The organism is Pseudoalteromonas sp. 2CM41L, from assembly GCF_023161905.1.
Taxonomy (GTDB): Bacteria; Pseudomonadota; Gammaproteobacteria; order Enterobacterales; family Alteromonadaceae; genus Pseudoalteromonas; species Pseudoalteromonas atlantica.
The window spans coordinates 1-46,870 of the sequence record NZ_JALNTN010000005.1; the positions used below are offsets into that span (position 1 = coordinate 1).

The 46,870-nt window shown below is 40.6% G+C and carries 42 protein-coding genes and 3 tRNA genes; 37 read left to right on the forward strand and 8 right to left on the reverse strand.

Translation table 11 applies throughout. The features are described from left to right. Positions 1-572: 572 nt before the first annotated feature. From MTF64_RS08395 to ihfA, 5 genes are all read left to right on the forward strand, one after another. Complete coding sequence (locus MTF64_RS08395; RefSeq protein WP_024032198.1) at positions 573-1,628, forward strand: DUF2066 domain-containing protein; 1,056 nt, start codon at positions 573-575, stop codon at positions 1,626-1,628. Then, complete coding sequence (gene hda, locus MTF64_RS08400) at positions 1,628-2,338, forward strand: DnaA regulatory inactivator Hda (RefSeq protein ID WP_004587231.1); 711 nt, start codon at positions 1,628-1,630, stop codon at positions 2,336-2,338. Before MTF64_RS08395 ends, hda begins: the two co-directional genes overlap by 1 nt. 82 nt (positions 2,339-2,420) lie before the next feature. Further along, positions 2,421-3,401, forward strand: coding sequence for a phenylalanine--tRNA ligase subunit alpha (gene pheS, locus MTF64_RS08405; protein ID WP_004587232.1), 981 nt, complete (start codon positions 2,421-2,423; stop codon positions 3,399-3,401). 15 nt (positions 3,402-3,416) lie between these two features. Then, positions 3,417-5,804, forward strand: coding sequence for a phenylalanine--tRNA ligase subunit beta (gene pheT, locus MTF64_RS08410; RefSeq protein ID WP_248451111.1), 2,388 nt, complete (start codon positions 3,417-3,419; stop codon positions 5,802-5,804). A 2-nt stretch (positions 5,805-5,806) separates the two neighbouring features. Next, positions 5,807-6,106: an integration host factor subunit alpha gene (ihfA, locus tag MTF64_RS08415; RefSeq protein ID WP_002960690.1), complete on the forward strand. Its 300-nt coding sequence runs from the start codon at positions 5,807-5,809 to the stop codon at positions 6,104-6,106. An 88-nt stretch (positions 6,107-6,194) separates the two neighbouring features. Here the strand turns inward: ihfA and MTF64_RS08420 are convergent, their stop codons facing one another. After that, positions 6,195-6,995, reverse strand: coding sequence for a DUF2989 domain-containing protein (locus MTF64_RS08420; protein WP_004587234.1), 801 nt, complete (start codon positions 6,993-6,995; stop codon positions 6,195-6,197). Between the two features lie 174 nt (positions 6,996-7,169). Here MTF64_RS08420 and MTF64_RS08425 point away from each other — a divergent pair, with 174 nt between their 5' ends. The 10 genes from MTF64_RS08425 (at position 7,170) to ccoG (ending at position 20,312) form a co-directional block, all read left to right on the forward strand. Further along, entirely contained in the window at positions 7,170-8,612 is a 1,443-nt protein-coding gene (locus tag MTF64_RS08425; protein WP_004587235.1) for a glyceraldehyde-3-phosphate dehydrogenase, read from the forward strand. 317 nt (positions 8,613-8,929) lie between these two features. Then, entirely contained in the window at positions 8,930-10,057 is a 1,128-nt protein-coding gene (locus tag MTF64_RS08430) for a M14-type cytosolic carboxypeptidase (RefSeq protein WP_248451112.1), read from the forward strand. Positions 10,058-10,215: 158 nt separating this feature from the next. Then, positions 10,216-11,883, forward strand: a complete 1,668-nt coding sequence (locus tag MTF64_RS08435) for an AGCS family amino acid carrier protein (protein ID WP_004587237.1) — start codon at positions 10,216-10,218, stop codon at positions 11,881-11,883. Positions 11,884-11,942: 59 nt separating this feature from the next. Further along, the gene (locus MTF64_RS08440) at positions 11,943-12,269 is read left to right on the forward strand and encodes a hypothetical protein (RefSeq protein ID WP_004587238.1); all 327 of its coding nucleotides are present in this window, start codon (positions 11,943-11,945) and stop codon (positions 12,267-12,269) included. Position 12,270: 1 nt separating this feature from the next. Continuing rightward, positions 12,271-12,552 carry a DUF1315 family protein gene (locus MTF64_RS08445; RefSeq protein WP_004587239.1) on the forward strand — a complete coding sequence of 94 codons (282 nt, stop codon included), beginning with the start codon at positions 12,271-12,273 and terminating at the stop codon, positions 12,550-12,552. Then, positions 12,542-15,223: a DUF349 domain-containing protein gene (locus MTF64_RS08450; protein WP_248451113.1), complete on the forward strand. Its 2,682-nt coding sequence runs from the start codon at positions 12,542-12,544 to the stop codon at positions 15,221-15,223. The genes MTF64_RS08445 and MTF64_RS08450 overlap by 11 nt, the downstream gene beginning before the upstream one ends. A gap of 93 nt (positions 15,224-15,316) precedes the next feature. Further along, on the forward strand, positions 15,317-15,874 hold the full coding sequence (locus MTF64_RS08455) for a DUF1439 domain-containing protein (protein ID WP_248451114.1): 558 nt from the start codon (positions 15,317-15,319) through the stop codon (positions 15,872-15,874). Positions 15,875-15,989: 115 nt separating this feature from the next. Then, on the forward strand, positions 15,990-17,309 hold the full coding sequence (locus MTF64_RS08460; RefSeq protein ID WP_248451115.1) for an AarF/ABC1/UbiB kinase family protein: 1,320 nt from the start codon (positions 15,990-15,992) through the stop codon (positions 17,307-17,309). 57 nt (positions 17,310-17,366) lie between these two features. Then, the gene (locus MTF64_RS08465; protein WP_248451116.1) at positions 17,367-18,785 is read left to right on the forward strand and encodes a sigma 54-interacting transcriptional regulator; all 1,419 of its coding nucleotides are present in this window, start codon (positions 17,367-17,369) and stop codon (positions 18,783-18,785) included. Positions 18,786-18,929: 144 nt separating this feature from the next. Then, entirely contained in the window at positions 18,930-20,312 is a 1,383-nt protein-coding gene (gene ccoG, locus MTF64_RS08470; RefSeq protein WP_121637276.1) for a cytochrome c oxidase accessory protein CcoG, read from the forward strand. Between the two features lie 18 nt (positions 20,313-20,330). On the opposite strand, the gene MTF64_RS08475 is transcribed toward ccoG, so the two are convergent. The 3 genes from MTF64_RS08475 to MTF64_RS08485 all read right to left on the reverse strand — a co-directional run bounded on the left by MTF64_RS08475 (position 20,331) and on the right by MTF64_RS08485 (position 22,556). Further along, entirely contained in the window at positions 20,331-20,741 is a 411-nt protein-coding gene (locus MTF64_RS08475) for a hypothetical protein (RefSeq protein WP_064386531.1), read from the reverse strand. A 251-nt stretch (positions 20,742-20,992) separates the two neighbouring features. Next, the gene (locus MTF64_RS08480) at positions 20,993-21,907 is read right to left on the reverse strand and encodes a M14 family metallocarboxypeptidase (protein ID WP_248451117.1); all 915 of its coding nucleotides are present in this window, start codon (positions 21,905-21,907) and stop codon (positions 20,993-20,995) included. Between the two features lie 64 nt (positions 21,908-21,971). Continuing rightward, entirely contained in the window at positions 21,972-22,556 is a 585-nt protein-coding gene (locus tag MTF64_RS08485; protein ID WP_024032189.1) for a hypothetical protein, read from the reverse strand. Between the two features lie 297 nt (positions 22,557-22,853). Between MTF64_RS08485 and MTF64_RS08490 the strand changes: the two genes are divergently transcribed. The 3 genes from MTF64_RS08490 (at position 22,854) to MTF64_RS08500 (ending at position 27,517) form a co-directional block, all read left to right on the forward strand. Beyond that, positions 22,854-25,349 (forward strand): UvrD-helicase domain-containing protein, encoded by a 2,496-nt coding sequence (locus tag MTF64_RS08490; RefSeq protein ID WP_248451118.1) that lies wholly within the window; start codon positions 22,854-22,856, stop codon positions 25,347-25,349. Positions 25,350-25,534: 185 nt separating this feature from the next. Then, positions 25,535-27,103, forward strand: a complete 1,569-nt coding sequence (locus tag MTF64_RS08495) for a cyanophycinase (protein ID WP_248451119.1) — start codon at positions 25,535-25,537, stop codon at positions 27,101-27,103. Between the two features lie 165 nt (positions 27,104-27,268). Further along, positions 27,269-27,517, forward strand: coding sequence for a hypothetical protein (locus tag MTF64_RS08500; protein ID WP_004587250.1), 249 nt, complete (start codon positions 27,269-27,271; stop codon positions 27,515-27,517). Positions 27,518-27,576: 59 nt separating this feature from the next. Here the strand turns inward: MTF64_RS08500 and MTF64_RS08505 are convergent, their stop codons facing one another. Beyond that, on the reverse strand, positions 27,577-27,900 hold the full coding sequence (locus tag MTF64_RS08505) for a hypothetical protein (RefSeq protein ID WP_248451120.1): 324 nt from the start codon (positions 27,898-27,900) through the stop codon (positions 27,577-27,579). Positions 27,901-28,181: 281 nt separating this feature from the next. Here MTF64_RS08505 and MTF64_RS08510 point away from each other — a divergent pair, with 281 nt between their 5' ends. The 6 genes from MTF64_RS08510 to MTF64_RS08535 all read left to right on the forward strand — a co-directional run bounded on the left by MTF64_RS08510 (position 28,182) and on the right by MTF64_RS08535 (position 32,505). Then, entirely contained in the window at positions 28,182-29,582 is a 1,401-nt protein-coding gene (locus MTF64_RS08510; RefSeq protein WP_248451121.1) for a tyrosine-type recombinase/integrase, read from the forward strand. Next, positions 29,583-30,365: a hypothetical protein gene (locus tag MTF64_RS08515; RefSeq protein ID WP_248451122.1), complete on the forward strand. Its 783-nt coding sequence runs from the start codon at positions 29,583-29,585 to the stop codon at positions 30,363-30,365. It begins immediately after the preceding gene. Positions 30,366-30,482: 117 nt separating this feature from the next. Then, entirely contained in the window at positions 30,483-30,674 is a 192-nt protein-coding gene (locus MTF64_RS08520; RefSeq protein WP_248451123.1) for an AlpA family phage regulatory protein, read from the forward strand. 2 nt (positions 30,675-30,676) lie between these two features. Next, positions 30,677-31,168 carry a hypothetical protein gene (locus MTF64_RS08525; RefSeq protein ID WP_248451124.1) on the forward strand — a complete coding sequence of 164 codons (492 nt, stop codon included), beginning with the start codon at positions 30,677-30,679 and terminating at the stop codon, positions 31,166-31,168. Between the two features lie 99 nt (positions 31,169-31,267). Further along, positions 31,268-31,711 carry a hypothetical protein gene (locus MTF64_RS08530; RefSeq protein WP_248451125.1) on the forward strand — a complete coding sequence of 148 codons (444 nt, stop codon included), beginning with the start codon at positions 31,268-31,270 and terminating at the stop codon, positions 31,709-31,711. A 380-nt stretch (positions 31,712-32,091) separates the two neighbouring features. Beyond that, positions 32,092-32,505 (forward strand): terminase small subunit, encoded by a 414-nt coding sequence (locus tag MTF64_RS08535; protein ID WP_248451126.1) that lies wholly within the window; start codon positions 32,092-32,094, stop codon positions 32,503-32,505. Positions 32,506-33,030: 525 nt separating this feature from the next. Here MTF64_RS08535 and MTF64_RS08540 read toward each other — a convergent pair. From MTF64_RS08540 to MTF64_RS08550, 3 genes are all read right to left on the reverse strand, one after another. After that, entirely contained in the window at positions 33,031-33,624 is a 594-nt protein-coding gene (locus MTF64_RS08540) for an SH3 domain-containing protein (protein ID WP_248451127.1), read from the reverse strand. Positions 33,625-34,032: 408 nt separating this feature from the next. Then, positions 34,033-34,109, reverse strand: a tRNA-Pro gene (locus MTF64_RS08545). Between the two features lie 164 nt (positions 34,110-34,273). Further along, the gene (locus tag MTF64_RS08550) at positions 34,274-34,897 is read right to left on the reverse strand and encodes an arylesterase (RefSeq protein WP_248451128.1); all 624 of its coding nucleotides are present in this window, start codon (positions 34,895-34,897) and stop codon (positions 34,274-34,276) included. Here MTF64_RS08550 and MTF64_RS08555 point away from each other — a divergent pair, their 5' ends adjacent. The 13 genes from MTF64_RS08555 to MTF64_RS08615 all read left to right on the forward strand — a co-directional run bounded on the left by MTF64_RS08555 (position 34,898) and on the right by MTF64_RS08615 (position 46,870). Further along, positions 34,898-35,611, forward strand: coding sequence for an ABC transporter ATP-binding protein (locus MTF64_RS08555; protein WP_004587268.1), 714 nt, complete (start codon positions 34,898-34,900; stop codon positions 35,609-35,611). Then, positions 35,601-38,102 (forward strand): FtsX-like permease family protein, encoded by a 2,502-nt coding sequence (locus MTF64_RS08560; RefSeq protein ID WP_248451129.1) that lies wholly within the window; start codon positions 35,601-35,603, stop codon positions 38,100-38,102. The genes MTF64_RS08555 and MTF64_RS08560 overlap by 11 nt, the downstream gene beginning before the upstream one ends. Before the next feature lie 128 nt (positions 38,103-38,230). Next, positions 38,231-38,755 carry a crossover junction endodeoxyribonuclease RuvC gene (gene ruvC, locus MTF64_RS08565; protein WP_004587270.1) on the forward strand — a complete coding sequence of 175 codons (525 nt, stop codon included), beginning with the start codon at positions 38,231-38,233 and terminating at the stop codon, positions 38,753-38,755. A 2-nt stretch (positions 38,756-38,757) separates the two neighbouring features. Continuing rightward, positions 38,758-39,375 (forward strand): Holliday junction branch migration protein RuvA, encoded by a 618-nt coding sequence (gene ruvA, locus MTF64_RS08570; RefSeq protein ID WP_004587271.1) that lies wholly within the window; start codon positions 38,758-38,760, stop codon positions 39,373-39,375. A gap of 7 nt (positions 39,376-39,382) precedes the next feature. After that, on the forward strand, positions 39,383-40,390 hold the full coding sequence (ruvB, locus tag MTF64_RS08575) for a Holliday junction branch migration DNA helicase RuvB (RefSeq protein ID WP_004587272.1): 1,008 nt from the start codon (positions 39,383-39,385) through the stop codon (positions 40,388-40,390). Positions 40,391-41,668: 1,278 nt separating this feature from the next. Further along, on the forward strand, positions 41,669-42,373 hold the full coding sequence (gene tolQ / locus MTF64_RS08580; RefSeq protein WP_004587273.1) for a protein TolQ: 705 nt from the start codon (positions 41,669-41,671) through the stop codon (positions 42,371-42,373). After that, positions 42,360-42,791 carry a protein TolR gene (gene tolR / locus MTF64_RS08585; protein ID WP_248451130.1) on the forward strand — a complete coding sequence of 144 codons (432 nt, stop codon included), beginning with the start codon at positions 42,360-42,362 and terminating at the stop codon, positions 42,789-42,791. Before tolQ ends, tolR begins: the two co-directional genes overlap by 14 nt. Positions 42,792-42,795: 4 nt before the next feature. Beyond that, positions 42,796-43,722, forward strand: coding sequence for a cell envelope integrity protein TolA (gene tolA / locus MTF64_RS08590; RefSeq protein ID WP_024032176.1), 927 nt, complete (start codon positions 42,796-42,798; stop codon positions 43,720-43,722). Between the two features lie 9 nt (positions 43,723-43,731). Beyond that, positions 43,732-45,090, forward strand: coding sequence for a Tol-Pal system beta propeller repeat protein TolB (gene tolB, locus MTF64_RS08595; RefSeq protein WP_004587276.1), 1,359 nt, complete (start codon positions 43,732-43,734; stop codon positions 45,088-45,090). A 36-nt stretch (positions 45,091-45,126) separates the two neighbouring features. Next, positions 45,127-45,669: a peptidoglycan-associated lipoprotein Pal gene (gene pal / locus MTF64_RS08600; RefSeq protein ID WP_004587277.1), complete on the forward strand. Its 543-nt coding sequence runs from the start codon at positions 45,127-45,129 to the stop codon at positions 45,667-45,669. A 13-nt stretch (positions 45,670-45,682) separates the two neighbouring features. Further along, complete coding sequence (gene ybgF, locus MTF64_RS08605; RefSeq protein WP_004587278.1) at positions 45,683-46,432, forward strand: tol-pal system protein YbgF; 750 nt, start codon at positions 45,683-45,685, stop codon at positions 46,430-46,432. A gap of 219 nt (positions 46,433-46,651) precedes the next feature. Continuing rightward, positions 46,652-46,727, forward strand: a tRNA-Lys gene (locus MTF64_RS08610). Positions 46,728-46,798: 71 nt separating this feature from the next. After that, positions 46,799-46,870, forward strand: a tRNA-Lys gene (locus MTF64_RS08615).

Genomic DNA, 46,870 nt, shown 5'->3' on the forward strand with positions numbered 1-46,870 from the left:
CCGAACTCAGTAGTGAAACGAAACAGCGCCGATGATAGTGTAGCATTTGCTATGTGAAAGTAGGACATTGCCAGGCTTCAAATAAGAGAAACCCGTTACAGCGATGTAACGGGTTTTTTGTTGTCTGGGATTTAATAAATAGCCGAACTCAGTAGAAAAACGAAACAGCTCGAGGGCGAGCCCTACGAAAGGCCGACCCGACACAATGATAATGTAGCATTTGCTATGTGACTGTCTAGCGCTGTGGGCACTACGACATCACCAAACTTCAAATACAAGAAAGCCCGACTCGAAAGAGCCGGGCTTTTTTACGTCCGCAGAAAAGTGAAATACATGTCTTTACGTAATATCACCACCTCCGTAGCGTGGGTTGAGTATCACGAAACCCGCGGATAAGGCTCGCCTCAGCAATCACAACCCATTTTACATATAGCTAAGTAGCTGTTTGTTTCTGTTTTAAGCTTTAAGATAAACAATATTTATTCAACATAGCTAGATTACAAATATAATTTTGCTTTGTTACTGGCTTTGATTTAGGATCAAAATAGTTTAAAACCAAGAACTAATAGCCAGTGTATAGATTATTAATTAGTGCCATATCATTTATATTTTGTTTCTCTGTGTCGGCAGTTGAAGTAACTGATCTGTATCAAGATATATTAAAAGTCGATGATAAAAGTCGAGACACGCGTTTAGCCGCTAGCCGCAAAGCATTACTCAATGTTTTAGTAAAGGTAAGCGGGGATGAATCTGCTGATCAAAATAAGCTTGCTCAACAACGCACCAAAAACATTTCAGATTACATGCTCAAGTTTGAATACGACGAAAAAGCAAATGGACAGCTTAATCTAGTTGTTAAATTTGAAGCGCGTAAAATAAATGAATTAATTAAAGAATTAAATTTACCTCTTTGGGGCGTCCAGCGCCCATTAGTTGCTATTTGGTTAGGTATTGAAGATAACTGGCGTAGAGAGCTTGTTACACAAGAAAGCTATCCTCAGTTAGAGCAGCTTATATATGACAAAGCGGGTCGACGTGGTTTACCCGTTGTAGTGCCACTATTAGATTTACAAGACAGACGTTTGGTTGGCATTCCTGAAGTATGGGGTAATTTTTCAGAGCCTGTTGAAGAGGCGTCGCGCCGTTATAGTGCAGAGCGAAGCATTACAGCAAGAATGTATCAAGAACCCGACAGTGAAACCTGGATTTTAGACTGGCGTTTTACTAATGACGATTTATTTGATTCAAACCGCCTTGAAGGTGATAAACAACAAATAGTAGGCCAGATGATAGACAGCTTAGCGTTGGGATTAGCCAATGAATACGCTATCGACCCTAACGCGTATTATGAACAGGCTGCGGCTACGCTCACCTTAAAAGGCACTCAAAGCTTTGTCGATATTGAACTTGCAAAGCGTCGTCTACAAAGTTTGAGTGTAGTGACGCAAGCAACAATAATGCGCAAAACCCCAGAATTTGTTGAGTTTAAGCTTAACCACACCGGCAGTGTGGGCGATCTTAAAAAAGGCCTTGGCCTTGATAGTGCCTTTAGAGATTATGTTGACCCTCGCGCATTTTACCATGTTGTAGACAAAAACAGTCTTGAGTATCAGTGGGTCGGTGAGTAATGCTAAGTGCTGAGCCAATGCAAATGGCACTACCAGTCACCTTACCTGACGATGAAACATTTGCTTCTTATTTTGGTGGGGAAGACTCTTTAGAGGTAAACCACCTTAAAGCGAGCTTTTCAAAGCTTGCCAACAAATTTCAGTACACTTATTTGTGCGGCTTAGGCGATTCTGGTAAATCCCACTTATTGTACGCAACCTGCATACAAGCCCAAGAGCGTGGTTTGTCAAACATGCTGTTGTCTATGCGTGAAGTTATCGACTTTGGCCCTATGGTGTTAGATGGTTTAGAAGCACTTGACGTATTATGTATTGATGATGTGCACTTAGTCGCTGGCAATGACGCATGGGAAAAAGCCCTTTTTAACTTTTTTAATCGCTTTAACGAGCCCGGAAAAATGTTAGTGGTTACGGCCGATTTGCTCCCTGACATGCTTAATATCACCTTGCCCGACTTAGAGTCTCGGCTAAAGTGGGGGACCACCTTTCAAATTCGATCAATGAGTGATGATGATAAAGCACAAGCACTGGTTAAGCGAGCGCATATGCGTGGGCTTGAACTAAGCGATGAATGCGCGCGCTTTTTATTGACTCGCTTGAGTCGTGATATGCGTGCTTTATTAGACGTATTAGACAAATTAGATCACGCATCAATGGCCGCTCAACGAAAATTAACAATTCCCTTCATAAAATCAACGTTAAAGCTGTAGTAGGTCTAGAATCTAGACCCTGCTTTCAGTTATCATTAGTCAACAAAATTGTAATCACCTTCTGTGAAAGATCAGGTATCGAATGAACTTAGAAAATATTTTAGCGCAAGCACTTGAGGCAGTTGCCAGTGCCAGTGAAATCGCGCAACTAGAAGAGATCAGGGTTAATTACCTTGGTAAAAAAGGCGAAATCACAAGCTTACTTAAAACACTGGGTAAAATTGCTCCTGAAGAACGCAAAGAAGCAGGCCAAGTAATTAACCAAGCTAAGCAAGATGTACAAGCTGCCATTAACGAAAAGCGTGAGCTTTTAGCAAGTAAAGCGCTTGAAGAAAAGCTAGCAGCTGAAACAATTGATGTAACTTTACCAGGGCGCGTAATGCCTACGGGTGGCCTTCATCCGGTAACACGCACAATCGAGCGTATAGAAAGCTTTTTTGGCGAGCTAGGTTTTGAAGTTAAATCAGGCCCAGAAGTAGAAGATGATTTTCATAACTTTGATGCGCTAAATATTCCTGAGCATCACCCAGCGCGTGCTGATCACGATACCTTTTATTTTAATCCTAAGTTAGTACTGCGCACCCAAACAAGTGGTGTGCAAATTCGTACTATGGAAACAGAGCAACCGCCACTGCGAATTATTTCGCCAGGTCGAGTATATCGTAACGACTACGACCAAACGCATACTCCGATGTTTCATCAGGTAGAAGGTTTAATGGTTGATACTGATGTAAGCTTCACAGAGCTTAAGGGTATTTTACACGACTTCTTACGTAACTTTTTTGAAGAAGACATGGAAATTCGTTTCCGTCCTTCATTCTTCCCATTTACAGAGCCTTCAGCTGAAGTAGATGTTATGGGTAAAGACGGTAAATGGCTTGAAGTATTAGGTTGTGGCATGGTTCACCCTAACGTACTTAAGTCAGTAGGTATTGACCCAGAAAAATACACTGGTTTTGCTTTTGGTATGGGCGTAGAGCGCTTAACCATGCTGCGCTATGGCGTAAACGACTTACGTGCATTTTTTGAAAATGACTTAAAATTCCTAAACCAGTTCCGTTAAGAGTGAAAATATAAAATGAAATTTAGTGAAAAGTGGTTAAGAGAGTGGGTAAATCCTGCTATTGATACGCAAGCTCTTTCGGAACAGCTTTCTATGGCTGGCCTTGAGGTTGACGCAGTTGAGAGCGCGGCAGCGGATTTTAACGGCGTAGTGGTTGGTGAAGTGGTTGAGTGCGCACAGCACCCAGATGCAGATAAACTTCGCGTTACTAAAATCAATGTAGGTGGCGATGAGCTACTTGATATTGTGTGTGGTGCGCCAAATTGTCGCCAAGGCATTAAAGTCGCTGTTGCAACAGTGGGCGCTGTTTTACCGGGCGACTTTAAAATTAAAAAAGCCAAATTACGCGGTCAGCCATCACACGGTATGCTGTGTGCTTTTGTTGAGCTAGGTATTAGCGAAGAAGGCGACGGCATCATGGAATTGCCAAGCGATGCGCCAATTGGTAAAGACCTGCGCGAATACTTAGGCCTTGATGACAACATAATTGATGTGGATTTAACGCCAAACCGTGGTGATTGCTTGGGTATAAAAGGCCTTGCACGCGAAGTAGGTGTATTAAACAGCGTTGATGTAAACGAGCTACAAATTCCAGCTGTTAGCGGCACTATTGACGATGAAGTATCTATTGAACTTGTCAATTCTGACGCGTGTCCGCGTTACTTAGGCCGTGTAATCAAAGGCATTAGCCTTGATGCAGAAACACCGCTTTGGATGGTTGAAAAGCTTCGCCGTAGTGGTATTCGCTCAATTGACCCTGTTGTTGATGTTACTAACTATGTATTACTAGAACTTGGCCACCCAATGCATGCATTTGATTTAAAAGCAATTGAAGGCGGCATTAAGGTTCGCAGTGCCAATGCAGGCGAAGAGTTAGTATTGCTTGATGGCAATACTGCAAAACTGAACGAATCAACACTTGTGATAGCCGATCATAATAAAGCCCTTGCGATTGCCGGTATTTTTGGCGGTGAGCAATCAGGTGTAACAGAAAAAACGTCTGATATTTTATTAGAAAGCGCGTTTTTTAACCCAGTCGCAATTGCAGGTCAAGCCCGTAGTTACGGCTTACATACCGATGCATCACACCGCTATGAGCGTGGCGTAGATTTTACCCTGCAACACGATGCAATGGAGCGCGCAACCGCTTTATTACTTGATATTGTTGGCGGTGAAGCAGGCCCTGTTGTAGAAGCTGTGGCTGCTGAAAAACTGCCAAAAGTGACAGAAGTACGCCTACGTCGTGTGCGTTTAGACCGTGTAATTGGTCATCATATTGACGATGCGAAAGTGACTGATATTCTGACTCGTTTAGGGTTAGACGTTAAGTTTGAAAACGACAGCTGGAGCGCTGATATTCCAAGCTACCGCTTCGATATTCGTATTGAAGAAGACTTAATTGAAGAAGTTGCTCGTGTTTATGGTTACAACAGTATTCCAAATGTTGCGCCAACCGCAAAGTTAAAAATGACTACACATGACGAGTCAACAATTGCGCTAAGTAAGTTTCGAAATACGTTAGTGACACGTGGCTACCAAGAAGCAATTACGTACAGCTTTGTAGACCCTAAAGCACAAGCTATTATACACCCACAAAGTAATCCGCTTATACTGCCGCACCCAATTTCAATTGAAATGTCGGCTATGCGTGTAAGCTTAATGCCAGGGCTTTTAGCATCGGTTGCGTATAATCAAAACCGTCAACAACCACGTATTCGTTTATTTGAGCATGGTCTTAAATTTATCAGCGACGACAGCGCAGAAAATGGCCTGCAGCAAGTCCCTGTCATTGGCGGTGTGATCACTGGCCTTGCACACGGCGAGCATTGGGTTGAGCAAAAACGCAACGTTGATTTTTACGACTTAAAAGGTGATGTTGAAGCCTTATTAGCAATCACCAACGATACAAGCCGTTTTGAAATTAAAGCAGAGCAGTCAGACGGTTTACACCCAGGCCAATCAGCAGTTATTTATGTTGAAGGTAAAAAGGTAGGATTTTTTGGTGCTCTTCATCCTCAAGTGCAAAAATCGTTAGATATCAATAACGCAACTTTTGTATTTGAAATAGAAATGTCTGCAATAGAAAAAAGAAATTTACCGCAAGCTGTAGGGGTTTCAAAATTCCCTTCAAATCGCCGCGACATCGCGATTTTAGTGGCTGACAGCGTTAATTCAGGTGATATTTTAAGCACAATAGAAAAAGTTGGCGGAAATCAATTGGTTGACCTAAACTTATTCGATGTGTATAAGGGCAAAGGTATTGAGCCAAATTATAAGAGTTTGGCGATTGCTCTAACACTGCAGGCGGTTGATAGAACACTCGAAGAGAAAGATATCAATCTGGTAGTTGATAACGTGGTGGCCACATTGGCCGAAAAGTTTAATGCATCGTTGAGGGACTAGATATGGCGCTTACTAAAGCCGACATAGCTGAACACCTATTTGAAAAGCTCGGGATCAATAAAAAAGATGCCAAAGATTTAGTTGAAGCGTTTTTTGAAGAAATCCGCTCAGCGCTTGAAAAAGGCGAGCAGGTTAAGCTCTCTGGATTTGGTAACTTTGATCTTCGTGATAAAAAAGAAAGACCAGGCCGTAACCCGAAAACAGGAGAAGACATTCCTATTTCGGCGCGCCGCGTGGTGACCTTTAGACCAGGTCAAAAGCTTAAAACCCGTGTAGAAGTGGGCACAAGCAAAGCAAAATAAAAAAGGGCAGCGTAAGCTGCCTTTTTTATTTAAAAAACCATCTGGCATCATGTTTTAAAACACATTAAATGCCAGGGGTTTTGCTTACCTAAAATTCTCGCGGCGATACAAACTCACCGTTTTGTATTTGTTCATACGTTTGTTGAGCAAGGGCATCGAGCGCATCTAAATTTTTACCATCGCTCATCAGTTGGTGCTCAATGGGTAGTAAATCTATATTCTCAATGCCAGCGCTTTGCGCCACTTTCGAAAAAATGTAAGCGTGCTTATATTTATCATGTTTATAAAATAAGCTGATTAACGAGGTATACACTTCAGGATTTGGCTGTTGGCCTTGTTTATTTAGCTCAAGCGTTTTATATAGCAAATCAATTGTTTTTTCATCGTCAAACTTAATGTAATAAGAGGCTAGATAAAACTGCATTTCTGCACTGTTGGTTACGCTTTCATCATTTTCCATTGCAAGTAAACGAGTCAGCGCACTTTGCTCATTGTTACGTGACCAATGATAGTAAAGCAAACCTGGGTGGTTAGTGTTTTTTGTGTCTTGATAAAGTCGCGTCATCTCTTTAATGCTAGTAAGCTGACCTTCAATACGCGATGTTGTTTTAGACTTTAGTTTAATATGTTCTATTTTTGCGGCTAAAGTAATACATTGATTATACGACTCAAATCCCTTAAGCAATTGGTATTTGTTTTCATCTGTGGGTTTTTTATATTCTATATAGCGTTTTAAAATAACCTCAGAGCGCTCATTTTTACAATGGCTATCTTTATTTAAATCACTACAAAAGCCAGGTGTTTCTTTACATACCTGAGCGAGAGTCAGTGGTTCTTCGCATCCTGTTAACGCTAGCATTGTTAGTATTGCGCTTGCTCTTAAAACCATCCCTTAACCTCAAATGAATATATACATTACTATTCTAGCGCAATCATTTGTGCGCTAACAGTAGAGAATAACTTTAGATTAACTTAGAATAGCCCTGCCTGAAGTGCATTACTCTCAAAATCTAATGCATTTTTAAAGGCTATCCGTTCAAAATGATTAAATTAGGTAAATAAAATGACCTCATCTCACGAATTAGAATATACAAATAGTTGGCAAGAACGCCAAGATTACGCTGAAAGCATGCAACCTATCATTGGTAAGCTTTATCGTAACCGTGGTATAGAAATTGCTGTATATGGCCGTCCTCTCGTTAATGCCAGTACTATCGATATTATCAAATCACACAAAACTGTAGCGCAATTTGAAGGCACTAAATTACGTTTACGCGAAAGCTTTCCGTTTTTAGAAGCCATTAGTAAAATGGAGCTAAACTCAGCACGTATTGATATTGGTAAACTTGCTTATAGCTATTTGTACAGCGATGCTGCTAATGGCCGCACAGTTGATGAATTTGTTAAAGACGAATTAGCCGAAATTGCAGACTCACCAGCCAAAGAGCCGCGGGATGTTGTATTGTATGGCTTTGGTCGTATAGGGCGTTTGTTAGCACGTTTACTAATCGAAAAATCAGGCCCTTATGCCGACTTACGTTTACGCGCAATTGTGGTGCGTGGCGGTAAAGAAGGCGACCTTGAGAAACGTGCAAGCTTACTGCGTCGCGATTCAATTCATGGTCCATTTAATGGCTCAATCACAATTGACACGCAGCGTAATGCAATTAAAGCGAATGGCAGCTACATCCAAGTGATTTATGCTAACTCGCCAAGTGAAGTTGATTACACCGCTTACGGTATCGAAAATGCACTCGTAGTGGATAACACTGGTATTTGGAAAGACGAAGCAGGCCTTGGTCAGCACTTAGAGTCTAAAGGGGCTGCAAAAGTACTATTAACAGCACCGGCTAAAGGCAACATTAAAAACATTGTTTATGGTGTAAATAACCAAGACATTAAGCCTGAAGATAAAATCGTGTGTGCAGCAAGCTGTACCACCAATGCGATTACGCCAACCCTTAAAGCATTAAACGATAAGTTTGGTATTAATAACGGCCACGTAGAAACCGTACACTCTTACACAAACGATCAAAACCTTATTGATAACTACCACAAAGCAGAGCGTCGTGGACGTGCTGCTGCACTTAATATGGTAATTACCGAGACAGGCGCAGCTAAAGCGGTATCTAAAGCGCTTCCTGAGCTTGAAGGTAAGCTAACAGGTAATGCGATTCGTGTGCCTACACCTAATGTGTCGCTTGCTATATTAAACTTAAACCTTAATAGCAGCACCTCTGTTGAAGAGCTAAATGCGTTTTTACGCGAAACAGCACTGCATTCAGAACTGCGTGACCAAATTGATTACACCGCATCAACCGAAATCGTATCTACCGATTTAGTCGGTAGCCGCTACGCAGGTGTTGTAGACTCGCAAGCAACAATTGTTGAAGGTAACCGCGTTGTTTTATACGTATGGTACGACAATGAATTTGGCTACAGCTGCCAAGTAGTTCGTTGTATGCGTGATATGGCTGAAGTTGCTTTCCCAAGCTTACCTCGCTAATTTAAACGCAATTATACTAAGCCAGCTTTTTTGCTGGCTTTTTTAGTCGCGTTATATTTTTAAAGTGTACCCTGTGTGGTAGGCTTTAATTATTGAAATGCTTATTTGATTTCATTCAATAATGCATTTTACTATTTAACCTGCAATCTGCTTGAGATAGTTTAATTATCCACAGTACAGGTTTTTAAATAGTGTCAGTTCTGCACTTTTAGGCCGCTCTTTTTTGTAATTTAGTGACCAAAAATAGAGTCAATTTAATCCAAAATATCAACGTGCCTAACAAAGCAGATAAACTTATTCTACCTTAAGGTTTTTTCATGAAAATCAGCAGCAATTTTGATAGTGGTAACATAAAGGTTATCGAAGCCAACGATCCGTTAAATATTCAATTAGAGATAAACAACGATCACCAGTCTGAATTTTACCAGTGGTTTCACTTTCGTCTAGAAACAACGCCTTATCAACTGCATAAGTTAAACATTAATAATTTAGAAAATTCTGCCTACCCAGATGGATGGGAAGGCTACCAAGCTGTTGCCTCATACGACCGTCAAACATGGTTCCGTGTGCCTTCAAATTACGAAAATGGCACGCTTACCTTTGAACTAGAGCCTGAATGCCCCAGTGTATATTTTGCTTACTTTGCGCCATATAGCTACGACCGTCATTTAGATTTATTAGCCTGGGCGCAAAGCGAAGAGCTTTGCCAATTACAAACATTAGGTGAAACACTTGATGGCCGTGATATGAGCGTGCTTAAAATTGGTCAGCCTAGTGAAGATAAAAAAACAATCTGGATCACAGCGCGCCAACACCCAGGCGAAACTATGGCAGAATGGTTTGTAGAAGGGCTATTACACAAACTACTAGATGATGAAGACCCGCATGCCGCTGCTCTTTTATCAAAAGCTGTATTTTATGTAGTACCAAACATGAACCCAGATGGCAGCGTACGTGGTCACCTTCGTACTAACGCAAAAGGCGTTAACTTAAACCGTGAATGGCAAACGCCTAGCATGGAAAATAGCCCAGAAGTGTATTTAGTATTGAATAAAATGCGCGAAACTGGCCTCGATATGCATTTAGATATACACGGTGATGAAGCTATTCCTTATAACTTTGTGGCGGGCAGTGAAGGTATTCCAAGCTACGATGACCGCTTAAAAAACTTAGAAGATAGCTTTAAAGCAGCGCTGCTTACTATAACGCCAGAGTTTCAAGATGAGCACGGTTACGATAAAGACGAGCCGGGCAAAGCTAATTTAACAGTTGGCTCATCTGCAACGGCAGAGGAATTTAAAGCACTTACTTACACAATTGAGATGCCTTTTAAAGACAATAACGACTTACCAGACCCAGATTACGGCTGGTCAGACCGCCGCTCGTATCAATTTGGTCAAGATACTTTAGCGGCAATCGTAAATGTCGTTGATAAATTAAGATAAATTAGTATAAGGTAAGGGCAACATTAAAATGTTGCCCTTTTTTATTACAAAATTAACAAATAATAAAAGTGCGCAATAGCTTAGTTATCGTATTACCTAGCTCTGAGTAAGTAATAAACAATCAACAGTCTCAAATAAAATAATAAGAGGTATTTAGCGTGGATGCATTCGGACAACTTTTAGATAGCCTAGATGGCATGTTAGGGGGCGCAGTTTGGTTTCCCTACGTGCTGCTAGGAGTCGGTCTATTTTTTACTATTTATTTAAAGTTCCCACAAATTCGTTATTTCAAACATGCGTGTAAAGTAGTTACAGGCAAATTTGATAAAAAAGGCACCGAGGGTGACACAACACATTTTCAAGCACTGGCTACTGCGCTCTCTGGTACGGTAGGTACAGGTAACATTGGTGGGGTAGCCTTGGCTATTTCTATTGGTGGCCCCGCGGCATTATTTTGGATGTGGATGACGGCATTTTTTGGTATGACCACCAAATTTGTAGAAGTTACGCTTTCGCATAAATACCGCGAAAAAACCCAAGATGGCACCATGGCGGGTGGCCCTATGTATTACATGGATAAACGCCTAAACATGAAGTGGCTTGCTATTTTATTTGCTGTTGCCACTGTAATTAGCTCTTTTGGTACGGGCAGTTTGCCACAAATTAACAACATAGCGCAGGGTATGGAAGCCACATTTGGTTTTGCACCTATGGCAACCGGTGCTGTGTTATCTATTTTACTTGCGTTGGTTATTTTAGGTGGTATTCGTCGTATTGCTGCTATTACATCCCGTGTTGTGCCCATTATGGCCGTGATTTATATCATAGGTGCGTTAGGTGTTATTTTTTATAACATTGAAAACATCGGCCCTTCGTTTGCGTCAATATTTGTTGATGCATTTACAGGCTCTGCTGCAGCCGGTGGCTTTTTAGGTGCCTCTTTTGCGTATGCATTTAACAGAGGTGTAAACCGTGGCTTGTTCTCAAATGAGGCCGGTCAAGGTTCTGCACCCATTGCCCACGCATCGGCAAAAGCGGATGAACCTGTGTCTGAAGGCATGGTGTCAATTTTAGAGCCGTTTATCGATACCATTATTATTTGTACATTAACAGGCTTAGTTATTTTATCGTCGGGTGTGTGGAATGAAAAATTCGAAACACATTTTGAACGATCCTCAATGAGCATTATTAAAGGTGACTACTCAGAAACCAACGAAGCGCAGCGCCAAGAGCTATACAATTACCTAAACGGTAACGATAGCAAGGTAGAGCTATTCAACGGCAACATTGATGTAGTTAATGGCGAGCCAACAAGTAATGGCTTTACCGTATTACATTCACGCTCAATTGGTGAAGACATACGTTTTGGTATTACCGACAAACATAAGTACACAGGGATTGTTGAAGTTAAAAACGGCATGCCAACCGACGACAGCATTAGTTTAATTGGTAAATCGTTAGTGCACTCAGCAGAGCTGACAACCAAAGCGTTTACCCGAGGCTTTTTTGGCGATAGCGGCCAATACATAGTATCGATAGGCTTATTGTTATTCGCGTTTTCTACTGCCATTGCGTGGTCGTACTACGGTGACCGTGCCATGATTTACTTACTTGGTAATCGCTCAGTTATGCCGTATCGCGTATTTTATGTTGCCGCGTTCTTTTGGGCTTCGTTTGCCGATACCACTTTAGTATGGAAATTAGCAGCCGTTGCAATTGTCGTTATGACCTTGCCTAACTTATTTGGCATTATGTTATTGCGCAAAGAAATGAAACAATCCGTAGATGACTACTGGGTTAAATTCAAAAAAGACAACGAGCAATAAAACAAGTACAATAAAAGGCGCCGCAAGGCGCTTTTTTTATGCGTAGTATGGAGAGTAGTATGGCGATTATTCATTGCCCCAAATGTGCAAAATCAATTTCAGATAAACATCAGCAGTGTCCGCATTGCAATAGTAACATTGGCGCGCTTAACTCTGAGCAGGTACAACAGCTTCAGCGCGAACAGCGAATTAAAAAACAGCAAATGTTTATGAACCATTCTTTCTTGGCGCTCATACTATTTTTAGGTGGCTTTTTTTGCTTATACTTTCTACAACCCGCAAAAGAAACCCTGCAATGGTACGCGTATACAGTAGCGATTGGTGTTGGCTGTATTTGGTACTTAGTAAACCGCGTTATTTTAGTGACTCTAAAAAAGAAAAGATGACATGAATATTGACAACCTTGTACAAAATATAACCCCAGAATTATTTGAGCGTTTACAGTACGGTGCTTCAACCGGTAAATGGCCCGATGGCACGCCGCTCTCTGATGAGCAAAAGCAACAAACGGTGCAACTTGTTATGCTTTACCAAGCTAAAATAGCGCAATCAAACGAGCAATTTACCATTGGCGCTAATGGCGAAATGATCCAAAAGACAAAAGCACAACTACAAAAAGAATTTAAATCAGAAAACGAAATAGCTAGGTTTAGTGAACATGATCTTTAAACACCTTTTTACACCTAAGTGGAAACACCCAAAGCAGCAAGTTCGTCTAGACGCAATTGAAAAACTTGATGTAGAGCGCGACGCATCAATTTTAAGCACATTAGCGCTGGAAGATAACTCAGCCGAAATACGCCGCAAAGCATTACAAAAAGTAAATAACTTACCACTGTGGTGGAAAGCCTATAAACAAGATCACGCGCTAAAAGATGTAGCCGAAATACAAATTTCAAACGCAGTGTTAAACAACGAAAGCGCACTGAGCACGCAAATTAAAAGTGAGTATATAGACCGTTTTGCACCGGTTAAAACACTAGAAAAACTCGCCTTTGCAGAGAAAGAACTGCAAGTACGCGTTAAACTTTTAAAGCGCTTAGCTAATCCTAAATTAATTGAAAAAGCGTTTAAAGAGGGCAGCGAAGAGCTTCAAAGCCAACTTGTAGAGCTCGTTATAACGCATCAACTTATTAAGCCATTAGTAAAGCACGCTAAAGGCGATGCTAAGCAGCAGCTTGAGCAACACATTGAAAACGAACGCTTAGCGATTGAAATGCCCGCTCAGGTAGAGAGCGCAACACGCGTTATTTTAGCAAAGCTAAATGCCCTGCGAGATAAAAACGATTACGCCATAGTAAACCCACAAGCCGGCGAATTAATGGCGCAGTGGCAAGCACTTGAACTTAAATGGTTAAGCGAAGAGCACGTTAAAGAGCTAGATAAAAAATACATCAGCATTACTGATAAACTCGATGCGCATATCGCTACGTTAAAAGCTCAGCACGAGCAACAACAGCAGCGTTTAGCCGAGCAACAACGCCAATTATTAGCCCTGGCAACACTTGAGGCATTGAGCGAAGAAATAGAAAACGCGTTGCAATTAGGCTTAGAAACCCCAGAGCAAATTCAGCAAGATTGGTTAGAGGCTAAAGTAGCGCAAGCTAAGCAAACGTTAACCGATGCCCAACACGGCGATAACGCACAAACTAAGCAAGTTATTACAAAGCTTGAAAAACTATTCAATCAGGTGGCTAAACTACCAGAGCTTAGTAGCGCAATTGCACAGTATAAAATTGCTTTTGAACAGCTTAAAGCAATTGAGCCTGCGCAGCAGCTAGCTGATTACGATGATGTTTTAACTCGTTTTAATAACGCATTTAAACAAACTCGTAGCCATTTAAATGTGGTTGATGGAGCATTGCAGCAAAACTTTAAATCGCAATTAAATACGCATAAAAAGCATTTTTTAGCGCAAATGAGTGAGCTGACAAAACCGCTTGAAAAAAACCAAAGCACAGCCAAACGTAAAGCACGCGATGTAAAACGCCTTATTGAGCAAGGCCGCTTTAATGTTGCTTTTGGTGTATTTAAAGGCTTTGAAGAGTTGTTTGATAAGTTAACACCGCAATTTCAGCAGCCACTAGTAAACTTAAAAGCCGATTTAGAAGCACAACTTGCAGAAGCAAAAGATTGGCAAAAATACGCAGCTGCGCCAAAACGCGAAGCCTTACTTGAAGAAGTGGCAGGGTTAGTCGACCAACCGTGTGACGACCCACAACAGCGTGCTGAGCAAGTTAAAGCGTTTCGTAAGCGTTGGAACGAGCTTGGCCGTTTAGATACAGAGCAAGAAAAGCAACAAGGTGAGCAGTTTGATAGCAACATAGAGCTGTTGTTTGCACCGTGTCGTAGTTACTTTGCCGAGCAAGAAGTGGCGCGCGAAGCGGCAAAAGCCCAGCGTGAAGTACTGATAAACGATATGCAAGCACTAAGCGAGCAAGACACCGCTATTGAAAGCTTTGATTGGAAGCAGTTTGAAAGCCAATACAACCGTTTAAATAAAGCGTGGCGTAGCGTGGGTAAAGTTGACCCTAAAACATACCGCGTATTAAACGAAAGCTTTAAAACACAGCAACAGAGCGTACTTGCTATATTAAATGCATACCATAAAGGTAACGCAGCACAAAAAAATGACTTAGTGGAGCGCGCCTCAGCGCTTTCGCAAAGTGAAGATTTAGCTGCAGCATGCCAAGAGTTAAAGCAATTACAACAGCAATGGCAAAGTATAGGTTTTGCAGGTTTAAAAGCCGAAAATGCGCTGTGGCAAAAGTTTCGCCAGTATAACGATGAAACCTTTAGCAAACGTAGCAGTGAGTTTGAGCAGCAAAAGCTGGCTCAAAACGAAACAGATAAACAAGCTGCAATAGAACTGGCTGAGCTAGAAAGTGCCCTTGAGCAAGTTAATCAAAAAGCCCAATTGCACGACCTAGAAACCAAAGTAAAAGGCTACGCACAATATAAATCGCTTGCGTCAAAAGTGGCAGCATTATTAAGTGCTATTGACGAAAAGCTAGCTTTACTTACAAGCCAAGCGCAGCATGCGCAATTTGAAGCGCTGATCACTGCACTTGAAAACAACGATGTAGTGCCGAGCCAATTTCAAGCTCCGTTAGCGACGTCGCTTAGTAGTGAACAGCTTATTACAAGAATGGAAATTCTTGCCAATGTAAGCTCGCAAAATGCAGCGCTTAGAATGGCAGAGCAAGTAGCCATGCTTGATGATAAACACCGTGGTGAGCATGCTGATTTAAACTATTATTTAAAGCAGCTATTAGCGCTCAGTAAGGGTTCAGTTGAGCCTGACACACTAGCTAAAATTAAAACTATTTTTACAGCATAATATGTAATTAACTTGTATTAAATACAGGTATTGCATAATAAAAGCCGCTGTTTAAGCGGCTTTTTTATAATTACAACTAGGATAAAGGTTAGCATGAGAATTTTATTACTGTTTTTAACCACACTATTTTTAAGCGCATGTAATTCTACACAAGGCGTGTCTGTTTACTCATTTACCAGCTCAGAAGTAGAAAGTGTGCTAGGTAAACAGTTGCCTAAGTTAAGCGAAAAGGTGAGCTTAATGGGGCTGCCAGTGCAGTTTGATGTAAACGATTTAAGTGTAAATATTGGTCCAGATAGCCGTGATGTAGTAGTACTTGGTGCAGACTCAAGTGCAGAAATAAATGCATTTGCACTGAAATACCCAGTACGCTTAAAGCTGCAAATTGAAGGTAGCCCGTTTTACGACAGTGAAAAAAAAGCCGTGTTTTTACGCAATGTTAAACTACTAGATTCGAGTGTGGATGCTGGTGGCTTTAAAGGTAATTTAGCGGCGCTTGATAATGAAGCTATGGAAGTAATTAATGCTTTTTTAGCCCTCAACCCTGTTTATACGTTAAATATGGACGACCCTAAAATGATGCTGCTAAGCAAATTACCCCTTGATATGAAAGTGGTTGAAGGGGCAATTAAATTAGTACCGCGCCTTTAATGTACAGCACACTGCTTGCGATAGTTTTATTACCAAAACGTTTGGTTAATTAGATCGAGCCCAGTAAAATATACGTATTAATTAGCCTGTTTCTCAGGCTAATTAGGTTTTTATAATGGCAGCTTCGCGCAGCATACCTACCTCAAGACTCTCTCGATTTGCAAAGCTTGGCTCCTTAGCCGGTGGTGTTGCAACCAACATGCTTATAGATGGCACTAAAAGTGCGCTCTCGGGTAATGGTTGGAATAATAAAGCTTTACTCTTACAACCTAAAAACATAGAAAAACTAGCTGTTCAGCTAGCACACCTTCGTGGTGCTGCCATGAAACTAGGGCAATTACTGTCTATGGATGCTGGCGAGCTATTAAGTCCTGAACTTACTCAATTACTCGCATTGCTTCGCGCTGATGCAAACCCAATGCCGCACAATCAATTAGTTAAGGTACTTAAAAGTGAATGGGGTGAAGAGTGGCTTAATCGTTTTTCGCATATTGAACTTAGGCCATTTGCAGCGGCGTCTATTGGCCAAGTGCACTTAGCTTATCAAGAAAATGGTGAAAAGCTGGCGGTAAAAATTCAATACCCAGGTATAGCGCAAAGTGTACATAGCGATGTAGACAATGTTATTGCACTATTAAACATTGCGCGGTTAATCCCTAAAGAGCTTGATATACAGCCACTCATAAATGAGGCTAAAGCGCAGCTACTTGCCGAGGCTGATTATGAACGCGAGGCACACTACCTTAAAAGATACGGTGAGTTGCTAAGCCAGCACGTTAATTTTAAAGTGCCTAAAGTATATGGTGTTCACAACACTAAACGTATTTTGGCAATGGAGTATGTGCAAGCAACGCCTATAGAAGCGCTTAGCAATTTACCTCAAGGTGAGCAAAATAACATTGCAGCTAGGCTCATAGATTTATTTTTTAAAGAAATGTTTGAGTTTAAGCTAATTCAAACCGATCCTAACTTTGCTAATTTTCATTATCAGACTCAGAGTAAGCAAATTGTGTTATTTGACTTTGGGGCAACCCGAGAGATCTCGAGTAAGTTGAGCAAGGCTTACCTGTCACTATTTATTGCAGGCACTGAAAACAATAGGGCGGGCGTGTTAAGCGCAGCACGAGAAATAGGTTATTTTAAAGATACCCTACTAGATTCTTACAAAAGTCATGTTATTGATTTGTTTCTAATGGCGTGTGAGCCGCTAAGAACCACTGGCGAGTTTGATTTTAAAAACAGTCCCTTAGCAACAAATATTAAAAATGCAGGGCTAGAGCTGAGCGCACAGTCGCAGCAATGGCATACACCGCCCGTTGATGCGTTGTTTATACATCGTAAGCTCGCTGGGCTTTATTTAATTGCGGCAAAGTTAAATGCAAAAATAGATATTAACGCTTTATTTAAGCCTTATATTAAAGGCCACTTTATTTAACTGTTTAGCGCGTCACTTTATGGCATAATAATCGTGATATTTCGCGAGGATGATGCAATGATAAAACAATTTTTAAATGACCCCAAACTTTTACTTAATGCAGTAGGAGAGGGCATTTACGGCTTTGATTTATCGGGCAATGCGGTGTTTGTTAACCCAGCCGCTGAACGTATGACAGGCTGGCAAGCCCAAGAATTGTTGGGCAAAAAAATACACCAGTATCATCATCACAGCCACGCCGACGGCTCTCCTTATCCAGCCGATGAATGCCAAATATATTGCACCATGTTTGATGGCAAACGCCGCGAGGTTAAAAACGAAGTATTTTGGCGCAAAGACGGCACCTCGTTTGCAGTAGAATACACATCAACCCCCGTTTACAGGCAAGGTGAGTTAATTGGTGCGGTCGCGGTATTTCGCGATATATCGGCGCAGCAGCAAACCCAAAACGAACTTAAGCAAGCGCTTGAGCAAGTTAAGCATTTAAGTGAGCAGCTGCAAGATGAAAATAACTACCTAATTGCAGAGCTTAACGAAGACTGGCAAGACTCAGGTTTAGTTGGCCAAAGCCATGTTTTTCAAGCTATGTTGGCGCAAATTAAACTCGTTAGCGAAACCGACAGCACAGTATTAATTTTAGGTGAAAATGGGACTGGCAAAGAGCTGGTGGCGCGTAACTTACACCGGTTAAGTAAACGCAGTAATCAAGCTTTTATAAAAGTGAACTGCGCAGCGTTTACGCCAAGCTTGTTAGAGTCTGAATTATTTGGCCACGAGCGCGGTGCGTTTACCGGTGCAAACGAGCGACGTAAAGGCCGCTTTGAACTGGCCGACAAAGGCACACTGTTTTTAGACGAAGTTGCTGAGCTGCCATTAGAAGCGCAAAGTAAATTGCTACGGGTATTACAAGAGCAAGAGTTTGAACGGGTTGGCGGTAGTACTACGCTTAAGGTAAATATTAGAGTATTGGCAGCAACCAATCGCGACTTATGGCAAATGGTGCAAAAGGGCACCTTTCGAATTGATTTATATTACCGCCTTAATGTGTTTCCTATTAAAGTGCCAGCGCTTAAAGAGCGCAAAGAAGACATTCCTTATTTATGCACCAATTTAATTACTCAACTAAATAAACGCTTAGCAAAGCAAATAAAAGGGGTGAGTAAAAAAGCAATTAGCCAACTACAAGCTTATGATTGGCCTGGTAATATTCGCGAGTTACAAAACGTACTAGAGCGCGAAGCTATTTTAACTAAACATACTGTCCTTAAACTGAGTCAGCCATTGCATGGCGATGCAAGCACAGCTGTAAATACATCACTTACGCTTGCAGAGGCGCAAAAACAGCACATTATTGCGGTGCTTGAATTATCACAGTGGCAAATATCTGGCGATAAAGGCGCTGCTTGCAAATTAGGCCTGCCCGAGAGCACTTTGCGCTCAAAAATGCGCAAACTAGGAATAAGCAAAAATACGTGATATATCGCGCTGTTCGTTAAATATCGCGAGTGAATTTTATTGCTAATTTATAAATATATTTAATATCAATTGCTTGAATAAAGTTTCAGCTTGGTCTGAAAGTTGCAAAAGTAGCATTAATACCGTCACTATTAAGTAGCTACTATGAAGTTTGATATTAAAGAAGAAGATATGATCATCAAGCCCTATAACACACCAGGGCCTATTTATATTCGTGAGCAAAAAGGCTTTTACCAACAAATACGCCGTAACCTTGGTTGGTTACTTATGCTGATGTTTATTGCCATTCCCTGGATTCAATACAAAGGTGAGCAAGCCGTACTGCTTGATGTAGCCACGCAAAAGTTTACTATTTTTGGCTTAACCTTACTGCCGCAAGACTTTATGATTTTAGCGCTGCTATTTATGGTAGGCGCGTTTGCTTTGTTTTTTGTCACGAATTGGCTTGGCCGCGTGTGGTGTGGTTATACCTGCCCCCAAACAATCTGGATGTTAATGTTTAGCTGGGTTGAGCAACGTATAGAAGGTACTCGTAATCAGCGTATAAAGTTAGATAAATCGCCATGGAGTGCATTAAAGTGGCGTAAAAAAATAACAAAACATGCTGCGTGGCTTGTTATATCGCTGCTTACTGCAACGTCGTTTATGGCGTATTTTATACCCGCTAAAAGTTTATACCTTGAAATGTTTACCTTACAGTGGTCGGGCATTACCAGCTTTTGGGTGTTTTTATTTGCATTTTGTACTTATGGAAATGCCGGCTTTTTACGCGAAAAAATGTGTAACGTGGCGTGTCCGTATTCTCGCTTTCAATCGGTGATGTTTGATAAAGATACATTGGTAGTGAGCTACGATGCAAAGCGCGGTGAAAACCGAGGCCCTCGCAAACGCAAAGCTGATCCTAAAGCCCTTAATTTAGGCGACTGCGTTGATTGTAATTTATGTGTAGAGGTATGCCCCGCGGGCATAGATATTCGTAACGGTTTGCAATACGAGTGTATAAATTGTGGCTTATGTATTGATGCCTGTGACGACACTATGGATAAATTTGGCTATCAAAAAGGGTTAATTAAATACGCCAGCGAAAAACAGCTAGAAGGTAAAAAAACCAATCCATTTAGGCTTAAATTAGTGGGGTATGGTGTATTAACAGGAGTATTACTTATTTCTATGATTGCGTGGGTATTGCAACGTACGCCAATAGAGGCATCGGTACTGCGCGACAGAAACGCTTTATACCGTGTAAATTATGAAGGCTTGGTAGAAAACCCATATACACTCACTATTATCAATAAAACCCAGCAGCCATTGCACTACGGCGTAGCCATTGAAGGCCTACCTGTGGCCACACTTAGTGCGCCAAGCTCTATTTTGGTATTGCCAGGAGTGATGAAAAAAATTCCGGTTACAGTCACCGCCGATGGCTACGACATAGCAACAAAAGTGACCCCAGTTAGCTTTGTGATTACCGCTGTAGAAAACCCTGACATAGCGATTACTAAAACAAGTCAGTTTTATAAAAACTAGCAATGGCTTGGGCTAAAGTTAGCTCACGCCATTATTTAATTGCGATGAAATAAAACGTTTTGCAGCATCTAGGTTATCAAATAAACATTGGTTAAAATCTACATCGCGTTTAGCGTTTTGCATTATTCGCTGCATTTGGCTTATAGCAATAGGGGAGGTGAGGACAAATGCACTTATCAAGCAGTTAGTATGCTGCATATGTGTGCTTATGGCGACCATTTCTTGCTCTGCATCGGGCGTAGCTGCAAGTACACACGATGAGTCGCTTATGTAACCCCATTGCTTACCTTCAAATTCAGCCACTTTATCAAAAAGGGCGGTTTTAAAGTTGGCCAATAGCTCTAGGTCTAAATTTCCGCTAAATTGGGCAATAATTATATTGCCCTCAACGGATAAAGTTACCTCGGCATGTTTATTTTTATACTTCATCGTAGGTTCCTAATTTAAATTAGTTTATAACTTATACCAATTTGCTTAATTAAGTTAGCTTTCTTGAGGCTAGAAAAACATGTTGATAGCTTGGCAAAAAATTCGCTATTTAGTTGTTCTAGGTAATTGCTCCTGCATTGCTCTGCCTTCTGCATCCATGCAGTCGTAAATGAGCATTTTGTAACGAAGGTAGCGACACGTTCAACCCCGCAAAATGATTAAGTATTATTGCACATGGGTATTAAAAGCCACTAAAGTGACTTTAAATAATCTAACGCGCCGGTAATAACAGCAACTTGCGCTTGGATACACTGCTCATCTGAGGCAGTTGGGCTATCTGGGTATACTTCGGTTGTCGTTACATAAGGGGCATTGGTAAAGCCCATGCATAAGCCCAATTCGCGTGCGGCGTAATTTATAACGCCAAATTGCTCCTGCGGTACACCAATTAATTGATTGTTTTCGTCACTGGGGGCAATGTGCGTTACCTTCTCAACACTATTTAAAATGGCTTTTTGAAAATCAGGTGCTGGTTTTTTGCTATCAGCCACTAAATAAAAACCATCTGGTATGTTCCAGTTGGTGTTAATTTTACCATCGCGCGCCGCCAAAGCAGGTCTAAATTCACTGTTGTCTGTGTCTGTGGTTTCGTGCAGATCAATATGCGCAACTAACTCAGTGTTAAGCGAGACTACATATTTCATAATAGCTGCAGATTCTTGGGCAGGGCTGTTATCGTAAAAAGAGCGATTTGGATCAATAGCTTCTGGGTTCCAGCGGTTTATGGTTTCAAAACCCCACGGGCTAATACAAGGCGCAATAATAAAGTTAAAACGCGTTGTATAAGGTGCAACAGCGGTTTGAGCAAATGCCAGCGCACCCATAACGCCACTTGTTTCGTAGCCGTGCACACCCCCAGTAATTAACACGGTAGGGCGATCACTTTGCCAATTTTTACTTTTAAATAAATAAAGTGCAAAGCTAAGTGGCGAATAATTTAATTCGCCGTACTGCTCAACATCTAAAAACTCATTAGGCTGGGTAATTTTACTGACTACGAGCTGGTTATAATCGCGCTTTTTTTGTTGAAGTTGTAACCATGCTGCTTTGTCACTGTCGTTCCATGGTTTATTAGGGGTACCAATTGGGTATAAAGTGTCGCTCATTGTGTGCCTTTAACTTGTTGCTTTATAAAGGCGTTAGCTTATCGCTGCAATTAACGGCCTGCAACTAGAAATGCTCAGTTACACCTGCCGTGTTTTCGTACAAGGTGGCGTTTTCACGTTTATGTTTTTCAAATAAATACTCACGTAATGCCTCTTTACCACTTTTGATACTGACAATTTTTGCGGCATAGCCTAAATTAGTTTTACGGACTAAATCTATAAGCAGAGTGACTTTTTTCTTATTGGGTAGTTTAAACGTAATATGTTGCGCGTGGGTAAGGCTATAGCGATGATCGCGCGGCTTTAATAGCACGCCACTGCTTGAGAGCGAAAGCACATAAAAGCGCTCGCTTTGTAAATGCAGGTCTGAATAACGCCAGCTTCTGTCTACACCTTCGGTATCTATTACCTCAGGCGCACTCAGTACGGGGTTTAAGTAGCCGTCATCGTTGAGCTTAAACTCAAGCGGAAACCACAACTGATAATGGCCCACCTCAGCTAGCATGGTTAATTTAGCGTGAGACAACAAACCTTTTAGTGTATCTGGCAAAGCCGTTTTTAAGCTAAGCTGCGAGTTATCGTTTGTATTGTCCTTGTTACTGCCTACAACAGACGAAATAAAACTTAACTCTTCCTTAGTTAAATCCATATTATTTCTCGTTTAATAAAAGCTTCACATTAAACCAATAGTGCAATTTGTTCAATATTCAAACGTAAAGTTTAAGCAAATTTAAACACCTGTTTAGAGTAAATACTTAAGGCCTGTTGATTGTTTTAGGAGGAGTTTACCGCAGTTTAAACACCCAATTTACACAGCCTTTGGGCTATTTATGAGGCCTGCTTGTACATGCTTTGGTTAACCAGGCTGCCACTTTTAAGGCGCGGCGCGCCTTGGCGTTTAAACTGTGATAAAATTTATTTTTAATTTTAGTTTATTCAAGGTTTTATGGCGCAGTTTATTGCCACTCCAAGCTGGTTAGGACGTTTTTTTACGCGTATTAGCACCGTTACTATTAAGCAAAGTTCACTCGTTATACATTTTAAAAATAATACTTCACGCGCCTATTTAATTAGCGACTTTACTAATTTTACCCAATTTAAAAAAGGCCTGTTTAGCGGGAAAATAACCCTCAATCATAGTACAAAAACGGTAATTAGCTTTTTAAATAAACAGCAGGCTCAAACGCTTAGTGAGCAGCTAAACAGTGTTTTTGCCAATCACCTAGAAGAAAAAGTGAATACAGCAAAAACGCTTGTAAAACGTTATGCAACAAACGAGTATCTTCGCGACTCAAACGTGCCGTTATTAAAATCGGCGGTGTTTTCACTGGCACAGCAGTACGGCGCAATACCTGCACTATGGCAGCAGCATTTATCGGCCATTAATATTAAGTTTTTAACTATTTTAAGTAGCTCACCAACAGTAGCGCATGCCACAGAGCAGCTACGTAAAAGTTATGAACAAAAAACACTAACGGCAAGAGCCGACTTTTATAATGTGGTTGAATCAAACCCGCTTACACACGAGCAACGCCTTGCTGTTATACGCAATAACGACAAAAATTTAGTGCTAGCGGCCGCAGGCACTGGCAAAACCTCAGTAATGGTTGCAAAGGCACTGGATTTAATTGCCCACGGTGGTGTAAAGCCCGAGCAAATATTGATACTTGCTTATAATAAAAATGCGGTAAACGAATTAAAGCAACGCTTTAATTTAAGGGCGCAGCAAGCAAATTTAAACGTTACGCCGCCTACTATTTTAACCTTTCATGCGCTGGGGCTTAAGTTACTGCAAAGCGCTAATAAAACACGTAGCTTATCGCCTTTTACAAACGATGCTATGGCGCTTAATAGATGGTTTACACAGTGGCTTAGTAATACCCTAAAAACAGACTCACGTTTTTGTAAAACTTTTGTTGAGACACTGTATGAACCTACTGATAGCCTCAATACCGAAACTAGAACCGCAATAAAAGCACAAACCTATCACACCCTATTGGGGCTAAAAGTAAGCAGTTATCAGCACTTATTAATTGCCAACTGGCTTTATATGTATGGTATTGAACACACTTACCAAAATGATGACACCGCCGATTTTTACTTGCCACAGCACCAGGTTTACTTGGCGCATTTTGTGACAGATAGGCAAGGTAATTCAGTGCAGCATGCACCTAACTTGCACAATAGCGAGCATATTAAATATGTACGCGCGCACCATAAAAAACATGGCCATGCGTTGGTGCAAACATTTCATTATAACTGGCAAGAAGGTCAGCTTGAGCAGCGTTTAAAAGCACAACTACAAAAACATAAAGTGAACATTAACCCCGTAGATAACCACGCAGTGTACGAGCGTTTATCTGCAACAGGGCTGTTAAAGCAAAATATAAATAAGTACTTAAACTGCCTAAGCGTAATACGGGGTGAGCAGTTATCTAACGCTCAAATAGCAGCGCGAATAGCTAAAAGTGGCATTATAAATCATAAAAGTTATGCAACATTACTGGTGGCAATGCAGCGTGCATACTACGAAAAATTAAAAGAGCAAGATGCTATTGATTTTGACGACATGATTGCAAGCGCAGCTCAGGCGGTTAAATTGGGGGAAGTAAGTGTACCTTGGCGCCACATTTTAGTTGACGAATTTCAAGATATTTCATGCGCACGCATGGCGTTTTTAAATACGTTAATAAAGAGTGGTCCACAACCTTGCTTTACTGCGGTTGGCGATGATTGGCAGGCTATTTATCGGTTCTCAGGCGGTAATTTGGCGCTCACCACGCAGTTTAACGATTTAATAGGCAGTCACTCACTCACGTTATTGCAAAAAACGTTTAGATATAACAACAGTATTAGTGAGGTAGCGGGGCGCTTTGTAATGCAAAACCCTGAACAATATAAAAAGCACATAACCACACATACGCAAGTAAGCACCCCTCAAGTTGTGTTACTTGACGATTTACACCAAGGTAAAAAGTCAGTAGCACTAAAAGTGCAGCAAACTATCGCCACAATTAATAAAAATAATAACACAGCCAGTATTGCCGTATTGAGCCGTTATCGGTTTATGCTTAATGAAGTAGAGCAGCACTTAGCAGGTAACAACTTTGCTAACTCACTGCATTTTTGGACGCTGCATGGCTCAAAAGGGCTCGAGGCTGATTACTGTATTATTATAGGTTTTGAGCAGGGCAAGTTAGGTTTTCCAAGCAATAACCCTGGTAATTTACTTGTTGAGGCATTATTGCCCGCACCAGATACCTTTAATCATTCAGAGGAGCGACGTTTATTGTACGTAGGGATCACGCGCGCTAAGCATAAAAGCTATTTAATTGCTCCGCCATCTGCGTGTTCTGAATTTATTAGCGAGCTAATAAACGATAATTACCCTATTGATATAGCCTCTAATTTGTTTGTAAAACAGAGTAAGCATAATAAGTAAGATTAATGGTTAAATGTAAGAGTATTGGCTGCGTAAAACGCACATCGCGCTTTTGTAACTAGCAGTCAAACTTGCTTTATACACTAATGCCATGTGTCGCAATCATTGAGACCCACATTTACTATTTAGCCTGCCATTACATGCTGTTAAACTTAACGCCTATTTAGATCATTTTTGAGAGCGTTATGCGTACCTGTGCTTTTTTTACTAAGCGAGTGAGCTTTATATTCGTTTTATTTACTTTATTTTCATTTAAAGGGGCTGCCCAGCAGCAAGAGCAAACCCTTATTTTAGCCGGTAGTACAATTAATAGTTGCAGTGCTAATGCGGCGCAAAGTTGCAATACGCAAAATAACTCAAAGTCACAAAGCGTGTTTAAGGTAACCAATGCTAACCTTGAGCAAATAAAATTAAATTGGCCCACTAACAATACAAATAACCAAGTAAATGTTTTAAATACCTTACGTGCCCTTAGTAGCAAAAATGCAAACGCAGTCTCTAAAAGTGAGCTGCTTTGGCAATGGCGCGATATAAACAACGAGCAACTCAATAACCTAACAAAGCAAGAGTTTAACTTTGTGTTTGATATGCTCGAACAACCTCATGCAAACACCACCCCAAAAGCTGAGCCACAAAGCAACGGCATATTGCAATTTATAGCGGGGAGCTTAAAGGTTGCTAACCCAACACCTACCTTATTAATTATTAGCGCAGCCCAGCGCGACCCATACGCACAGGTAGAGGCGCTTAAAACGCTTTTACCAAAAGGTGTAACCAGCCAATGGTTGCCGCTTACACCTGCACTTGCTAAAGCAATTACTAACAATACCTGTAGTGATTTACCGGCGCTGCGTCACTCACAAATGAACCTGTATAATCGCAGCAATGTATACCCTGAGCTCATAAAGGCTGAGCAAACACTTTGTAATAATGGGGTTGAGGCGTTAGTTAATTTAATAAACACCAGTACCGGTGTTTTATTTAGCGACGGCAAGGCTAAAAATGCTTTAAAAGCACTGTATGATGAAAATAATACTGCCTATCCTTGGACGAATGCGCTTAAAACTCGCCCAGTTATTGTAGGGCTAGGTGCAGGAAGCAAAATACAAAGTGAAAACGTCTATCTCTCACAGCACCAAAGCGAAGCGGTATTAAAAGCAAAGCTTGCCCCACAGCCTAATGCACTTAACGGGTTAAACACGTTTACCTATGGGCCACTGAGTACCCGTTTTAGTGAGCAAAATCAAACGCTAAACCTAGCCAGTACATTAAATACCGCAAATCAAAAAAACGGTGATATTAAGTACGGTTTTGGTATTGATGAAAACACAGCCCTTGTTGTTATTAAATCCAACAAAGGAAATTTAATGACCGTAATAGGGCAAAGTGGCGTTGCGCATTTAAGTACGCAGCAAAAAGCAAACAGCTATAACTACTCGTACTGGCCTGCTCGCAGTGTAATAGATATTACTAATGCCGGGTTTGAACTTAGCGAGCGCACTATTAGCCAAGCATTAGCGCCTGTTAAAATACCGCCTTTACCGGTGCAGCGTTTTGCCAATATTTTAACCGATTCAAAACTACGCTCGCTTACGCAAGCTATGTGCCTAAGCCAAGAGCAAAGTGCGGTAGGGCAACAAGATGACCTTTTAATAAATTTAACTGCCACAAAAAATACGGATTATTACCGCATTAATACCCAGCCGTATGGTTGCGCATTAAGTAATTTGTCACTGAATGTAGAGCGCTTTTAACCTTAAGCGCTAGTACTAAATATACTTAATAACCCGATACAAAGGTTTATGTTTATTTTAATCGGCTATAAAATAGCGCCCAAGTAATTTATACCTATTCGCTTAATTTAGTGGTTACGTTATACGAATAGGCATTAACCAAGCAGATTTTACAAAGAGCAATTTATGAATAACGAGCACGACATAATCGACAACCTAGCAGAGCTAGAGAACTTTTTAGTAATGGTAGAAAACGGCGGCTTAGGCTTAAAAGGTGTATCGGGTGTAGGTATGGCTACAAGCAATAAAGACGGCAGCCATTTTGTTGCAGTATTTGACGACAAACAACAGTTATTACTGGCGCGTGGCATAACAGCCGAGGTATTTGAAAACGGTAAAGATATGGTGCGTAACGGCGTAGGGCGTACACACTAATAAAAACTTTAAAAGCGCCGTATGGCGCTTTTAACTGCTTCAAACTAACTCTAATATATTTAAAGCCTGGCGACTTGTTTTGAACTAATACTGGTCACAATATTATTTTCAAAACGGATCAATACAATGTACATCCCACCAATCGAGCCTTTTAGTTTATAAGTAAACTCTTCTGTTTTAACTAATTTGTCGCTATTACCAATATCAACAGCTTCATTAAGCACATCTTTATAAAGTGGTGCGCCCACTACAGCTACAATGTCAGATTTAGTTTTACCCACACTTAATAGATTTCCGTTTTTAAGTCGAAAACTACCCTGAGCAAACGCAAAGCTTGAAATAAAAAGAGATAAAAGCAGAGGAAACACAATACGTTTTTTCATAAGTCATCCTTAAACACATAGTATTAAATGCTAGGTATACAAGGTAATACAGAAAAATGACAGTGAAAAAGAAATAAAGAGGAGGTTAAATGGTCGGTATGGCAGGATTTGAACCTGCGACCCCTGACACCCCATGACAGTTTTTAGTCGTTTGATTTTAATGCTTTATATTTAATAACAGTGAGTTAGAGATAAATATTGTTTCACTAAGTATCTGTTTATTTCTCAAAATACCACTATAATGGCTAGTTATTGGCTAGTTTTTTAAAGTGGTTATCTATATGAAAGCGAGTAAAAACAATGCTTCAAGCATTACAGCGGCAAAATTAAACTCTTTTTTAAAGGAGTCTGAGCTTAACAGTCAGTTAGGGTGTGACCACATACAGGGTTTTCACTTCATTAAATTAAAAGCTGGTGGTGCTTGGCGCTTACGTTATACAGACTTATTAGGTAAAAGAAGAACAGCTGTAATAGCGGATGCTTCTATTAAACCAGCAGTGGCGGCAGAGATCGCTTTAGATTGGCGGACAAAGTTAAAAGATGGAGTTGATCCATTAGGACATAAGAAAAAATTAAAAAAAGAGCATGCCGATGCTGAGCAGTTGAAAGCAGCCAACGCTTATTTAAATACTGGTAGGTTTTACGAGTCTATTTATACCCCCTATAAATTAGATAATTATAGAGATGGTAAATCGACACTACAGAATATTAGCCGTAACTTTTCACACCTATTTGATCGTGATATGGATATGGTGACTAGTGACGATATTTTAAGCTGGTATCACAAAAGAATAAAAAGCGGAGTAATGCGAAGTACGCTCGTAAGGGATTATGGCGCATTTAAAGCAATGCTTAACTTTGCAGCTAAGGAAAAAGATAAACATAATCCTGCAACACTTAAAGACAATCCTATTAAAAACTATTCGTTACCAAAGCTTACTGTAGTGGAAGAAAAAGCATTAGAAGAACATACCATAAAGCTAGAATCAAAACGTGTAATTATGAGCGACACGCTAAAGCAGCAGATACAAAGCGGGCTAGATTTATATGCTGAACAAATAAAAGAAAAGCGCAGTGCAAGTAGAGCGCATGGGAAAGGGCATTTGGTCGATTTACAGGAACGTGTTTATCCGCATTGGTTTATACCTTTTTGCCATATCGCAAGGTTAACAGGAATGCGCCCAGCTGATATTTACGGGCTAAAGTGGAGTAACTTAGCTTTTAATCAATTCAACAACTCGACTACTTTAATATTTACCCCATCCAAAACCAAAAAAGCTAATAGTAGCCAGAAAGTAGTTTTCCCTGTTAGTGATGAACTAAAAGTAGTGTTTGATACTTGGAATAATGAGCAAGGTAGTAAAGCTGGTTTCATATTCGAATCAGAACGCACAGGACGAGCATTAGAGCGCAAAGCACACCTAACACACTGGCGACAAGTTAAAGCCCTTGGTGGCGTTAATACAGACCTAGATTTATATTCATTTAGGCATAATTTTATATCGGAGTTATGCGCCAGAGGTGTACCAGTGTTAACTATAGCTAAGCTTGTAGGGCATAAAGATGGTTCAATGATAGCCGCTAATTATTTAAGGCATGACGAGGCAAATACACTTGCGTTACTGCAAGGCGTTGGCAGTATCAATTTAATTAATAACAATCAAATAAAAGGAGTTATATAGATGGATAAAAGTAAGTCACCCAGAGGGCAAATCATAGAGAATTTAGACGATTTTAAGTATTGGCTAACTTACATGGAGGGGTTGGCATCAATGAAGCGACCATTTGTAAAGCATCAAATGCTAGAGCTAATTAAAGAGGCTTCACTATTGCAAGTATATGATGATGACAGAGTAAGTGATTTAGTTGATAAAATAGATGATATACAGAATGAAAGTATTATTTTTGGACTAAAAAAATCTTTTATTGATGCTGAGGATTTGCACAAACAGGCGCTTGAATTTAAGTTTAATTGTGAAAGCAGCTATGGAAAAGATGAGGCTTTTAACTATGTTGTAAATCAATTTGAAATCTACATTTTAGAGACATTAAAACCAATAAAAAAAATGGATAGTGGCGTTCAGGATTTTAAAAGAAAAGTTACTGAATACTTAGAGGAAGCAAAAAAAAATAAAAGTACAAATATTGAAGATTCATGGCGCTGCCTTTGCGTCATTGATAGAAATATTAAAGAAAATCTAGCTTACTTTCATCTCAAGATACAAGAAGCGAACAAGGATCGATGGGTATCAAAAAGCCCGTATGAGAAGTTTGAAAATGAGATAACTGAGTTAGTAAAGCAAGTGATTTCTGGAGAAATACTGAAAATTGATGCGCGACGAAGTATTTGGGTGCTTAGGAATGGAGTACAAAGAAACATAAAAGAAGCAAAAGTTGAAACATTGAATGGTTGGATAACTAACTATAAAGAGACGGGGAGAGTTTTTGAAAAACCACAATCATAAAGTCCACTAGTCCGTAATGGAGATCCATTAGTCCGTAGTGGACTTAGAAGTAAATGCAAGCACTATGAATAGCTGATTAAATTGTTCCTGTTACTTCAAACAACAGGATAAAATACCATGTTAAATCAGTTTAATTCAGACAATATGCGCTTGAAAGAAAGCGCTAACTACTTAAATATTTCACTAGCTACATTGTGGCGCTTAGGTGAAACAGATCCAACTTTTCCCCCTAAAATACGATTATCTAGCCGTTGCTGTATTTACAGAAAATCAGACTTAGATGCTTGGCTAACAAGTAAGGAGTCTTAATCATGGATAACTTACACAAGCCATTAACAGAAGTTTTTAAAACAGCACCATTGGAAGCAATACCTAATCAATTTAATCGAGGAGGCAAACCAAATAAGTCAAACCAGTTCTTACATTTGATGTTACAAGAACAGTACAGTGTTGGCTATTTGAGTGTTACAAAAATACTTGAGGTTTTTGGAAATGATGGGAGAAGTCCACGGCAGCAACTCGAAAACGATAGGTTTAATTATTGGCTTATTGACCGAGTAAAAGACCCTGATACTGAAATTATTATAGGCTATAAGCTTAACGTATTACATTTATCGGGTGTTCCTGAACAGGATAAAGAAGCAAGACGGCTTAGGCGTAAGGAGTTGGCAGAGGAATCATTAGCGTTAGCTAGGCACGGTCGCAAACGTGAGCTTAAAGCGCTTAGGGAAGTGACATTAGCAAATAAAGCTTGCCTTCAATCGCTCGGTGATGCTGCTAATGACAGTAACATTGATGGATAAAACGCCTAGCTATTAACTAAGCGTTTTAAATTTCATATACCAATGCTGGTGAGTGGGTCGGCAAACTTACACCACCAGCTAAGGAACATTAGCACAAATATGGCTAAGAAAAAAACAAACCCGTACCATGTTAATTACTATTCGTTAAATCATGGTGGTGTGTCTATATTACCAGTTGCCGTTATATACAACGCTAGATTTTGCCGCTTAGATTATGCCGCAAAAACTGTATTATCATATATTGCAGCTCAATATAACGGATTTAATAACGGAGACTTATGTGCAACGCTGTCTATATTTAAAAATTATGGCTTTAAAAGCCAAGATACTTTGACTCGTTCGATTAAAGCTTTGATTAAAGAAGGGCTAATAGAGTTAACTCGTGCTGGTGGAAAAGACTGGCATACAGGCGGTAATTTGCCAAGCCTATACGCACTTACATGGCAGCCTATTGATGAGTGTAAAGGCAAGCTTGACGTTAAACCGACGACAAAACCAGCGGTAGACTTTTTGAGCGAGTTTAGACGCGCCATTAATGAATAATTGCCTACACCTACTAACGGATTATGGTTTGTTGTTCATCGGACTGTGGTATGGGGCTGTGGAGCTTTCTAATGTTAACCACAATACGATAATCGGACAGCTATATAAGAGGGAAATACTAAGCCATAGTCCTATCATCGGACAGCTTATATTATTACCATGTACATACTGGAATATTAGAACTAAACAAGAACTGACAACTAGGTACGGTTAGCCACTGAATACTTGAATTACTAATAACGGCACGTGCTTTTAGATATTTTCGGATAACAGGCAGGGTAAGGCTATTTAGTGGCTGCTAAAAAAGGAATGAATACCCATTATTGAAAATGCTACTTGTTACAATTGTTTTAATAAAATCATTTACGCAAGGCAGAGTTATGACTAGTAAGCTAACAATTAAACAAGATGCTTTTGTTAAGGCTTACTTGCTCAATGGTGGCAATGCGACACAAGCAGCCATTAAAGCGGGTTATAGTGAAAAAACCGCACAAGCTATAGGCGCTGAAAACCTTACAAAACCTGTTATCCAAAACGCGATTAAAGCCCACCAGCAACAAGCACATAATGAGTTTATATGGTCTAAAACTAAAAAGCTGGTGGCGTTACAGTCCATCATTGAAACGGCTATGACTGAGCATCAAGAAAAGGGAATGTTAAACGCATCGGCAGCCATTGCCGCTATAAAAGCCCACAACGAGATGCAAGGCGATAACGCACCTATAGATTCGACTAGCACGATTAAGGTATCAAGCACACTAGCAGGACGTTTAACAGCAGGATCTAAGCGGTAGTATTGTCAAAACTTGATGTTGTTACGTTAGCAAAAGTTAACATTCAAAACCTAAATAATCCTAGTAGAACCCAGCAAAACCCAGCATACAGAAAGGCAAACGAGAGTAACAATCACGGCAGCAGGTAAAAAACAGGTGGCATAAGGCGGGAGCACCTAACAGACTAACGTTTGAAACAAGGCAGGTCTTAGTTAATGTATTATCGGCAGAGCTTGAGAACTCACCAGAATTATTTAGCCAAAGCGCGTATTGATGCAATATGTAAGCTGACGAAGGGCGCACTCCCAACAATGAAGCTATTTAGCGCATCAAGGGCTGAACAGTTAAGCCTAGACAAGTATGAAGGAATGTTAGAGCTTTAATCTAAAGTAGACGGGTTTAGATGTTTGATACTGACAGTAAAAGCTAGACTTGCGTTAAGCTCTATGAAGTTAGCCCTTAATAGAGGTTCTAAATCACACTGACTAAAGCTCAATATTTTGAAACGGGAAAGTTATTTCCCCCAAAGACATTGAAATGTATTTATCAACGCTTCGTTGAACATACGTAATTAATTAAATCGTATTTACTAGAGCCTTGTTTACTGTAAGCCCAATTCGTTGGTGTGTCATCAAAGTAAATATTTTCAATATGCCTTTCTGTGTAACCGAGAACTCTGTACTGTTTTGTATTGCAATTGAACTCTGTCTTTGTATAACCAGTTGAAGTAGAACTTGTGCGCTCATGTAGAGTAATAAAATTACCGTTCACTACTTCAGTATACAATAAAAAATAGCCAGCTTTTTCGTTACTACTACGAGGTATTTGCTCTTTTATTGCGTTTAGCTCATATTTGTTTTTCTTATTATCAGGCCGAGTCTTTACTAAATAACTAGTTGATATCCATTTCATAGACATCTTACCTTCATTATAAAAATTTATTTTTGCCCAGTCACCTTGATACTCCAACACATCAACTCCTTGACGAAATATCTTTTTACCAACCACTTTAGAGTTGGAGTTAGGAAGCTCTCTTACATTTAATGAATCAACATTAACAAAGTTGATCCCTAAATCTAATTGCTGAGATATGGCGGCATGAGAGGTAAGTAATATTAGTAATGCGACAACCCTTTTCATAATAGTCCTTTATAAAATGTTTTTAATTGATGTTGGTAACCAAAAGTGAAGATACAATAATTTTAATCACTAATATAGTACTACTTTTAACGGATGGTTTAAGCTTATTGGTAGTAAAAGTATGTCAGAGCTTTAATATAAAATTGATGGATTTAAGCGTCAAGACTCCGTTATTTAAAGCCTAGTCGAAGCTGGCTTGTGTTAAAACCTGTTAAGTTAAAATTGAATAACAATAATTTATAGTTGGCAAGCTGACAACTGGGAGTTGCTAAGCTTTTCAGACTTGGTTGGAGAAAGTGAAAAATCTCTATAGTGGCTAGTTATTGGCTAGTTTGAATATTTAATAAATCTAAGAAAGTGAAATAAACTCAAGGAATACAATCAAGTCGTTGATATGTAGGTAATAAATGGTCGGTATGGAGAGATTCGAACTCTCGACCCCTGCCACCCCATGACAGTGCGCTACCAAGCTGCGCTACATACCGACGTTGTTTGCAATAGTACGTATATTTTATTAAAAATCAATAAGTGATTGTTTGTTTGCGTGTTTATTGTGCAAATGAGCTGAAAAACTTTAAACTAAGGGCGTATCGCCCTTAGTAAGCACATGCCGTGCAGCCCATGTTAAACCACCAAAGAACAACACGCCCTAATCTTTATTTAGCCATTGGTTGATCGAGTCATACATTTCATCGCGTATCAGCGGTTGTGCTTCTTTATTTGGATGTAATTGATCTCTTTGCATTAAGTTTGGCTTATCTGCCACATTAAGCATAAAAAAGTTAAGTAAATGAGCATTTGTTTTTTCACTTACTTGTGTAAAACTGTCAGTGAACATTTTACTGTAACGCGGCCCGTAATTAGGGGGAATGTAAATTTCCATTAACGCGACCATGGCATTTTCAGCTTGGCTTTTTTCGATTAAACCCGTTAAGTTGGCCTGCATTTTTGTTACCGGAAAACCACGTAAACCATCATTAGCACCAAGCTCAATAAGTACATGGCTTGGTTGGTATTGCGCTAGTAAGGCATCTAGCCTGCGTAAAGCTCCACCGGTAGTTTCGCCACTAATACTGGCATTAATTAGCTCTATATTACGCTGCTCTGCATCGTATTTATCTTGTAACAATTTAACCCAGCCTTGCTCTTGTTTAAGCCCATAGGCTGCACTTAAACTGTCTCCAAGTATTAAAATCGTGTTGTCGGCCGCCGCACTAAGTGGTTTGATAACTAAAAATAAAACGAATACAAAACGTAGGATTGAATGAGTCATATGTCAGCGCTTTCTCAATTAAATATTATTCAAGTAAATGGTTTGTCTAAAGTAGTTTCTACCTTCGAAGGTGAGTTGCCCATCCTCAGCGACATCAGCTTTAATGTCAAGCATGGCGAGTCAGTTGCTATTGTTGGCACCTCTGGCTCAGGAAAATCCACGTTATTAAGTTTATTAGCGGGGCTAGATACCGCCAGCAGTGGTGAAATTACCCTTGATGGCGAGCCGCTACATAAATTAGATGAAGAGCAACGCGCGGCATTGCGTGCTGAAAAAGTAGGTTTTGTATTTCAATCTTTTATGTTGGTACAAAGCTTAACCGCACTTGAAAACGTGATGTTGCCGGCAGAGCTCGCTGGCGAAAGCGATGCCAAAGAGCAAGCTCTAGCCCTATTAGAAAAAGTGGGGCTGAGCCATCGTATTGACCATTACCCATCGCAACTCTCTGGTGGTGAGCAGCAACGTGTAGCCATTGCCCGCGCTTTTATTGGCACACCTAAAATTTTATTTGCCGATGAGCCCTCTGCAAATTTAGACAGTAAAAACGGCAAAATGGTGGAGTCACTATTATTTGATTTAAACCAGCAGCACGGCACAACGCTAATTTTAGTAACTCACGATGAAGCACTCGCGCAAAAGTGCCAGCATATTGTACAAATTGAAGCGGGCTGCTTAGTTAAAAACTCAAAAGAGGACGTAGCGAATGTGGGCTAAGTTAGCACTTAAATTATTTGCGCGTGAATTTCGCCGCGGCGAACTAACGGTAATTAGTGCCGCCATTGCGCTGGCGGTATTAACGGTGCTTACACTGTCTATGGTCACTGAGCGAATAGCACAAAGCATAGCGCAAAAAAGTAGCGCGTTTATCGCCGCAGATAGAGTACTGGCAAGCGCCCATGAGCTAGACACGGCGTTTATTAGCAAAGCCAAACAAGAAAACTTACAAACTGCGCAAATGATCTACTTTGATACCATGTTATTTGCCAACGACGAGATGCAATTTACCTCGGTAAAAGCGGCGTCTAACGAATACCCGTTAAAAGGCGAGTTAAAAGTAAAATCATCATTGCTTGGTGAAACACAAGTAGCGCAGGGCGGCCCAAAGCCTGGCAATGTGTGGCTAAGTGAATCGGTTTTTTACAGCTTAAATATTGATATTGGCAGCCAAGTAGAGCTAGGCGCAGCAGTATTTAATGTAGAAAAAGTGGTGGTTGAAGAGCCAGATGCGCCGTTTAATGTATTTTCGAGCAGCCGCAGAGTGCTTATAAATATTGCCGATGTAGCAAAAACTGAGGTTATTCAACCTGGCAGCCGAGTAAATTATCGCCAGCTTTATGCAGGCGATGAATCAGATATAACCCGGTTTTATGAATGGTTAAAGCCGCAAATGGCTGAAAACCAACGTTGGTATGGCGTAAAAGATAGGCAGTCGCCCATATCAAATAGCTTAAACCGTGCCGAAAGCTTTTTATTACTGGCAGGTTTGCTGGGCATTATTTTGGCTACGGTTGCTATTGCTGTGTCGGCAAAGCGTTATTGTGAGCGCCAATACGACCCCGTAGCAATGATGAAAACCCTTGGCGGAAGCCGTGCATTAATCCGTAAAATATATTTTATGCACTTACTCATGGTGTGTGCTTTAGCGGTTATTGTGGGTTTAGCCATAGGCTACGGTTTGCAAGAAATAGCCACTGGTTATTTAGCAAAAAGCATGGATATGAGCTTACCTGCCGCCGGATTTAAACCTTGGCTGGTGGCCATTAGCACAGGCGTTATATGTGCAGTTATGTTCTCTATTAAGCCACTGCTTGATTTATTTGATATTCCACCGCTTAGAGTATTGCGCCGTAATTTAGGCGACAGACTAGCGGTAAGCCGTGTGCACTTAGGTTTAAGCGCGCTTACGGTGTTTTTATTAATGTGGTTATTTAGTAACAACATTAAAATAACGCTTATTTTATTTGTCTCTACGCTTGCTTTGATTGCGGTTTTGTTTGTTATTTCAAAACTAATATTTGGCGGTGGTCGTAAATTAGGCTTAAAACCAGGCAACAGTTGGTCGTTAGCTATTGCTTCTATACAAAAGCGTGCCAACGTAAATGCGGTGCAGCTTATTAGCTTTTCATTGGCGATAAAATTGCTATTGTTTTTGATTGTGCTTAAAAATGACATGATCTCAGATTGGCAGTCTCAATTACCCGCCGATGCGCCTAATGCATTTTTAGTTAATATTACACAAAACGAACTTGAGCCTGTAAATAATTACCTAGCAGAGAACGATATTTTAGTTTCGGATTTTTATCCGACCATTCGTGGGCGAGTAAATGCGGTAAATGGCGAGCTTGTTGCGCGTAAAGTGTCGTTGCAAGATAACGAGAAAAAAGATGAAGAAGCGCGTTCAGGCATAGGCCGTGAGCTTAATCTAACCTGGCTTGATAATGTGCCAGCCCAAAACGAAATTGTGCAAGGGCAGTGGTTTGGCGAAGGCGCAGTGGGTGAGGCATCGGTTGAGGAGTCTATGCTGGAGCGCCTAGACGTAGAAATAGGCGACACTTTAACATTTTTAATTGGTGCGCAATCATTTGACGCCAAAATTACCAGTGTGCGTAAAGTAAATTGGGCGACGCTAAAACCTAACTTTTTTATTATTTTAAGCCCCGATGTGCTAAAAGATTTTCCGGCAACGTATATTTCATCTGTGCGTATAGAGCCAGAGCAAAAGAAAGCGTTTAGCCAGTTACTGCGCACTTATCCAACCATTACCGCCATCGATGTAGATAACTTTGTTAAGCAAATACAATCAACCATTGAGCAGGTGTCGTTAGCTATTGGCTTTGTGCTTGCTATTGTGGTTTTGTGTGGTGCATTAGTGCTTATATCTCAGGTGCAAGCGAGCCTTGGCGAGCGAATGCAAGAAATAGTAATACTGCGAACTTTAGGCGCCAAAGGGCGGTTAATAAAAAATGCGACGCTTTATGAGTTTTTGCTATTAGGTGGCTTAGCTGGGTTTGTAGCCGCATTATTTAGTGATATAGCCTTATTGATTGTTCAGCAGCAAATGTTTGACTTAGCCGGTAAGTTGCACCCGGCAATTTGGCTAATAGGGCCAGTGTCGGGCGGGGTGTTTGTAGCCGCGCTTGGCTACTTTATGATTGCCCGTAAACTTAAACAAAATACCCAAGGCTTAGTACGTGCTTTAACCTAAGCTATACTTTTAACGCTAAACGCCCGCACTAAGTTGCGGGCGTTTTTGTTTTTACTCGCCACTGGTAATTTATACAGTGCTCTGGCATTATTACCGTTATTGAAAAATAACAATAATGAGTGTGCTGTTTGGCCATTATTTTAGGGATAGACCCAGGTTCGCGTTTAACCGGTTATGGTGTGGTTGCGCATCAAGGCGCTAAATTTACCTATTTAGGAAGCGGGTGCATTAAATTAGCCGAGCATGAGTTCCCCATACGATTAAAAATGATCTACCAAGGGATCACGCAAATAATAGAGCAGTTCTCCCCCGAAACCTTTGCCATAGAAAAAGTATTCATGGCGCATAACCCGGATGCCGCGCTAAAACTTGGCCAAGCCCGAGGAGCCGCTATAGTGGGAGCCTCTATGGCCGACTTACCCGTATTTGAATACTCAGCACGGCAAATTAAACAAGCCGTGGTAGGTAATGGCGGTGCCGATAAGTCGCAAGTGCAACACATGGTAAAAAATATTTTAAAATTACCTGGCACACCGCAAGCCGATGCGGCCGATGCGCTTGCCATTGCAATTTGCCATGCGCACTCAGAACAAAATTTAATAAAACTAGCGGGTAGCGCAAGCAAAACCGTTAGAGGACGTTTAAGGAAATAAATATGATTGGCCGTTTAAATGGCACTTTAGTTGAAAAGCAACCGCCTGAAATTTTATTAGAAGTAAGCGGCGTAGGCTACGAAGTACAAATGCCCATGACCTGTTTTTACGACTTACCCAATATTGGCGAAAACGCCATAGTGTACACACACTTTGTAGTACGCGAAGACGCACAACTATTATTTGGCTTTAATAATAAAACCGAGCGCGCGCTTTTTAGAGAACTATTAAAAGCAAATGGTGTGGGTCCTAAACTAGGCCTAGCTATTTTGTCGGGCATGTCGGCGCAACAATTTGTTAGTTGCGTAAACAACGAAGATGCCACAACATTGGTTAAATTACCGGGTGTGGGTAAAAAAACCGCTGAGCGTTTAGTGCTTGAAATGAAAGACCGCTTAAAAGATTGGGGTAACGACTTATTTACGCCATATAGCGATAATGCCGTTATAGAGCCTCCTAGCGATGCAACAATTGCCAATAATGCCGCAGACGATGCAGTATCGGCACTTGTCGCGCTTGGTTATAAATTGCCACAGGCGCAAAAAGCAGTAAAATCGGTAAGTAAACCCGATATGTCTACTGAGGTTCTTATTAAAGAATCTTTAAAATCAATGTTGTGAGTAACCCATGATTGAAGCTGATCGTTTAATTGACGCGAGCGAAAAAACCAACGAAGACACCATAGACCGCGCAATAAGGCCCAAGCTTTTAGCCGACTACAAAGGTCAGCCGCATGTTAAGCAGCAAATGGAAATATTTATAGAGGCAGCGCGCAGCCGCGGTGAAGCGCTCGATCATCTATTAATATTTGGCCCGCCGGGCTTAGGTAAAACCACGCTTGCTAATATTGTTGCCAATGAGCTTAATGTAAGTATTAAAACCACTTCGGGTCCAGTACTTGAAAAAGCCGGCGATCTTGCTGCATTGCTTACCAACCTTGAAGAAGGCGACGTGCTGTTTATTGATGAAATACACAGACTCAGCCCACAAGTTGAAGAAATACTTTACCCCGCAATGGAAGATTACCAACTCGATATTATGATTGGTGAAGGCCCCGCTGCACGCTCTATTAAATTAGACTTACCGCCGTTTACGCTTATTGGCGCGACAACACGCGCAGGCTCACTTACCTCACCACTAAGAGACCGTTTTGGCATAGTGCAGCGCTTAGAGTTTTACTCGGTAGCTGACCTATCGCATATAGTGGGGCGCTCTGCACATTACCTAGATTTACAAATGTGCGACGATGGCGCTACCGAAATTGCAAAACGCTCACGAGGCACACCGCGTATAGCAAACCGCTTATTACGTCGTGTGCGCGATTACACGCAAGTAAAATCAGATGGTACAGTAAATGCCTCAGTTGCCGAGCTTGCCCTTGATATGATTGACGTAGATAAAAGCGGGTTTGATTACATGGACCGTAAATACTTACTTGCCATTATCGAAAAATTTATGGGTGGGCCTGTAGGGCTTGATAATTTAGCCGCCGCCATAGGCGAAGAAAAAGAAACCATTGAAGATGTAATAGAGCCGTTTTTAATTCAACAAGGTTTTATACAGCGCACACCACGCGGGCGAATTGTGTCAGACAATGCGTATCATCACTTTGGTTTACTCCCCAAACAAGATTAACCCCTCTTTAGCCTGTTACAGAAAATGTAGCGGGCTACTTCCTCTGTTAAATGTAATACCAATTTGCAATAACACTTAATCATTTTGCGAGGCAAACGTATCGCTACCTGCGATAAAAACTCTCATTTACGACTGAATGCAGAAGGTATAGCAGTGCAGGAGCAATTGCCAAGAACAACGAAATAGCAAATTTTTTGCCTAGCTATCAACACGTTTTTCCAGCCTTAACATAGCTCACTTAATTAAGAAAATTAGTATAATTTTTTAAAACTTACTCAGCTTTCAGCCACTTTGTTGCAAATGTAACCAATAAATTAAAATCGTTTTGTAATTCACTTAACGTTAAGACTGGCGTGGCTATGCTGCGTACCATTAAAACCAGTTAGCTTTAAAGCAGTAGCAACATAAGAGATTAGACGTGGCGCTAATTGTGCTAATAAGTTTTACCTTGTTATAAACATGCTTTCTACTGAAAGTAGATAATTTAATAATACGAATTGGTAAAAAAAGATAGTAAATACACCGTTGGCAATTAAACAGATTGTGTAATTTATACCGGTTATATGCCAAGTTGGCGGTAAAATTTAGGCAAAAAAAAGCCCGCATATAATGCGGGCAAACAACAAGTTGAAGGAAGTAATCCAGGGAACTACGTTTTACTTAATCAGGTTTTATCCAAAAAGAGTAAAACAATGTAATACGATTAAAAATCCTATTACTAAGAACTTGGCTTAATGAAAAATGTTTCATTCAGTGCGTAAGCTCGGTATGGGAGAATAATACGGAATAAGCATTTTTTGTTCAAACTAGAAAATTTAAAATTTCAGATAAGAAAAACTAATCTTATGAATTTTATTATTGTTCGAATCTTGTACGTTAATTATTCGTTAACTTTATAAGTAGCTGAAAATTAATAAATAACTGGTCTGAGCTGTATTGTTACAGTATTAGTTATATTAGTACATGCAAAGTGGCGTGAATTACTTTTGCGTGCTTATGCACTTTTTATGAATAAACGGTGCGTTTTATTAAGTTTACTGCGTATATTTACGCACTTTCGTAGTATTAAGTTGTGTTTTACTAAACGCGGTAGTCGCGTTTTAGAAACAAACAAGCGATTAAGCGTATGTTTAACGTTTTTTGTTGCCAATTCATAGCAATATCGTTGTCAGTAAACCCTTGACTCGATACACTAGATGCAACTTATGGCCGTTACAATGGTCTTATTTACACAAAATAACCAAATTGACGTTTTTTGAAATTATTTAGGAGTTTAACGTGGGATCAGGGCTTAATTTTTTAGATCTAATTCTAGAAGCCAGTTTGCTTGTGCAGTTAGTAATGCTAGCGCTAGTAGCAATGTCTGTTATGTCATGGGCAATTATTTTTCAGCGCAAAAAAGCAATTAGCGACGCCTTGTCTGATGCAAAAAAATTCGAACAAAAATTTTGGTCAGGTATCGACTTAAGCAAACTATACAACGAAATCTCATCACGTAGCGGTCAATCTCATGGTATTGAAGCGTTATTTACATCTGGCTTTAAAGAATTTGCACGCCATAAAAAGAACACCTTTCAAAGTGCTGGCATTGTAATGGAAGGTACGCATCGCTCAATGCGTGTGGCACTGTCACGTGAAATTGAAAAACTAGAATCGAGCTTATCGTTTTTAGCGACAGTGGGTTCGATTAGTCCGTATATCGGCTTATTCGGTACGGTGTGGGGTATTATGAATGCCTTCATAGCACTTGGTGAAGTGAAGCAAGCAACATTACAAATGGTAGCGCCAGGTATTGCTGAGGCACTTATTGCAACGGCAATGGGCTTATTTGCGGCTATTCCGGCTGTTATTGCGTATAACCGCTTTGCTAATAAAGTTGAAAAACTAGAATCACACTACATCAACTTTATGGAAGAATTTGCCAATATTTTACACCGTCAAGCAGCTACCCAAATAGAGGCTAAAGCGAATGTATCAGCGTAAGAAGCGCCGTCCGGTCGCAGAAATTAATGTAGTACCTTACATTGATGTAATGTTGGTATTGCTAATTATATTTATGGCAACAGCACCGCTTATTACTCACGGTGTAAAAGTTGATTTACCAAAAATGGAAGAGTCGGATTTAGTTGATACTAAAGACACGCCACCCATTATTGCCTCAATTGACTCGGCAGGTAAGTACTATGTAAGCATAGGCACTGATCCAGAAGAGCCAATGGAAGCACTTAATGTGGCCGCGGTTATTAAGCTTCAGCTAATGAAAAACCCTGATGTACCAGTAATGATTAAAGGCTCTGGTAAGGTTTCTTACCAAGAAGTGTTGTTATTAATGGACTTTTTAAAGAATGCTGGCGTACCATCTGTGGGTTTAATGACAGAATCCTTTGAGGGGACACAGTAGTAACATGAATAGTTCTATAATCAAGTCAGTACTTTTACATTTAGGTTTAGGGGGCTTTTTGTGGGCAACTGCAAATATACACCCACCGGCACCTAAAGTAATGGAAGTGACTCTTAATTCGGCTATTCCTGAGCCTGATAATGCGGTTTCGGCGGTCACTGTTGATCAAAAACAAGTTGAGCAAAAAATTGCTGAGCTACAAAAAAAAGAAGATGCTAAAAAACGCGCTGAAGATAAACGCATTCGCGACTTAGAACGCAGAGCCGCCAATGCGCGTAAACAGCGTGAAGCCGAAGCGCGTAATATTAAAAAGTTAGAGCAACAGCGCAAAGCAAAAGAGAAAGAAAAAGCACAAGCTGAGGCTGAAGCTAAAAAAGCGCGCGAAATTGAACAAAAAGAGCGTGCTAAAGCAAAACAAGCTGAAAAGCAAAAGCAAGAGGCTGAAAACGCCGCTAAAGCTGCTGCAGATAAACGCAAAGCAGAAGAAGAGGCACTGAAAAAAGCCGAAGCAGAGCGTAAAAAGCGTGAAGCAGAAGCTAAAGAACGTGCAAAAGAAGCTGAGCGTAAACGTCAGCAAGCGCTGCAAGAGCAAATGTTACAAGAACAACTTGCTAAAGAGCAGGCTGCACGTAGTAAAATACGCCAACAGCAAGTAGTAAGCGAAGTTGATAAGTACCGTGCTTTAATTATGGCGCGCATTCAGCAAAACTTACTGATTGATGAAAAAATGAAAAACCAACAGTGTCGAGTAAATATTCGTCTTGGGTTTAATGGTTTAGTAACGCAAGTTAAATCGTTAGGGGGTGATAAGCTTGTGTGTGAAGCTGCCCTTAGAGCTGTGCGCATGGCCGATACATTACCTGTATCTAAAGACAAAGACGTATTCGAGCAACTTAAGAATATTAATTTAACAATCAAGCCAGAATTTTAAAGGAATGATATGTTCAGCAAAATTAAAATAGCCTTTGTAGTTATATTATTAGGATTTCAGGGTGTGGCAAATGCGGCACTTGAAATTGTAATAACTGAAGGTGTAGACGGCGCACGTCCTATTGCCATAGTGCCTTTTAAATACAACGGTGTTGGCCCAATTCCACAAAAATTGAGCGATGTAATTGCTGCCGATTTAATGCGCAGTGGTAAATTTAAACCGGTAGATGTAGCACAAATGCCACAGCTTCCTAATAAAGACGGCGACATTGACTACGCAGCATGGGTAAACCAAGGTGTAGAAGCGGTTGTAGTAGGCGAGGTAGAGCAACAAACTGATGGGCGTTACTTAGTACGCTACGAATTAGTTGATGTTATTCGTGGGCAAATTACCGGTGGCCAAACTCAAATGATGAGCAGCGGTAAACTAGTAAAAAGCCAAGATCATATTTTAGAAGCGCGCGAAAGCGTAATTGGTGAAAGTGGCTTTCGCCGTTATTCACACCGCATAAGCGATGTAGTATATGAAAAGCTAACCGGTGAAAAAGGCGCGTTTTTAACTAAAATTGCTTATGTAATCGTACGTGAAGACCAAGCTAAGCCATACCAATTAGTGGTTGCTGATTACGATGGCTTTAACGAGCAAGTATTATTGCGCTCAAAAGAGCCGTTAATGTCGCCAGCTTGGTCACCAGACGGTACTAAGCTTGCGTATGTAACGTTTGAAAACCGCCAAAGCCAAATTTACATCCAAGACCTATACTCAGGTAAGCGTGAGCTGATCACTAGTTACCGTGGTATTAACGGTGCACCGCAGTTTTCACCAGATGGCAAAAAAATGTTATTGGTGCTTTCTAAAGATAAAACAGGTGCAACCGAAGTTTACGTTTTAGATTTAGCAACCCGTAAAGAAACACGCCTTACACGCCACCGTAGTATAGATACTGAACCATCTTGGTATCCAAATGGCCAGGATATTGTGTTTACATCTGAAAGGGGTGGTAATGCCCAGATTTATAAGTTAAATTTAAGAACTGGTAGGTCACAACGATTGACCTTCGACGGCGATATGAACCTAGCGGGTTCTATAACGCCAGACAGTAAAGAATTAGTGATGGTTAACCGTACCAACGGGCAGTACCATCTTGCTAAGAAAGAGCTGGCTACAGGCGCGTTTCAAGTATTAACGCGAACTCGCCTTGATGAATCACCGAGCATAGCGCCAAACGGTTCGATGATCATTTATAGCACGCTTCATAATAATAAACAGGTACTCGCGCTGGTATCGATGGACGGTCGCTTTAAAGCACGTTTACCCGTGCTAGACGGACAAGTAAAGGCACCAGCTTGGTCGCCATATTTACAGTAATATTTGCTGGTTTACTCAAAAATAGGAATCTACTCAATGCAACTTAACAAAGTACTTAAAGGCCTGCTAATCGCTGTGCCAGTAATGACATTAGCCGCTTGTAGCTCATCTTCAGATATTGATGAAGGCGCAGCTAACCAATCAAATCAAAGTGCAGTTGAGCAATCAACAAACACGGATACAGTTGAAGTAGCAACAATTTCACCTGAACAACAAGCAGAAGAGCAACTTCGTCAAAAGTATGAAGCGCTTCGTCAAGAACAAATTATTTACTTTGACTTCGACAAAGCAACTGTTGAGAACAAGTACGCAGAATTACTTCGTGCACATGCTGAGTTTTTAGTTCAGAACCCTTCAGTAAAAGTATTAATTGAAGGTCACGCTGATGAGCGCGGTACGCCTGAGTACAACATTGCACTAGGTGAGCACCGTGGCCAAGCTGTAGAAAAATACCTACAAAGCTTAGGTGTTTCTGCTAGCCAAATGTCAGTAGTTAGCTACGGTGAAGAGAAACCAATGGTTAAATCTCGCACTGAGTCAGCTTTCGCTAAAAACCGCCGTGCGGTACTAGTTTACTAAGATAAGAGATATTATGAAGCCGAAAATTATTTTGGCAGCCATGATATTGAGCGGGAGCACCCAAGTTTTGGCTGCTCCCGCTCCTGTTTCAGAAGCTGCAAGTTCACAGTCGAGCATAGAGAAGCGTTTAGCGTCACTAGAAAACATGATGCAGTCGCGAAACTTATTACAAGTTGAATTACAGCAACAACTTAATCTACTTCAAGATGAAGTAAGCCAAATTCGCGGTGTTACTGAAGAGCAAAGTTATAAACTTGAAAAAGTACTTCAGCGCCAGCGTGAGCTTTATCAAGAAATAGAAAACCGCGTTAGCCAAGCGTATACACAACCCGCTGCTGCGCCTGCAACCGATTACACGCAATCGAGTGACGCACAAACCTATAGCAGTGACTTATCTGAAAACGAAGCGTATGAGCGTGCAGTAGCGCTAATAATGAAAGATAAACGCTACGACCAAGCTATTCCTGAGTTTCAAACATTTTTAACAACCTATCCTAATTCTGTGTATGCCTCTAATGCACATTATTGGCTTGGGCAGTTGCTGACTATTAAAAATGATGGTGTAAAAGCAAGTGAGCATTTTAAAGTTGTGGTTAATGAGTTTCCAAACTCAAATAAACGACCAGATGCCATGTTAAAGTTAGGCACGCTTTTACAAGAGCAAGGCCTGAATCAAGAGGCACAAAAAATATTGGGTGATCTAATTAACCAATATCCAAGTACAACTGCTGCAAAACTTGCAACCGAGCGTCTAGCTAATTAGGACGCATTTAAGCGGTGTATTTAAAGCTCAAACTACATAGAAATACTCGGCGAATCTTGTATTTGCATGTAGTTTGAGCACAAACGCTTTAATTTTGCTCACCTAGGCATAAAAACTGAAAAAAAGAGACATTTTCGGTTGCACTCATTTTATAAATAAGTATTATAAGCGCCCGCAGCAAACGAATGGTTACCCCACTCAAAATGCGGCAAAAAGAGCGGGTCATTAGCTCAGTTGGTAGAGCAGTGGACTTTTAATCCATTGGTCGATGGTTCAAGTCCATCATGACCCACCATTCTTTATTTAGGTAAAGATTGGTTCAATCGGCGGATTTACGCAGCTATCTTACAAAGTAGCACACAGAGCGGGTCATTAGCTCAGTTGGTAGAGCAGTGGACTTTTAATCCATTGGTCGATGGTTCAAGTCCATCATGACCC

Coding starts and splice junctions, on each gene's coding strand:
- tolR (WP_248451130.1), top strand. CDS start 42,360: ATGTATCAGCGTAAGAAGCGCCGTCCGGTCGCAGAAATTAATGTAGTA.
- MTF64_RS08530 (WP_248451125.1), top strand. CDS start 31,268: ATGGCTAAGAAAAAAACAAACCCGTACCATGTTAATTACTATTCGTTA.
- ruvA (WP_004587271.1), top strand. CDS start 38,758: ATGATTGGCCGTTTAAATGGCACTTTAGTTGAAAAGCAACCGCCTGAA.
- tolB (WP_004587276.1), top strand. CDS start 43,732: ATGTTCAGCAAAATTAAAATAGCCTTTGTAGTTATATTATTAGGATTT.
- MTF64_RS08425 (WP_004587235.1), top strand. CDS start 7,170: ATGACCTCATCTCACGAATTAGAATATACAAATAGTTGGCAAGAACGC.
- MTF64_RS08510 (WP_248451121.1), top strand. CDS start 28,182: ATGAAAGCGAGTAAAAACAATGCTTCAAGCATTACAGCGGCAAAATTA.
- ruvB (WP_004587272.1), top strand. CDS start 39,383: ATGATTGAAGCTGATCGTTTAATTGACGCGAGCGAAAAAACCAACGAA.
- hda (WP_004587231.1), top strand. CDS start 1,628: ATGCTAAGTGCTGAGCCAATGCAAATGGCACTACCAGTCACCTTACCT.
- ybgF (WP_004587278.1), top strand. CDS start 45,683: ATGAAGCCGAAAATTATTTTGGCAGCCATGATATTGAGCGGGAGCACC.
- MTF64_RS08480 (WP_248451117.1), bottom strand. CDS start 21,907: ATGAGCGACACTTTATACCCAATTGGTACCCCTAATAAACCATGGAAC.
- pal (WP_004587277.1), top strand. CDS start 45,127: ATGCAACTTAACAAAGTACTTAAAGGCCTGCTAATCGCTGTGCCAGTA.
- MTF64_RS08550 (WP_248451128.1), bottom strand. CDS start 34,897: ATGACTCATTCAATCCTACGTTTTGTATTCGTTTTATTTTTAGTTATC.
- MTF64_RS08505 (WP_248451120.1), bottom strand. CDS start 27,900: ATGAAAAAACGTATTGTGTTTCCTCTGCTTTTATCTCTTTTTATTTCA.
- MTF64_RS08485 (WP_024032189.1), bottom strand. CDS start 22,556: ATGGATTTAACTAAGGAAGAGTTAAGTTTTATTTCGTCTGTTGTAGGC.
- MTF64_RS08500 (WP_004587250.1), top strand. CDS start 27,269: ATGAATAACGAGCACGACATAATCGACAACCTAGCAGAGCTAGAGAAC.
- MTF64_RS08460 (WP_248451115.1), top strand. CDS start 15,990: ATGGCAGCTTCGCGCAGCATACCTACCTCAAGACTCTCTCGATTTGCA.
- MTF64_RS08450 (WP_248451113.1), top strand. CDS start 12,542: ATGATCTTTAAACACCTTTTTACACCTAAGTGGAAACACCCAAAGCAG.
- MTF64_RS08535 (WP_248451126.1), top strand. CDS start 32,092: ATGACTAGTAAGCTAACAATTAAACAAGATGCTTTTGTTAAGGCTTAC.
- tolA (WP_024032176.1), top strand. CDS start 42,796: ATGAATAGTTCTATAATCAAGTCAGTACTTTTACATTTAGGTTTAGGG.
- MTF64_RS08420 (WP_004587234.1), bottom strand. CDS start 6,995: ATGGTTTTAAGAGCAAGCGCAATACTAACAATGCTAGCGTTAACAGGA.
- MTF64_RS08490 (WP_248451118.1), top strand. CDS start 22,854: ATGGCGCAGTTTATTGCCACTCCAAGCTGGTTAGGACGTTTTTTTACG.
- ccoG (WP_121637276.1), top strand. CDS start 18,930: ATGAAGTTTGATATTAAAGAAGAAGATATGATCATCAAGCCCTATAAC.
- MTF64_RS08440 (WP_004587238.1), top strand. CDS start 11,943: ATGGCGATTATTCATTGCCCCAAATGTGCAAAATCAATTTCAGATAAA.
- MTF64_RS08555 (WP_004587268.1), top strand. CDS start 34,898: ATGTCAGCGCTTTCTCAATTAAATATTATTCAAGTAAATGGTTTGTCT.
- MTF64_RS08525 (WP_248451124.1), top strand. CDS start 30,677: ATGGATAACTTACACAAGCCATTAACAGAAGTTTTTAAAACAGCACCA.
- MTF64_RS08430 (WP_248451112.1), top strand. CDS start 8,930: ATGAAAATCAGCAGCAATTTTGATAGTGGTAACATAAAGGTTATCGAA.
- MTF64_RS08465 (WP_248451116.1), top strand. CDS start 17,367: ATGATAAAACAATTTTTAAATGACCCCAAACTTTTACTTAATGCAGTA.
- MTF64_RS08475 (WP_064386531.1), bottom strand. CDS start 20,741: ATGAAGTATAAAAATAAACATGCCGAGGTAACTTTATCCGTTGAGGGC.
- MTF64_RS08455 (WP_248451114.1), top strand. CDS start 15,317: ATGAGAATTTTATTACTGTTTTTAACCACACTATTTTTAAGCGCATGT.
- MTF64_RS08520 (WP_248451123.1), top strand. CDS start 30,483: ATGTTAAATCAGTTTAATTCAGACAATATGCGCTTGAAAGAAAGCGCT.
- ihfA (WP_002960690.1), top strand. CDS start 5,807: ATGGCGCTTACTAAAGCCGACATAGCTGAACACCTATTTGAAAAGCTC.
- pheT (WP_248451111.1), top strand. CDS start 3,417: ATGAAATTTAGTGAAAAGTGGTTAAGAGAGTGGGTAAATCCTGCTATT.
- MTF64_RS08515 (WP_248451122.1), top strand. CDS start 29,583: ATGGATAAAAGTAAGTCACCCAGAGGGCAAATCATAGAGAATTTAGAC.
- MTF64_RS08445 (WP_004587239.1), top strand. CDS start 12,271: ATGAATATTGACAACCTTGTACAAAATATAACCCCAGAATTATTTGAG.
- pheS (WP_004587232.1), top strand. CDS start 2,421: ATGAACTTAGAAAATATTTTAGCGCAAGCACTTGAGGCAGTTGCCAGT.
- MTF64_RS08495 (WP_248451119.1), top strand. CDS start 25,535: ATGCGTACCTGTGCTTTTTTTACTAAGCGAGTGAGCTTTATATTCGTT.
- MTF64_RS08560 (WP_248451129.1), top strand. CDS start 35,601: ATGTGGGCTAAGTTAGCACTTAAATTATTTGCGCGTGAATTTCGCCGC.
- MTF64_RS08540 (WP_248451127.1), bottom strand. CDS start 33,624: ATGAAAAGGGTTGTCGCATTACTAATATTACTTACCTCTCATGCCGCC.